Annotated in this window: 60 protein-coding genes (1 of these 60 cut by a window edge); 33 read left to right on the plus strand and 27 right to left on the minus strand. The window is 72.8% G+C overall.

The window, feature by feature from the left end:
• On the minus strand, window positions 1–862 hold an 862-nt coding region (locus FKN01_RS24865), incomplete at its 3' end, for an MFS transporter (protein ID WP_398933113.1).
• Window positions 863–901: 39 nt separating this feature from the next.
• On the opposite strand from FKN01_RS24865, the gene FKN01_RS24870 reads away from it, so the two are divergent.
• A complete protein-coding gene (locus FKN01_RS24870) occupies window positions 902–1,291 on the plus strand; it encodes a helix-turn-helix domain-containing protein (protein ID WP_185992972.1) in 390 nt (129 codons plus the stop codon).
• A gap of 4 nt (window positions 1,292–1,295) precedes the next feature.
• Here the strand turns inward: FKN01_RS24870 and FKN01_RS24875 are convergent, their stop codons facing one another.
• Window positions 1,296–2,252 (minus strand): DMT family transporter, encoded by a 957-nt coding sequence (locus tag FKN01_RS24875; RefSeq protein ID WP_143624287.1) that lies wholly within the window; start codon window positions 2,250–2,252, stop codon window positions 1,296–1,298.
• A gap of 338 nt (window positions 2,253–2,590) precedes the next feature.
• Here FKN01_RS24875 and FKN01_RS24880 point away from each other — a divergent pair, with 338 nt between their 5' ends.
• The 8 genes from FKN01_RS24880 (at window position 2,591) to FKN01_RS24915 (ending at window position 9,907) form a co-directional block, all read left to right on the plus strand.
• The gene (locus tag FKN01_RS24880) at window positions 2,591–4,045 is read left to right on the plus strand and encodes a sensor histidine kinase KdpD (protein WP_143624289.1); all 1,455 of its coding nucleotides are present in this window, start codon (window positions 2,591–2,593) and stop codon (window positions 4,043–4,045) included.
• Window positions 4,042–4,479, plus strand: coding sequence for a roadblock/LC7 domain-containing protein (locus FKN01_RS24885; RefSeq protein ID WP_143624291.1), 438 nt, complete (start codon window positions 4,042–4,044; stop codon window positions 4,477–4,479). The genes FKN01_RS24880 and FKN01_RS24885 overlap by 4 nt, the downstream gene beginning before the upstream one ends.
• Entirely contained in the window at window positions 4,476–4,841 is a 366-nt protein-coding gene (locus FKN01_RS24890; RefSeq protein ID WP_143624293.1) for a DUF742 domain-containing protein, read from the plus strand. The genes FKN01_RS24885 and FKN01_RS24890 overlap by 4 nt, the downstream gene beginning before the upstream one ends.
• On the plus strand, window positions 4,822–5,469 hold the full coding sequence (locus FKN01_RS24895; protein ID WP_143624295.1) for an ATP/GTP-binding protein: 648 nt from the start codon (window positions 4,822–4,824) through the stop codon (window positions 5,467–5,469). The genes FKN01_RS24890 and FKN01_RS24895 overlap by 20 nt, the downstream gene beginning before the upstream one ends.
• On the plus strand, window positions 5,466–6,701 hold the full coding sequence (locus FKN01_RS24900) for a cytochrome P450 (RefSeq protein WP_143624297.1): 1,236 nt from the start codon (window positions 5,466–5,468) through the stop codon (window positions 6,699–6,701). Before FKN01_RS24895 ends, FKN01_RS24900 begins: the two co-directional genes overlap by 4 nt.
• Window positions 6,698–7,930 (plus strand): cytochrome P450, encoded by a 1,233-nt coding sequence (locus tag FKN01_RS24905; protein WP_143624299.1) that lies wholly within the window; start codon window positions 6,698–6,700, stop codon window positions 7,928–7,930. Before FKN01_RS24900 ends, FKN01_RS24905 begins: the two co-directional genes overlap by 4 nt.
• 130 nt (window positions 7,931–8,060) lie before the next feature.
• Window positions 8,061–9,179, plus strand: a complete 1,119-nt coding sequence (gene serC, locus FKN01_RS24910) for a phosphoserine transaminase (RefSeq protein ID WP_143624301.1) — start codon at window positions 8,061–8,063, stop codon at window positions 9,177–9,179.
• 110 nt (window positions 9,180–9,289) lie between these two features.
• Complete coding sequence (locus tag FKN01_RS24915) at window positions 9,290–9,907, plus strand: Uma2 family endonuclease (protein WP_143624303.1); 618 nt, start codon at window positions 9,290–9,292, stop codon at window positions 9,905–9,907.
• A gap of 4 nt (window positions 9,908–9,911) precedes the next feature.
• Here the strand turns inward: FKN01_RS24915 and FKN01_RS24920 are convergent, their stop codons facing one another.
• A complete protein-coding gene (locus FKN01_RS24920; RefSeq protein ID WP_143624305.1) occupies window positions 9,912–10,406 on the minus strand; it encodes a GNAT family N-acetyltransferase in 495 nt (164 codons plus the stop codon).
• 82 nt (window positions 10,407–10,488) lie between these two features.
• Between FKN01_RS24920 and FKN01_RS24925 the strand changes: the two genes are divergently transcribed.
• The gene (locus FKN01_RS24925) at window positions 10,489–10,884 is read left to right on the plus strand and encodes a PPOX class F420-dependent oxidoreductase (protein ID WP_143624307.1); all 396 of its coding nucleotides are present in this window, start codon (window positions 10,489–10,491) and stop codon (window positions 10,882–10,884) included.
• A gap of 4 nt (window positions 10,885–10,888) precedes the next feature.
• Here FKN01_RS24925 and FKN01_RS24930 read toward each other — a convergent pair whose 3' ends face one another.
• Window positions 10,889–11,878 (minus strand): esterase-like activity of phytase family protein, encoded by a 990-nt coding sequence (locus tag FKN01_RS24930; RefSeq protein WP_143624309.1) that lies wholly within the window; start codon window positions 11,876–11,878, stop codon window positions 10,889–10,891.
• 58 nt (window positions 11,879–11,936) lie between these two features.
• On the opposite strand from FKN01_RS24930, the gene FKN01_RS24935 reads away from it, so the two are divergent.
• Window positions 11,937–12,644, plus strand: coding sequence for a GDSL-type esterase/lipase family protein (locus FKN01_RS24935; RefSeq protein WP_143624312.1), 708 nt, complete (start codon window positions 11,937–11,939; stop codon window positions 12,642–12,644).
• A 164-nt stretch (window positions 12,645–12,808) separates the two neighbouring features.
• On the opposite strand, the gene FKN01_RS24945 is transcribed toward FKN01_RS24935, so the two are convergent.
• The gene (locus FKN01_RS24945; RefSeq protein ID WP_260697009.1) at window positions 12,809–13,153 is read right to left on the minus strand and encodes a VOC family protein; all 345 of its coding nucleotides are present in this window, start codon (window positions 13,151–13,153) and stop codon (window positions 12,809–12,811) included.
• Between the two features lie 255 nt (window positions 13,154–13,408).
• Here FKN01_RS24945 and FKN01_RS24950 point away from each other — a divergent pair, with 255 nt between their 5' ends.
• Window positions 13,409–13,861, plus strand: a complete 453-nt coding sequence (locus tag FKN01_RS24950) for a hypothetical protein (protein ID WP_143624317.1) — start codon at window positions 13,409–13,411, stop codon at window positions 13,859–13,861.
• Between the two features lie 24 nt (window positions 13,862–13,885).
• On the opposite strand, the gene FKN01_RS24955 is transcribed toward FKN01_RS24950, so the two are convergent.
• Both FKN01_RS24955 and FKN01_RS24960 read right to left on the minus strand, forming a co-directional pair.
• A complete protein-coding gene (locus FKN01_RS24955; protein ID WP_143624319.1) occupies window positions 13,886–14,140 on the minus strand; it encodes a Txe/YoeB family addiction module toxin in 255 nt (84 codons plus the stop codon).
• On the minus strand, window positions 14,137–14,418 hold the full coding sequence (locus FKN01_RS24960) for a type II toxin-antitoxin system Phd/YefM family antitoxin (protein WP_143624321.1): 282 nt from the start codon (window positions 14,416–14,418) through the stop codon (window positions 14,137–14,139). Before FKN01_RS24960 ends, FKN01_RS24955 begins: the two co-directional genes overlap by 4 nt.
• 138 nt (window positions 14,419–14,556) lie before the next feature.
• Between FKN01_RS24960 and FKN01_RS32620 the strand changes: the two genes are divergently transcribed.
• Both FKN01_RS32620 and FKN01_RS24970 read left to right on the plus strand, forming a co-directional pair.
• Complete coding sequence (locus FKN01_RS32620) at window positions 14,557–14,730, plus strand: hypothetical protein (protein ID WP_185992974.1); 174 nt, start codon at window positions 14,557–14,559, stop codon at window positions 14,728–14,730.
• 164 nt (window positions 14,731–14,894) lie between these two features.
• Entirely contained in the window at window positions 14,895–15,233 is a 339-nt protein-coding gene (locus tag FKN01_RS24970) for a hypothetical protein (RefSeq protein ID WP_143624325.1), read from the plus strand.
• Between the two features lie 29 nt (window positions 15,234–15,262).
• Here FKN01_RS24970 and FKN01_RS24975 read toward each other — a convergent pair whose 3' ends face one another.
• The 4 genes from FKN01_RS24975 to FKN01_RS24990 all read right to left on the minus strand — a co-directional run bounded on the left by FKN01_RS24975 (window position 15,263) and on the right by FKN01_RS24990 (window position 18,208).
• Window positions 15,263–15,850: a helix-turn-helix domain-containing protein gene (locus tag FKN01_RS24975; RefSeq protein WP_143624437.1), complete on the minus strand. Its 588-nt coding sequence runs from the start codon at window positions 15,848–15,850 to the stop codon at window positions 15,263–15,265.
• A gap of 44 nt (window positions 15,851–15,894) precedes the next feature.
• Window positions 15,895–16,569, minus strand: coding sequence for a TetR/AcrR family transcriptional regulator (locus FKN01_RS24980; RefSeq protein ID WP_143624327.1), 675 nt, complete (start codon window positions 16,567–16,569; stop codon window positions 15,895–15,897).
• A 95-nt stretch (window positions 16,570–16,664) separates the two neighbouring features.
• Window positions 16,665–17,669 (minus strand): hypothetical protein, encoded by a 1,005-nt coding sequence (locus FKN01_RS24985; protein ID WP_260697010.1) that lies wholly within the window; start codon window positions 17,667–17,669, stop codon window positions 16,665–16,667.
• A 113-nt stretch (window positions 17,670–17,782) separates the two neighbouring features.
• Window positions 17,783–18,208 (minus strand): hypothetical protein, encoded by a 426-nt coding sequence (locus FKN01_RS24990; protein WP_143624329.1) that lies wholly within the window; start codon window positions 18,206–18,208, stop codon window positions 17,783–17,785.
• 81 nt (window positions 18,209–18,289) lie between these two features.
• On the opposite strand from FKN01_RS24990, the gene FKN01_RS24995 reads away from it, so the two are divergent.
• The 3 genes from FKN01_RS24995 to catA all read left to right on the plus strand — a co-directional run bounded on the left by FKN01_RS24995 (window position 18,290) and on the right by catA (window position 20,077).
• Entirely contained in the window at window positions 18,290–19,102 is an 813-nt protein-coding gene (locus FKN01_RS24995) for a Scr1 family TA system antitoxin-like transcriptional regulator (RefSeq protein WP_398933122.1), read from the plus strand.
• Window positions 19,099–19,338: a DUF397 domain-containing protein gene (locus FKN01_RS25000; protein ID WP_143624331.1), complete on the plus strand. Its 240-nt coding sequence runs from the start codon at window positions 19,099–19,101 to the stop codon at window positions 19,336–19,338. Before FKN01_RS24995 ends, FKN01_RS25000 begins: the two co-directional genes overlap by 4 nt.
• Window positions 19,339–19,417: 79 nt before the next feature.
• Entirely contained in the window at window positions 19,418–20,077 is a 660-nt protein-coding gene (gene catA / locus FKN01_RS25005; protein ID WP_143624333.1) for a type A chloramphenicol O-acetyltransferase, read from the plus strand.
• Here catA and FKN01_RS25010 read toward each other — a convergent pair whose 3' ends face one another.
• From FKN01_RS25010 to FKN01_RS25030, 5 genes are all read right to left on the minus strand, one after another.
• The gene (locus FKN01_RS25010; protein ID WP_143624335.1) at window positions 20,078–21,004 is read right to left on the minus strand and encodes a hypothetical protein; all 927 of its coding nucleotides are present in this window, start codon (window positions 21,002–21,004) and stop codon (window positions 20,078–20,080) included.
• 161 nt (window positions 21,005–21,165) lie between these two features.
• The gene (locus tag FKN01_RS25015) at window positions 21,166–21,516 is read right to left on the minus strand and encodes a hypothetical protein (protein ID WP_260697011.1); all 351 of its coding nucleotides are present in this window, start codon (window positions 21,514–21,516) and stop codon (window positions 21,166–21,168) included.
• Between the two features lie 123 nt (window positions 21,517–21,639).
• Entirely contained in the window at window positions 21,640–22,032 is a 393-nt protein-coding gene (locus tag FKN01_RS25020; protein ID WP_143624337.1) for a VOC family protein, read from the minus strand.
• Window positions 22,029–22,718, minus strand: coding sequence for a VOC family protein (locus tag FKN01_RS25025; protein WP_143624443.1), 690 nt, complete (start codon window positions 22,716–22,718; stop codon window positions 22,029–22,031). The genes FKN01_RS25020 and FKN01_RS25025 overlap by 4 nt, the downstream gene beginning before the upstream one ends.
• A 104-nt stretch (window positions 22,719–22,822) precedes the next feature.
• Window positions 22,823–23,830 carry an endonuclease/exonuclease/phosphatase family protein gene (locus FKN01_RS25030; RefSeq protein ID WP_143624339.1) on the minus strand — a complete coding sequence of 336 codons (1,008 nt, stop codon included), beginning with the start codon at window positions 23,828–23,830 and terminating at the stop codon, window positions 22,823–22,825.
• Between the two features lie 182 nt (window positions 23,831–24,012).
• Here FKN01_RS25030 and FKN01_RS25035 point away from each other — a divergent pair, with 182 nt between their 5' ends.
• Window positions 24,013–25,467 carry a collagen-binding domain-containing protein gene (locus FKN01_RS25035; RefSeq protein WP_143624341.1) on the plus strand — a complete coding sequence of 485 codons (1,455 nt, stop codon included), beginning with the start codon at window positions 24,013–24,015 and terminating at the stop codon, window positions 25,465–25,467.
• A 7-nt stretch (window positions 25,468–25,474) separates the two neighbouring features.
• Here FKN01_RS25035 and FKN01_RS25040 read toward each other — a convergent pair whose 3' ends face one another.
• Complete coding sequence (locus FKN01_RS25040; RefSeq protein ID WP_143624343.1) at window positions 25,475–25,966, minus strand: hypothetical protein; 492 nt, start codon at window positions 25,964–25,966, stop codon at window positions 25,475–25,477.
• Between the two features lie 229 nt (window positions 25,967–26,195).
• Between FKN01_RS25040 and pip the strand changes: the two genes are divergently transcribed.
• Both pip and FKN01_RS25050 read left to right on the plus strand, forming a co-directional pair.
• The gene (gene pip / locus FKN01_RS25045) at window positions 26,196–27,173 is read left to right on the plus strand and encodes a prolyl aminopeptidase (RefSeq protein WP_143624345.1); all 978 of its coding nucleotides are present in this window, start codon (window positions 26,196–26,198) and stop codon (window positions 27,171–27,173) included.
• Window positions 27,174–27,223: 50 nt separating this feature from the next.
• Window positions 27,224–28,219: an aldo/keto reductase gene (locus FKN01_RS25050; protein ID WP_143624347.1), complete on the plus strand. Its 996-nt coding sequence runs from the start codon at window positions 27,224–27,226 to the stop codon at window positions 28,217–28,219.
• A gap of 193 nt (window positions 28,220–28,412) precedes the next feature.
• On the opposite strand, the gene FKN01_RS25055 is transcribed toward FKN01_RS25050, so the two are convergent.
• The gene (locus FKN01_RS25055) at window positions 28,413–29,747 is read right to left on the minus strand and encodes an MFS transporter (protein ID WP_143624349.1); all 1,335 of its coding nucleotides are present in this window, start codon (window positions 29,745–29,747) and stop codon (window positions 28,413–28,415) included.
• Window positions 29,748–29,807: 60 nt separating this feature from the next.
• Window positions 29,808–30,248 (minus strand): MarR family winged helix-turn-helix transcriptional regulator, encoded by a 441-nt coding sequence (locus tag FKN01_RS25060; RefSeq protein ID WP_143624351.1) that lies wholly within the window; start codon window positions 30,246–30,248, stop codon window positions 29,808–29,810.
• 190 nt (window positions 30,249–30,438) lie between these two features.
• Between FKN01_RS25060 and FKN01_RS25065 the strand changes: the two genes are divergently transcribed.
• Window positions 30,439–30,663 carry a hypothetical protein gene (locus tag FKN01_RS25065; protein ID WP_185992975.1) on the plus strand — a complete coding sequence of 75 codons (225 nt, stop codon included), beginning with the start codon at window positions 30,439–30,441 and terminating at the stop codon, window positions 30,661–30,663.
• Between the two features lie 27 nt (window positions 30,664–30,690).
• Here the strand turns inward: FKN01_RS25065 and FKN01_RS25070 are convergent, their stop codons facing one another.
• Complete coding sequence (locus FKN01_RS25070; protein ID WP_143624353.1) at window positions 30,691–32,145, minus strand: NCS2 family permease; 1,455 nt, start codon at window positions 32,143–32,145, stop codon at window positions 30,691–30,693.
• Window positions 32,146–32,331: 186 nt separating this feature from the next.
• Here FKN01_RS25070 and FKN01_RS25075 point away from each other — a divergent pair, with 186 nt between their 5' ends.
• Window positions 32,332–32,598, plus strand: a complete 267-nt coding sequence (locus FKN01_RS25075; RefSeq protein WP_143624354.1) for a DUF2530 domain-containing protein — start codon at window positions 32,332–32,334, stop codon at window positions 32,596–32,598.
• A 98-nt stretch (window positions 32,599–32,696) separates the two neighbouring features.
• Window positions 32,697–35,090 carry an HAD-IC family P-type ATPase gene (locus tag FKN01_RS25080; RefSeq protein WP_143624357.1) on the plus strand — a complete coding sequence of 798 codons (2,394 nt, stop codon included), beginning with the start codon at window positions 32,697–32,699 and terminating at the stop codon, window positions 35,088–35,090.
• A gap of 16 nt (window positions 35,091–35,106) precedes the next feature.
• Here FKN01_RS25080 and FKN01_RS25085 read toward each other — a convergent pair whose 3' ends face one another.
• Both FKN01_RS25085 and FKN01_RS25090 read right to left on the minus strand, forming a co-directional pair.
• Window positions 35,107–38,280 (minus strand): sacsin N-terminal ATP-binding-like domain-containing protein, encoded by a 3,174-nt coding sequence (locus FKN01_RS25085; RefSeq protein WP_143624359.1) that lies wholly within the window; start codon window positions 38,278–38,280, stop codon window positions 35,107–35,109.
• 224 nt (window positions 38,281–38,504) lie between these two features.
• Window positions 38,505–39,428: a DUF3027 domain-containing protein gene (locus tag FKN01_RS25090; protein ID WP_185992976.1), complete on the minus strand. Its 924-nt coding sequence runs from the start codon at window positions 39,426–39,428 to the stop codon at window positions 38,505–38,507.
• Window positions 39,429–39,795: 367 nt separating this feature from the next.
• Here FKN01_RS25090 and FKN01_RS25100 point away from each other — a divergent pair, with 367 nt between their 5' ends.
• From FKN01_RS25100 to FKN01_RS25120, 5 genes are all read left to right on the plus strand, one after another.
• Window positions 39,796–41,199 (plus strand): MFS transporter, encoded by a 1,404-nt coding sequence (locus FKN01_RS25100; RefSeq protein ID WP_143624361.1) that lies wholly within the window; start codon window positions 39,796–39,798, stop codon window positions 41,197–41,199.
• A 27-nt stretch (window positions 41,200–41,226) separates the two neighbouring features.
• Window positions 41,227–41,715 carry a DUF2771 domain-containing protein gene (locus FKN01_RS25105; RefSeq protein WP_143624363.1) on the plus strand — a complete coding sequence of 163 codons (489 nt, stop codon included), beginning with the start codon at window positions 41,227–41,229 and terminating at the stop codon, window positions 41,713–41,715.
• A gap of 1 nt (window position 41,716) precedes the next feature.
• Window positions 41,717–42,421: a futalosine hydrolase gene (locus tag FKN01_RS25110; RefSeq protein WP_143624365.1), complete on the plus strand. Its 705-nt coding sequence runs from the start codon at window positions 41,717–41,719 to the stop codon at window positions 42,419–42,421.
• On the plus strand, window positions 42,396–43,259 hold the full coding sequence (locus tag FKN01_RS25115; RefSeq protein ID WP_143624367.1) for a 1,4-dihydroxy-6-naphthoate synthase: 864 nt from the start codon (window positions 42,396–42,398) through the stop codon (window positions 43,257–43,259). Before FKN01_RS25110 ends, FKN01_RS25115 begins: the two co-directional genes overlap by 26 nt.
• 104 nt (window positions 43,260–43,363) lie before the next feature.
• Complete coding sequence (locus FKN01_RS25120) at window positions 43,364–43,621, plus strand: hypothetical protein (RefSeq protein WP_143624369.1); 258 nt, start codon at window positions 43,364–43,366, stop codon at window positions 43,619–43,621.
• Between the two features lie 61 nt (window positions 43,622–43,682).
• Here FKN01_RS25120 and FKN01_RS25125 read toward each other — a convergent pair whose 3' ends face one another.
• Window positions 43,683–44,069 carry a cold-shock protein gene (locus FKN01_RS25125; protein WP_143624371.1) on the minus strand — a complete coding sequence of 129 codons (387 nt, stop codon included), beginning with the start codon at window positions 44,067–44,069 and terminating at the stop codon, window positions 43,683–43,685.
• Window positions 44,070–44,270: 201 nt separating this feature from the next.
• On the opposite strand from FKN01_RS25125, the gene FKN01_RS25130 reads away from it, so the two are divergent.
• Window positions 44,271–44,495, plus strand: a complete 225-nt coding sequence (locus FKN01_RS25130; RefSeq protein ID WP_143624373.1) for a hypothetical protein — start codon at window positions 44,271–44,273, stop codon at window positions 44,493–44,495.
• 156 nt (window positions 44,496–44,651) lie between these two features.
• Entirely contained in the window at window positions 44,652–45,392 is a 741-nt protein-coding gene (locus FKN01_RS25135) for a glycosyltransferase (RefSeq protein WP_143624375.1), read from the plus strand.
• On the opposite strand, the gene FKN01_RS25140 is transcribed toward FKN01_RS25135, so the two are convergent.
• Both FKN01_RS25140 and FKN01_RS25145 read right to left on the minus strand, forming a co-directional pair.
• On the minus strand, window positions 45,389–46,015 hold the full coding sequence (locus FKN01_RS25140; protein WP_143624377.1) for an HAD family hydrolase: 627 nt from the start codon (window positions 46,013–46,015) through the stop codon (window positions 45,389–45,391). The genes FKN01_RS25135 and FKN01_RS25140 overlap by 4 nt on opposite strands.
• Window positions 46,016–46,059: 44 nt before the next feature.
• Window positions 46,060–47,526 (minus strand): hypothetical protein, encoded by a 1,467-nt coding sequence (locus FKN01_RS25145; protein ID WP_143624379.1) that lies wholly within the window; start codon window positions 47,524–47,526, stop codon window positions 46,060–46,062.
• Between the two features lie 85 nt (window positions 47,527–47,611).
• Between FKN01_RS25145 and FKN01_RS25150 the strand changes: the two genes are divergently transcribed.
• Both FKN01_RS25150 and FKN01_RS25155 read left to right on the plus strand, forming a co-directional pair.
• Complete coding sequence (locus tag FKN01_RS25150) at window positions 47,612–50,056, plus strand: helicase C-terminal domain-containing protein (RefSeq protein ID WP_143624381.1); 2,445 nt, start codon at window positions 47,612–47,614, stop codon at window positions 50,054–50,056.
• 201 nt (window positions 50,057–50,257) lie between these two features.
• Window positions 50,258–51,901 (plus strand): DNA repair helicase XPB, encoded by a 1,644-nt coding sequence (locus FKN01_RS25155; protein WP_143624383.1) that lies wholly within the window; start codon window positions 50,258–50,260, stop codon window positions 51,899–51,901.
• Window positions 51,902–51,920: 19 nt separating this feature from the next.
• On the opposite strand, the gene FKN01_RS32625 is transcribed toward FKN01_RS25155, so the two are convergent.
• The gene (locus tag FKN01_RS32625; protein WP_185992977.1) at window positions 51,921–52,091 is read right to left on the minus strand and encodes a hypothetical protein; all 171 of its coding nucleotides are present in this window, start codon (window positions 52,089–52,091) and stop codon (window positions 51,921–51,923) included.
• Window positions 52,092–52,465: 374 nt separating this feature from the next.
• Between FKN01_RS32625 and FKN01_RS25160 the strand changes: the two genes are divergently transcribed.
• Window positions 52,466–54,535, plus strand: a complete 2,070-nt coding sequence (locus tag FKN01_RS25160; protein ID WP_143624385.1) for a UvrD-helicase domain-containing protein — start codon at window positions 52,466–52,468, stop codon at window positions 54,533–54,535.
• A 57-nt stretch (window positions 54,536–54,592) separates the two neighbouring features.
• Here FKN01_RS25160 and FKN01_RS25165 read toward each other — a convergent pair whose 3' ends face one another.
• On the minus strand, window positions 54,593–54,622 hold the 3' end of the coding sequence (locus FKN01_RS25165) for a glycoside hydrolase family 9 protein (protein ID WP_143624386.1). Its footprint extends 2,607 nt past the window's final position; 30 of the gene's 2,637 nt are visible here — the last part of the coding sequence; its start codon lies off the right edge, out of view; the stop codon is at window positions 54,593–54,595.

Genomic DNA, 54,622 nt, shown 5'->3' on the forward strand with positions numbered 1-54,622 from the left:
CATCCACGAAGCCTTCCTCGGCCTCGCGACCTGCCTGATCACCCACCGACACGTCCAACGCCTTTGTTAGGACCTCTAAGGCGCCGAGCAGGGCGACGGCGACGGCGCCCAGGCCCGCCGTGTGGGCGGAGGCCCATCCGTGCGCGGCGGTTTCGATGATCGTGTAGACGCCGAGCATCAGCGCGGAGGTGACCAGGAGCGCGCCCGCGGCATCGGTCCCCCGGCCGAGCCCGGCCCCTCGTTCGGGTGCGAGGACGCGGCCGGCGGCGAGCACGGCGGCGGCGCCGATCGGCACGTTCACGACGAAGATCCAGTGCCAGTCGAGGGCCTGCGTGAGGACGCCGCCCGCGAGGAGGCCCAGCGAGCCGCCCGCGGACTGGACGAAGCTGTAGACGCCGATGGCCCTCGCCCGCTCCCTGGCCTCCGGGAACAGGGTCACCACCATGCCGAGCGTGCCGGCCGACGTCACCGCGCCGCCGACGCCCTGGACGAACCGGGAGGCGAGCAGCGTCGCCGGGTCCCGCGCGAGCCCGCAGAGGAGGGACGCCAACGTGAAGAGCGCGAGACCGGCGACGAAGACGCGCTTGCGTCCGACGAGGTCGCCGAGGCGGCCGGAGAGCAGCAGCAGGCCGCCGAACGGGACGAGGTAGATGTTGACCACCCAGGCCAGGCCCGACGGCGAGAAGCCGAGGTCGCGCTGGATGGCGGGGAGCGCCACGTTGACGATGGTCCCGTCGAGGATGACCATCAGCTGCCCGGCGCAGAGGACCGCGAGGGCGCGCCAACGTGACGCGGTGGCTGGTGCGTGGGTTCTGGACACGGCGACTGCCTCCAAAGGTGCACGACTTGTTACAGGCGTCATCCTCTGTAACCATCGGCCGTGGCGTAAGGAGGCACTTTCATGTCACGCAGTCACACCGATGTGTCCGACCAGGTCATCAACGAGGCGTGCCCGCTCACCGAGGTCCTGGACCGGGTCGCGGGCAAGTGGAGCATCGGCATTCTGGTCGCTGCGGCGCACGGGCCGGTCCGGTTCACCGAGCTGGAGCGGACCGTCGCGGGTATCAGCCGCCGCATGCTCACCCTGAACCTGCGCAAGCTGGAGCGCGACGGGCTGCTGATCCGGACCGTCTATCCGACGGTGCCGCCCAAGGTGGAGTACAGCCTCACGCCGATGGCGCAGGAGCTGCACGCGACCCTCACCGGGCTGGTGGGCTGGGCGGAGCGCCACCGGGCGGACATCACGGCGGCCCGCGCCGCGTTCGACGCGGGCACTCCGGCGGCGTCCTGACCCGCTACCGCTTCGCGGCCCCCCGCACCTGGCTCCGTACCGCCCCCATGCTCGCCCCGATGACCAGCGCTATGGCGAGGGCGTCCGTGGCGGACAGGGCCTGGTGGAGGATGAGGAAGCCGGCCATGGCGGCGATCGCGGGTTCCAGGCTCATCAGGATGGCGAAGGTGGGCGCGGGCAGGCGGCGCAGGGCGATGAGTTCCAGGGTGTACGGGAGTACGGAGCTGAGCACCGCGACGGCCGCGCCGAGCCCGAGCGTCGTGGGGTCGAGGAGCTTGGTGCCCGCGCCCATGAAGCCCAGGGGGAGCGAGAGGAGCGCGGCGACCACCATGGCCAGGGCGAGGCCGTCGGCCTGCGGGAAGCGGCGGCCGGTGCGGGCGCTGAAGACGATGTACGCCGCCCACATCGCCCCGGCCCCCAGCGCGTAGGCGGCGCCCGCCGCGTCGAGCCGGTCGAAGCCCCCGCCGCTGAGCAGGACGACGCCGCCGAGGGCGAGGGCCGCCCAGACGACGTTGACCAGGCGGCGCGAGGCGATCACGGACAGGGCGAGCGGGCCGAGCACCTCCAGGGTGACGGCGGCGCCGAGCGGGATGCGGTCGACGGCCTGGTAGAACAGCGTGTTCATGGCGCCCATGGCGATGCCGAAGGCGGCCACGGTGCCCCAGTCGGCGCGCGAGTGGCCGCGCAGCTTCGGCCGGCAGACGACGAGCAGGACGAGCGCGGCGGCGGCCAGCCGCAGCGTGACGACCCCGAGCGCCCCGGCCCGGGGCATCAGCAGCACCGCGATGGCGGCGCCGAACTGCACGGACAGCCCGCCCGCGACGACCAGCGCGACCGGGGCGAGCGCGGCTCGTCGCGCCCCGCCCCGCTTCGTCTCGCCGAGCGCCGGGGAGGCGACCGCCTCCGGCACGGCGACGGCGGCGGCTGCGGCCGGTTCTGCGGCGGTGGTCTGGTCGTTCACCCGGGGCCTGTCCTTCTGAGTCCTGAAGATCGACAGTACATCGCACTGCACTACCGCATATACGGTACTGCACTTCCTTGGCGCGATCCCCCACCTACCGTACGAACCCGGCGCACCTTTCCCGCAAGCGCGGGTTCTCGGCAGACGGTCAGAAATTGACAAGTTGAAAACAAAAACAGAACAGAGGCCACCACAAGTTCTTCCCAACCAGTTCCTCAATTCTCATATAGTGACGGGGACTTACCCGTGAATCAGCTGTTCCAGTTGTCCCGCATGTCTCTGGTGCCACGCTCGTCCGAACCGCCCCGTCCGCCGCCGTCCGCCCCAAGGACTCCGCATTGCGCCCCTCCACCCGGCCGACCGCACTGGCCCTCGCGGTCACGGCCGCCCTCACCGCAGCCCTGAGCGCGTGGGCGACCCTCGCCGCTCCCGAACCGGCCAGGACCGCGGTGGCCTGGGGCTCCGGCGGGGCCGCCGTGCTGCTCGTGGCCGCCGTCACCACCGCCGTCCACGCCCGGGCCACGGTGCGCCGGCTCCGCGAGACGCACGCCGCCGAGAGCGGCCGGTTCACCGCGGAGGTCTCCCGTCTGGTCTCGGCCTCCGCCGCCGAGGCCCAGCGGTTCACCGCGGAGAACGCCCGCGTCAGGGCGGACGCCGCCGCGGAGGCGGCGAAGGCCGAGGAGCGGGCCGAGGCCATGGCCGCCCGCCTCACCGCCGAGAACGCCCGGCTGAAGGCCCGCGCCTCACGCGCCGAGACCGAGCGCTCCGCGGCCCTCACCGCCTGCGCCAACGCGGCCGGCCGGATGCAGGCCCTGGCCACGAGCATGCTCGCCGACCTCCGCGAGATGGAGCACCGGCACACCTCCGAGGACGTCCTCGCCGACCTGCTCCACCTCGACCACCGCACCGCCCAGGCCGGCCGCCTCGCCGACTCCATCGCCGTGCTCACCGGCGCCCGCTCCGGACGGCGCTGGGCCAAGCCCATCGTCATGGAGTCCGTGCTGCGCGGCGCGATGGGCCGGATCAGCGGCTACCAGCGCGTCCGGCTCCACTCCACCAGCGACGTCGCCGTCGCCGGCCACGCCGCCGAGGGCGTCATGCACGCCCTCGCCGAGCTCCTCGACAACGCGGCGAACTTCTCGCCGCCCACCGCCGAGGTCCATGTGTACGTGGAGGAGGTCCCGGCCGGGATCGTCGTCACCGTCGAGGACAGCGGCCTCGTCATGAGCGACGTGCAGCTGCGCCGGGCGGAGCGCGCGGTCGCCGCCGACGACACCGGCCTCACCGGCCTGACCGGCACCCGCCTCGGGCTCGCCGTCGTCGGCCGGCTGGCCCGCAAGCACGGGCTGACCGTCTCGTTCCGGCCGTCCGCGCGCGGCGGCACCGGCGCCCTGATGATGCTCCCGCAGGAGATCGTCACCCGCACCGCCCCGGACCGGACCGCCCCGCAGCCCGCCCCCGCCGCCGCGCACGAGCCCGAGCCCGTCCACACCCTGGGGACGGACCCCGCCGCCCGGCCCGCCGCCCCGGAACCCCTGCGCTCCGACTCCGCCTCCGCCTCCGAGACCACCGGCAGCCTGCCCAAGTTCGGCGAGAGCGGCCTGCCCAGGCGTTCGCGCGGGCGCACCCTGGCCGCCGCCGAGGCCAGGGCCCGGGCCACCGCCGCCGAGCCCGCACGGGACGCCGGCGCGGCGGACGAGGCGCCCGACCCCAAGGCCAGGGCGGCCCGCTTCAGCAGCTTCCGCAACGCCGTACGGCCCGACTCCCCACCCCCGGAGGGCAGCTCCCGATGACCGCGACCACCGACGAGAAGCTCAACTGGCTGCTGGAGGGGCTCCTCGAACGGACCCCCGGCGCCCGGCACGCCCTCGTGCTGTCGAGGGACGGCCTCAAGCTGTGCCGCACCCCCGAGCTCTCCGTCGACCAGGCCGACCAGCTCGCCGCGATCTCCGCCGGCATCCAGAGCCTGTCCCACGGCGCGTCCGTGGAGTTCGGCAACGGCGGCGGCGGGGTCCGCTCCGCCATGACCGAGTTCTACGGCGGCATCCTGTTCATCGTGGAGGCGGGCGCCGGCGCCCACCTCGCGGTCGTCGCCGCCGAGAGCGCGGACGTGGGCCTCGTCGGCCACAACATGAGCGAGCTGGTCGAGCAGCTGGGCGAGCACCTGGTCGCCCCGCCCCGCGGACCCCTCGACGCGGTCGCGGCCGCCCGGGGCACGGCCGTATGACGCCCCGCCCCCGCCCCGGCAGGGACGACGCGCCGGACCGGCTCTACACCCTCACCGGCGGGCGCACCCGGTCCGGCTCCGCCGCCTTCGACCTGGTCACGCTGGTGGTCGCCGAGTGCGAGCTGGCCCCCGGCATGCAGTCGGAGCACGTGGCGATCCTGCGGATGTGCGAACGGCCCACCGCCGTCGTGGAGATCGCCGCCGACCTCGGCCTGCCCGTCAGCATCGTGCGCATCCTGCTCTGCGATCTGCTCGACACCGGCCGGATCAGCGCCCGCCACCCGCGTACCGCACGCGTATCGGACCGGCTCCCCGCCCCCGACATCCTGGAACAGGTGCTCGTTGGACTCCGCAACCTCTGACCGCGCCGCCCTGCAGGCGACGGCCGACAACGGACTGAAGATCGTCGTCGTCGGCGGCTTCGGGGTCGGCAAGACCACCATGGTCCGATCCGTGAGCGAGATCCGTCCGCTCAACACCGAGGAGACGATGACCCGCGCGGGCGAGGCGGTCGACGACCTCGACGGCGTCGGGTCCAAGACGTCCACCACGGTCGCCTTCGACTTCGGCCGGATCAGCCTGGACAAGCACTCGGTGCTCTACCTGTTCGGCGCGCCCGGCCAGGAGCGCTTCTGGTTCCTGTGGGACCGGCTGTTCTCCGGCACCCTGGGAGCCGTCGTCCTGGTCGACACCCGGCGCCTGGCCGATTCCTGGTACGCGATCGACCGGCTGGAGCACCACGGCACACCGTTCATCGTCGCCTGCAACGACTTCGGCGGCCCGCTCCACACCGAGCAGCAGATCCGGGAGGCGCTCGACATCTCCCCGGACGTCCCGCTCGTGGAGTGCGACGCGCGCGACCGGTCCTCCAGCAAGTACGTGCTGATCACCCTGGTCGAGCACCTGCACCGGCTCTCCGCGGCCCGTACGGGGGACACCCCCGCGCCCACCGGGGACACCCCCGCCCTGACCCCGGAGCCCGCCCCGTGACCGAGTGCCCCCACGCCGCCGGTGCCGTGCCGCTGTCCGGCCCCCGGTTCCAGGGCGAACCGGCGGCGCTCTACCGCGAGCTGCGGCGCGACCACGGACCGGTCGCCCCGATCACGCTGCCCGGTGACGTCCCGGCCTGGCTCGTCCTCGGCTACCGCGAGCTGCACCAGGTCACCGGGGACCCGGCCCTCTTCACCCGCGACTCGCAGCTGTGGAACCAGTGGGACGCGATCCCCGAGGACTGGCCGCTGATGCCGATGATCAGCCGGACCCAGCCGTCGATCCTCTACACGGTCGGCGAACGCCACAGCCGCCGCTCCGCCGTGATCTGCGAGGCGCTGGAGGCCACGAACCCCTTCGAACTCAAGAAGAGCACCGAGGAGTTCGCGGACGAACTGATCGACGCGTTCTGCGCGGCCGGCTCGACGGACCTGATCGCCGAGTACGCGATGCTCCTCCCCGTACGCGTACTGGCGAAGCTGTACGGCTTCTCCGACGACAAGGGCCCCGCCCTCGTCACCGCGATGAACGACATGATCAACGGCGGGCCCGCCGCGCTCGCCGGCCAGCGGCACATCGCCGGCTCCGTGTACGCCCTGCTCGCCGACCGGCGCGCCGAGCCCGGGGACGACGTCGCCTCGCGGATGCTCGCCAACACCGCAGGGTTCACGGAGGAGGACGTGGCCCGGGACCTCATGGTGATGATGGCGGCCGGGCACCAGCCGACCGCCGACTGGATCGGCAACTCGCTGCGCCTGATGCTCACCGACGACCGCTTCGCCGCCTCGCTCTCCGGCGGCCGGCACAGCGTCGGCGAGGCCATGAACGAGGTGCTGTGGGAGGACACCCCCACCCAGAACATCGCCGGGCGCTGGGCCGCCCGCGACACCCACCTCGGCGGCCGTCACATCAAGGCCGGCGACCTGATCGTCCTCTCCCTCGCCGGGGCCAACGCCGACCCCCAGGTCCGTACGGACGGCTCCACGCTCACCGGCGGCAACAACGCGTTCTTCTCCTTCAGCCACGGTGAGCACCGCTGCCCGTTCCCGGCCCAGGAGACCGCCGAGGTCATCGCCCGTACGGCCATCGAGGTCATCCTCGACCGGCTGCCCGACGTCGACCTCGCCGTCCCCGCCGAACAGCTGACCCGGCGCCCCTCCCCCTGGCTGCGCGGCCTCACCGACCTGCCCGTCACCTTCACGCCCACTCCGGCCCTTGGAGCCCCCCGATGACCGCGCCCGCCACCGAAGCGACCGACCGCATCGTCCTCGACCCCTTCGTCACCGACCTCGCGGGCGAGAGCGCGCGGCTGCACGCGGCCGGCCCGCTCGCCCGGGTCGAACTGCCCGGCGGGGTGCCCGTCCACACCGTCACGCACTACGCCGAGGCCAAGGCCCTGCTCACCGACAGCCGCCTGGTCAAGGACATCAACGTGTGGGGCGCCTGGCAGCGCGGCGAGATCCCGCGCGACTGGCCGCTCATCGGCCTGGTCAACCCGGGCCGCACCATGCTCACCGCCGACGGCGCCGAGCACCGCCGGCTGCGCGGCCTGGTCGCGCAGGCGCTCACCGTGCGCCGGGTGGAGCGGCTGCGCGAGGGCATCGAAGCCCGTACGAAGGTGCTCCTGGACCGCCTGGAGCGGCACGCGGCGGGCGAAACGGTGGACCTGAAGGCGGAGTTCGCCTACCCGCTGCCGATGAACGTGATCAGCGAGCTGATGGGCATCGACTCGGCGGACCTGCCCCGGATGAAGGAACTGTTCGACAAGTTCTTCTCCAACATGACGCCCCGCGCCGAGGTCCCGCAGATGATGGCGGACATCCACACCCTGTTCTCGCGCATCCTGGACGAGAAGAAGGAGGCCCCCGGCGACGACCTGACCGGGGCGCTGCTCCTGGCCTCCGAGGACGGGGACCACCTCACCGACGACGAGATCCTCAACACCCTCAAGCTGATCATCGCGGCGGGGCACGAGACGACGATCAGCCTCATCGTCAACGCGGTGGTGGCCCTGGAGAGCCACCCCGGGCAGCGGCGGGCGGTGCTGGCCGGCGAGGTGGGCTGGGACGGGGTGATCGAGGAGACGCTGCGCTGGTCGGCGCCGACCTCGCACATCCTGATCCGGTTCGCCACGGAGGACATCCCGGTGGGCGACCGGGTGCTGCCCAAGGGCGAGGGCGTCATGATCTCGTTCGCGGCGATCGCGCACGACGAGGGCCAGTGGGGGGCGTCGGCCACGGAGTTCGACGTGACCCGCTCCCCGAACCGGCACATCTCCTTCGGGCACGGCCCGCACGTCTGCCCGGGCGCCGCGCTGTCCCGCCTGGAGGCGTCGGTGGCGCTGCCCGCGCTGTACGCCCGCTTCCCCGGGCTGTCCCTCGCCGTCCCGGCGTCCGAGCTGCGCAACAAGCCGATCGTCACGCAGAACGACCTCTACGAACTCCCGGTCACGCTGCGCTGACACCGTACGCGCGAAGAATCGTCGCGAAGAATCGTACGGAGGTTCCTCCGAGGGCCACGAGTCGGACTCCCTGTCTCATCCGACGGACAGGGGGCGCAGCCCGCCGCACCGAGCGGCTACGCTCCGACTCGTGGCCGACATCCAGATTCCCGCTGACATCAAGCCCGCGGACGGGCGCTTCGGCGCCGGTCCCTCCAAGGTGCGGACCGAGGCGCTCGACGCGCTGGCCGCCACCGGCACGTCTCTGCTCGGTACGTCCCACCGCCAGGCCCCGGTGAAGAACCTGGTCGGCGCGGTGCGCGAGGGCGTACGCGACCTCTTCTCCCTCCCCGAGGGCTACGAGGTGATCCTGGGCAACGGCGGCTCCACCGCCTTCTGGGACATCGCGACGCACGGTCTGATCGAGTCGAAGTCCCAGCACCTCAACTTCGGTGAGTTCTCCTCGAAGTTCGCAAAGGCCGCCAAGCTGGCCCCGTGGCTCGCGGACCCGACCGTCATCGCCTCCGACCCGGGCACCCACCCGGACCCGGAGGCCGAGGCGGGCGTCGACGTCTACGCCTTCACGCACAACGAGACCTCCACCGGTGTCGCCGCACCGGTCAAGCGCGTCGCGGGCGCCGACGAGGGCGCGCTCGTCCTGGTGGACGCCACCTCCGGCGCGGGCGGCCTCCCGGTCGACATCGCCGAGACGGACGTCTACTACTTCGCCCCGCAGAAGTCCTTCGCCTCCGACGGCGGCCTCTGGATCGGGGTCTTCTCGCCGGCCGCCCTGGAGCGCGCGGCCCGCGTCCACGCCTCGGGCCGGCACATCCCGGAGTTCTTCTCGCTGCCCACGGCGATCGACAACTCGCTGAAGAACCAGACGTACAACACCCCGGCGCTCGCCACGCTCTTCCTGCTGAACGAGCAGCTGACGTGGATGAACACCCAGGGCGGCCTGGACTTCACGACCGGCCGCACGGCCGCCTCCTCCGGCCACCTCTACGGCTGGGCCGAGGAGTCCAAGTACGCGACCCCGTTCGTCACCGACCCGGCCAAGCGCTCCCAGGTCATCGGCACGATCGACTTCGCGGACGAGATCGACGCCTCCGCCGTCGCCAAGGCCCTGCGCGCCAACGGCATCGTGGACACCGAGCCGTACCGCAAGCTGGGCCGCAACCAGCTCCGCGTGGCGATGTTCCCGGCGATCGACCCGTCGGACGTCCAGGCCCTGACGGCCTGCATCGACTACGTGATCGAGAAGCTGTAACCCGTACGCGTCCGGAACGGCCCCGCGCACCACGAGGTGTGCGGGGCCGTTTCCGCTTCACTCGACCCTACGATGATGCTCTCGCTACCAGCCGTCCCGGGAGGCCCTCGATGTCCGCAGCAGCCGTTGGCGCCGACCACGAGCGGGAACTGCTCAACACAGCGGACAGGCTCGCGGACCTGCACCCCGGCTACCGTTTCGAGATCATCGGGGGAGTCGTCACCGCGGCCCCGCTCCGGGACGGCCCGCACGCGAATGCTCTGACCACGGTCATGATCGCGCTCTTCGAAGCCGGGCTCGGCGACGAGGAGACGGAAGTCCTCCAAGGCATCGGCCTCTGGCTGCCGAGCGGTCCGGAGGACTACGCGATCCCCGACCTCGCCCTGGTCGACAGCGACTTCGATGAGCACCTGATCGAGTACAACTGCTACGACCCCGCAATCTTCCGCCTGGTCCTGGAGGTCACCTCCAGCAACTACAACCTGGACCTCCGGCACAAGGTCGCCGCGTACGCCGAGGCGAAGATCCCCGTGTACGTGATCCTCGACCGGAGGCACGGCCGCGTCCATGTCCTCACGGAACCGCTGGGCAGCTCGTACGACCGCCACGAGGTGTACGCCCCCGGCCAGCAGGCGCCCCTCCCCGCATCGATCGGCGTCGAGGTGAGCCTCGATGTCGCCGAACTGATCCAGGCGGGCCGCGCCAAGCCCCGCACCCCGGACGCCTGAGCCCCTAGACGCCCAGCTCCCACCGCTCCTCGCCGTCCTCCCACTCCCCCGTCCGCGCCAGGCCCGCTCCGGCGGCCACGGCGGCCGACGCCGCGTGCTCGGGGTGGATGTGGGCGACGACGGTCCGCACGCCCGCGCCCCGGAGATGCGCGACCAGGCCCCGGGCCGCTTCCCCGGCGTAGCCGCGCCCCTGCCACGGGACGCCCACCACCCAGGCGATCTCCGCGCGGTCACCGCGCACCGTCGCCTGCACGTACCCGACGAGACCGTCCCCGGCCCGCAGCACCCAGTTCCACCACAGCTCGCCCGGGTCCGGCGACCCGGCCGTCTGCCGTGCGTAACGCGCCCGCAGGGCCTCCGGCGTCTCCGGGGCACCTCCGGTGAAGGTGTGCAGGGCCGGGCCGGCCAGGACGGCGGCCATCTCGTCCGCGTAATCCACCCGCAGGGGCAGGGCCGCCAGGCGGGACGTGGCGAAGGGCTCGGGGGTGCGGTGGCTCATGGTCCGGGGACCTTACGCGAATCGGCGGCGGCGCGTCCGCCGCCCGGATGAGCACCGGACCGTACCGGCGGACCATGGAGGCATGGATACCGTCCCGCGGCTCAAGCCCTTCGTGAAGCAGTACACCGCCCTGCTGAGCACGCGGCGGCAGGACGGGACGCACGCCGACACCCCGGTGCACATCGCGGTCGAGGGCGACCACGCGTACATCCGGACGTTCTCCTCGGCGTGGAAGGTGGAACGCATGCGCAACCACCCGGTGGTGCGGATCGGCCCCTGCACCGTGCGCGGCCACCCCACGGGCCCGCAGATCGAGGCCCACGCGCGCCTCCTCCCGGCCGGTTCGAAGGAGAACACGCACGCGTCGCGGATGCTGTCCCGGAAGTACCCGGCGACCCAGGGGGTCCTGGTCCCGCTGACCCACCGGCTGAAACGGGACCGCACCCTGCATTACGAGATCCGGCCGGTGGACTCCTGACCGCTCAGCCCCTGCGGCGCCGCCGCCCCAGCAGGAGCAGCAGCCCGATCCCGGCGAGCACGGCGACGCCGGTCAGCGTCGTGCCCTTCACCGGCCCCCCGTCCCCGCCCCCGGCCGCGTCCTCCGTCCCCCCGGCCCGGTGCGCGGCCCCGCCGCCGCCCCCGTCCCCGCTCGTCTTCAGGTCCACCCGCACGACACTGCTCCGCTCGCCCTCGGAGCCGTACATCAGGGCGGAGCCGTCCGCCGTGTACGTCACGGACTCGGACTGCGGGAGCAGCGGCGACTCGACGGCGTAGTCCTTGCCGAGGCGGCCGTTGGCGAAGGCGTAGCCCCGGGCGCTGAAGTAGGAGCGCAGGACGAGCTCCTTGCCGTCCGGCGAGAAGGCCCCGTCCGTCACCCAGGGGACCTCGCCGACCCGCTTGAAGACGTTGTCGCCGCCGGTGGTGAGCTTCGCGGGGCCCTCGTACAGCCCGCCGCCGTCCTCGTTCTTGGAGGCGATGTAGACGCGCCCCGTCTTGGGGTGGACCATCAGCGCCTCCGCGTTGCGCGGCCCGTCCGCGTACTTCACGTCGAACTGCGTGGCCCTCACCGTGGCGTCCCTCAGGGTCTTCGGCTCGGGGAAGCGGTAGATCCAGACGTGGTCCCAGCTGCCGTCGAGGTTGTCGCCGATGTCGCCGACGTACACGTTCCCGTCCGGCCCGATCGAGATCGCCTCGACGTCGCGGGGCTGCCCGACGCCCTTCATGGTGATCGTCGCGACGGTCTTCCCGGTCCGCGAGTCGACCGCGAAGACGTAGGGGCCGTCGTCGCTGTCGTTGTGCGTCCAGTAGATCCCCGGGTGGAGGCGGCTCGCGGCGAGGCCGCTGGACTCGGTGATCCGGGGGTCCTCGATCGTGAAGCTCCGGTCGGCCCCTTCGTCGGCGAGCGCGGGGGCTGCGGCGAGGGCGAGGAGCGCGGCGGCGCCGAGGGAGGAGGTCAGTCGGTACGAACGCATGGCACAAGTGTCCATCGTCACCTACCGGCGCGTAGCCTGGATCCGCCATGATGACGCCATGCGTTTCATGTGTGTCGGCGATTCCATGACCATCGGGCGCGCCGGCGACTTCACGTGGCGCTACCGCCTGTGGCAGCACCTGGAGGCGGCCCCGGACGGCCCCCACGAGCTGGTGGGCCCGCGCACGGCCCTCTACGACGCGGATACGGGCACGGCCTCGTCCTCCGCGTACGCCGCCGACGACTTCCCGCCCGCCGCGCGCCGCCACCTCGCGGGCTGGGGCGAGGGCTGGCTCCACATGGCCCCGCTGATCGCGGACGCGGTGTCCGCGCACCGCCCGGACGTCCTCCTGGTCTCCCTCGGCCTGATAGACCTCGGCTTCTACACGGACAGCGCGCAGACGGCGGAGAACGCCGCCGCGTTCCTGACCGCGGCCCGCGAGGCGAACCCGCACATCCGCGTGGTCCTGCTCCCGGTGATCCCGAACATCCGCGCGGAGACGGACGCCCCGTTCGCGGCGGAGTGCGCCCGCTTCAACGAGCTCCTGGCGAAGACGGCGGCCAACCTGTCCACCCCGTGCTCCCCCTTCCTCCTGGCGCCCCACCCGGCGGCCTACGACATCCACACCGACACGTACGACGGCACACACCCCGGCCCCACGGGCGAACACCACCTGGCCGCGACCTTCGCGGACACGCTCCACGAGGCGTGGGGGGTGGGCGGGGCGTACGCGGGGGCGGCAGCGGCTGCTTCAGGAACCTGCTGAGGTCGCCCACGGTCCAATGGGCCTGCCGCAGGATGGAGCGGACCGTGCCGGACGCGAGGGAGCGGTGCAGCGGAACGATCACCGTCCGGCCGGCCTTGCGGTACATCCGTGACTCCACCGCCTCGACACGTGACCGAACCCCGCGGGCTCCAGCGCCAACCCGGTCAGAACCCATCGAGACCGATCACGTTGCCGAAGGGGTCTCGGAGCTGCGCGATGCGGCGCCCCGTGCCGTCCCCGACATCGAGGGGGCCTCGGTGATGAGTACACCCGGCGTCCAGGAGCCTTTGGCGGACGGCGTCGACACTGCCGACCGCCCAGTACGGCACCGGGCTGCCGCCACGCCGGTTGCGCTCCTCGTCCAGCGGGTGAAAGCCGAACTCGACGCCCGCGACGTCGAGCCACGCGTACACGTCTCCGTTCGCCTCATTGACGTCCCGATGCACCTCGGCGTCGAGGACACTCCCCCACCAGCCGGCCGCGGCGTCCGGATCGACGGTGAAGACCATGACGGCGCGAATACCGTGGAACACGTTGCTCTCCAGAAGCCATTGACCGACGCTGTACGCAAGGGGCGCAGCACGCGTAGAGGCTAAGGGCGATCTGCCCGGATCGGGGGCGGCATCTCCTACGGGCCCGGTGCGAAGGCCGCCCCCGGGATACGGAAGGCTGGGCGACACGGGATGGAATTGAAGGGCTTCGACAAGGACGTTCAGTCGCGTTCGTGGCGCGTTGCCGCTAAAACCACAGCGGTGTACTCGCGAGTGGATACACCACTCGGGGAGATCACCCTGGAACGCGGGCCGTCCGCCACCCGTACCCCGGAGGCGCTGGCCAACGGCTGGGAGGACTGGGTGCTGACCCTGGGCGAGGGCCCCGAGCTGAGGGTGCGGGACGTCGGCGCGGAAGAGTACATCGTCCGAAAGCGCCTGGAGGCCGGCGTTGAGGGCGAGTTCAACGGGAAGCGCTTCAGCGTCCGTACCCGCTCGTCATTCCGCCGGTCCGCCAGGATCGTCGCCTTCGACGGCCTCGGCATCACCTTCACGGCCCGCCGCCTCACGCTCTACGCGTACGAGGGCAACACCTGCACCGCGAAAGGGAGCGCGGGCCGCTGGACCACCACCACACGCTCGGCCGCGGGAATCCTCAGCATGTGCCTCTTCGAGTGGGCCCGCATGGCCCACTTCCTGCGCACCCCGTTCTTCCGCATGCTCTGACGAACCACCGAGGCGCCTGCGAGGTCAGTAGTGGTAGCGGGCCGCAAGGATGACGATCTCCTTCGCCGTGACCAGGTAGACGAGCCGGTGCTCGTCGTCGATGCGGCGCGACCACGCCCCGGGCAGGTGGTACTTCAGCGGCTCGGGCTTGCCGATACCCGTGAAGGGATCGCGCCTGACGTCCTCGATGAGCTTGTTGATCCGGGCGAGTATCTTGCGGTCGTTCTTGAGCCAGGACGTGTAGTCCTCCCAGCCCTGGTCCTCGAAGACAAGCCTCACTCGGCACCCGCAGCCGGATCTGCCGCCTCCGGATCGATCAGCTCACGCTCCGAGACATCGACGTGGGCCAGTGCGTTCTCATAAGCCTTGAGCAGCCGCCGCGCGTTCACGGGGGAACGCAGCAGGTACGAGCCCTCACGCAGGGCCGCGTAGTCCTCGGCGGAGACAAGCACGGCGTTGCCGTGCTTGGAGACGATCTCGATGGCCTCGTGATCGTCGTTGACCTTCTTGATCAGCGGAAAGAGAGCCTTGCGGGCTTCACTCGCGGTTATGGACATGACTCAACCTTCCCCTCAAGTGGTACTCGATAACGTACCACTTTTCGCCCGCTGGAGGCGCGGGGCCGCCGCGTTCCTGATCGCGGCCCGCGAGGCGAACCCGCGCATCCGCGTGGTCCTGCTCCCGGTGATCCCGAATTGTCCGACAACCACGGGCGGAAGGGCGCCTGCGTCAACAAGCTGGGCGGGGGGTCGGACGGGACCTGCAACAAGAACTTCCACGAGGGCTACACCATCACCTACCGGGCCACGCTCTACGACTCCGGCGAGCAGGTCGGCAGCACCTTCTACTGGACGAACGAGACCGCCTAGCACCGTCGTGTGACGCACGTCTCCCCCTCGCTCCGGCCGCCGGACCTCACAGGTCGGGCGGCCGTTTCGTCGCAGATGAGGAAGCCATCGTTCAGGGCCGGCCGCGTCCCCTCAGAGGTTCTTCGCGTTGTCCCGTGAGTGCAGAAGGATCAAGGATCATCGCCATGGACGCTCTTCGGTACGTCTTTCTCGTCTTCCACCTCTTCGGCTTCGCCGCGATCATGGGCGGGCTCTTCTACCAGCTGCGGGGCAAGGACCCGGTGACCGCCGGTTACATGGCCGTCAGTGCCGTCGTCCAGCTGGTCACCGGCGCGGGCCTGATCTGGACCCGGCACGCCCTGGACCTGCCGGTCATCGACGCGAAGATGTGGGTGAAGCTCGCCCTGGACGTCCTGGTGGCGGCGGTCGCGCTGATCGGCATGCGGAACAAGCAGGCGTGGGCCTTCTACGGCGTCGGCACGCTCACCGCCGGGGCGGTCGTCGTGGCCGTCGCCTGGACGTGACCCGGCGGCCCTGCCGCGACGCCGCCCCGTCACCCCGACGGCTTCGCCCGTACGTGCATCCGCTCGCCCTGCGGTCCGAACAGGCTCAGGAACTCGACCGGTTCGGGGCCGGCCGCACCCCACCAGTGCGGTGTGTGGGTGTCGAACTCGGCCGCCTCGCCCGCCGTGAGGACCAGGTCGTGGTCGCCGAGGACCAGGCGGAGGCGGCCGGAGAGGACGTACAGCCACTCGTAGCCCTCGTGGACGCGTTGCTCGACGGGGCCGGACGGGCCCGTCGCGCCCGGCATGACCTGCTTGTACGCGTTCACACCGCCGAGGTGCCGGGTGAGCGGGACGAAGGTCATCCCGTGGCGCTTGAAGGGGCGGAAGGTGACGCGGGGATCGCCCGTGTCCGGCGCGCCGACCAGTTCGTCCAGCTGCACGCCGTACGCCTTCGCCAGGGGCAGCAGCAGCTCGAGCGTCGGTTTGCGACCGCCCGACTCCAGGCGGGAGAGCGTGCTGAGCGAGATGCCCGTCGTCTCGCTCAGCTGCGTCAGCGTCGTCCCGCGCTCGGTGCGCAGCGCGCGCAGGCGGGGGCCGACGCCCGTCAGGACGGCGGCCAGGTCCTCGTCACCCATGGGGTCTGCCATGGTTCCATTTGCCGACCCGGCAACGCACCTTGTCAAACGGTGGCGCCCCCGGAGGCTCCCGGGGCATCCGGGTCCGCCGGACCGATCATCGCCATCGTCAGCCGAGTGAACTCACTGGTCAGCCACGACGGCGGCACCTGCCTCGGCCGCCGCCCGTGGTGCGCGAGCAGTTCGTCCACCGACCGCGTCAGCACCTTCACCACCACCGCGAGGTCGCCGTCCACCCCGTGCCCCCGCGTCCGGGCCCGCTCGGACTCCGCCGTCAGGAACTCCACCCACACCGAGCGCCACATCGTGAGGTGCTCCTCCATCGCCCGGCTCACGCCCAGCACCTCCACGAAGGCCACCCGGGCCGCCCGGTGGTCCCGCGTGACGGCCTGGACGTACGCGTCGAAGAGCCTGCGGACGCGCTCCTCGGTCGGGCAGGTCTCCATGCCCTCCGCCGCCAGCTCCGCCTGCGCGGCCTGCATCCCGGCCATCGCGACCTCGTCGTACAGGTCGGTCAGCAGCGCCTCGCGCGAGGCGAACTCCCGGTGGAAGTCCCGGACCTCCACCTGGGCCTCCGCGCACAGGTCCTCGACGGACGTGCGCGCGTAGCCGTACACCGCGAACAACGTCCGCCCTGCCTCCATGAGTTGCGCACGCACCCGCGCGGGGTCGCGCACCGCTCGTACGCCGTCCCAGAGCTCCACCACGGTATCCACCACGGGTCCTCCTCAGTCCGAACCGGTCCCCGGCCACCACTGTCCACGCCTCGCCGCTTCCACGGCAAAGACCGCCACACCACGAACGGACGTGCGCCTCAACACGCTGCGGCGTCCGCTTCGAGGATCGTCGCGACCCGTTCCCGCCAGGGCTGCCGCCGTGGCGGGTACTTCGCGAAGTGCGCCTCCTCGGCCGCCTGCCGGCCGCACGGGCCGCACAACGTCTCGTCCGCCGTGGGCCGGAACACATGCTCCGGCCCGTCCCCCTCGCACGTCACGGGCGGCCTGACCGTCGCCACCGGCGCGACGGGGGGTTCGTACGCGGGCGCCTCCGGCAGCTTCTGCACGAGGCGGTGGCGTACGAAGCCGTAGGCCGACCGCACGCCTTCCGCCGGGAGGGAGTCCACCAGCGCGTGCCGCAGATCCGCCGCCTTCACGCCCCGCCGCAGCCACTCCGCCGCCGCCTCCGAGAGGCTGCGCGCCTCGCGTACGCCGAGGCGCAGTTGCGGGCTCGCATGCCGCAGCGAGAGCAGCACACGCTCGGCCTGCGCGGCTTCCGGGCCGGTCTCCGCGACCGGCCCGGCCGCCGCACTCGGCCCGGCCGCTTCGGCCACAGGCGGCTCGGCCGCAGGCGCTTCGGCCGCAGGCGCTTCGGTGGGTGGGTGGGGGTTGTTCTCCTCACGTTCTTCTACAACCTCTGGTTGGGAAGCCCCGACCGGCCGAGTGCCCCCCTGACCGCCCGCCGGTGACCGATCAGCCGGTTTGGCCTGCGCTTTCGCCTTCCTGAGCTCCCGCGCCTCGTCGTCCGTGAGCGGCACGTTGGAGAACAGCTGATCCGTCATCCACAGCCCGCCCTGGCCCTGCCAACGCCACTCGTGGACGTAACCGGCCTCCTTCAGCTGCCCCTTGGCCTTCTGATACGCCCGGCCCTTGATGCCGATCCGCTTCGCGTGATCGCTCAGCGCTTCGCTCGCGTAGTAATCGGGCAGACCCTGCACATACATGATCAGAACCTTGGCATCGCTGCTCAGATCCGGATGACGAACGACATCGTGCGCGGCCTTCACATAGGCGCGGGAGGGCGAGATAGCATGCCAAAGCATCTTCGGTGGACCTCTTGGTATATCCATCGGTGGGTGAAGGCCCTCGGACCAGGTGTTGCGAGCACCCCCGGGGGCCGCCCCGTGCGCGGCGCGCACGGAGCGTAACGACGTCGTCACCGTACAGCAGAAATTCCGGTCGACACCACCTTGGTTACCAGCTCGAACAAAAGTCCGGTATCCACGAACGGATCGTCGGCTGTCGGCTCCGAACGCCAGTCCAGCGGGTACGTCAGCCCGCCCAGCGCGGGCACTCCGACGAAGTCCGAACCCTTGCGCACGAGCGCGTCCACGCCCGCCGGCCAGCGGTAGGCACGTGCCGTGCCGGGCTCGACCAGGAAGTACATGCTTTGCATCCCGATGCGCGAGCGGATGATCGGACCGGCCTGGAAGTCCGTGAACTGCATGATTTCGTACGACACTTGCTCGCCCAGCACGCCGGAGATCCGGATCGCGTCGAAGTGAATGCCCGCGTGACGCAGGGCGTGGCCGCTCGCGGGAATCCAGCAGGGGACCGGGTTCGGTGAGTTTTTCTGTTCCATACGGTAAGCGTCGACGCCCGCACGTACCGTGACCAGGGACACAAGGCATCTGTGCACTGCTGTGCACTTGGAGGTGGGGCTGTGCACTCCAGTAATACCGGCGACGGTAACGCCGCGATGTTCGGAGCCCTGTTACGGCACTACCGCGTGCAGGCCGCTCTGTCCCAGGAGGCACTGGGGCTCAAGATCGGCTTCTCCAAGTCGCAGGTGGCCATGGTGGAAAGGGGACACAGACCACCGAAGGGGGACTTCGTCCCGAAGGCGGACTCGTCAACGGGTGCGAACGGTGCGTTGATCACAGCGGCGTTGAAGCTTCAGTTCAGCCACCTGGCGTCCTGGTTCGCGCCGTTCGCCGAGGAAGAGGCCAAGGCCGTGGCGAGATGTGAGTACGAGCAGAGCGTCATGCCCGGGCTGCTCCAGACCGAGGCGCACGCGTATGCCTTGTACCGGGCAACGTGTCCGCCGCTCGACGAGGACGAGATCGACAATCTGGTCGCAGGGCGCCTGGCGCGTCAGGCCCTGCTGACACGCAGGCCGCCGGCGGACATCAGCTTCGTCCTGGAAATGAGCGCGCTCACTCGCCCCATCGGTGGGCGCGACGTGCACCGGGCACAGCTGCAACACCTGCTCGACGTGAGCGATTTGCGGAATGTGCATATCCAGGTGATGTCACCACACCGGGAGACGCACGTCGGGTTGAGCGGGTCGTTCGTCCTCCTGGAGACCGACGACAGGCGTCGCCTGGCGTACCTGGAGGTCCAGGGAAGAAACTTTCTTGTGAGCGAGCACCCCCAACTGGGAGACTTGTTCGCCACCTATGGAATGCTGCGGACTCACGCTCACGGGCCCGAAGAGTCGCGCGAGCTCATCAAGCGAACAGCAGAAGGACTATGAGTACTGACCTCAATTGGTTCAAGAGCAGCTACAGCGGCCAGAACGGCGGCAACTGCGTAGAGGTCGCCCTCTCCTGGTCCAAGTCCAGCTACAGCGGCCCGGAGGGCGGCAACTGCGTAGAGGTCGCCACCTGCCCCCACACCGTCCACGTCCGCGACTCCAAGGACATCACCGTCCCCGCGCTGACCGTCTCCCCCGGCGCCTGGGACACGTTCATCCGCCACACCGCCGCGTAACGCGGCACCGCGCTACCGCGCCGTCCCGCCGGGTGAAAACCGCTGGGGCGGGCGGGGCGGTGGCTGCGATGATGCCCGGATGGACGTTCCGACCCCCGTTGACCTGGACACCTGGCCGCGCCGGGAGCACTTCGCGCATTACCGGCGCCGCGTGCCGTGCACGTACTCGATGACGGTGGAGGTTGACGTCACCGCGTTCACGGCCGCGCTGCGGCGCTCGCCGCGCAAGTCGTACGTGGCGCAGGTGTGGGCGCTGGCCACGGTGGTGAACCGGCACGAGGAGTTCCGGCTGTGCCTGACGGAGTCGGGGGACCCGGCGGTGTGGCCGGTGGTGCACCCGGCGTTCACGGTGTTCAACGCGGAACGGGAGACGTTCGCGTGCGTGTGGACGGCCTACGACGCGGACTTCGGGGCGTTCCACGACGCGGCGGCGCCGCTGCTGGCGGAGCACGGGGGCGCGACGGAGTTCTTCCCGCAGGGTCCTCCCCCGCCGAACGCCTTCGACGTGTCGAGCCTCCCGTGGCGGTCGTTCACGGGCTTCAACCTCAACATCCGCGACGGATACGACCACTTGGCGCCGATCTTCACGCTCGGCCGGTACGTGTCACGCGACGACCGCGTCCTGCTTCCGCTGGCGGTGCAGGTGCACCACGCGGCGGCGGACGGGTTCCACACGGCGCGCCTGGTCAACGAGGTGGAGGAGCTGATGGCGGAGGCTGCGGGGTGGGCTGCAGGATGACTACGCGCGTTCCAGCGCGTACTGATTGAGCGAATCGGGATCGCCGATCCAGTAGTAGAGGGTGGGCCGCTCGTCCGTGCCGCCGATGTGCCAGCCGGGGCCCTCCATGCAGCCGCTCACGCTGAGCTCGAACTGTGCCGTTCCGGACGGCGACACGCCCATCGCCCACGTACCGGTGCCTTCGCACCGCCCGGGTGCGCCCTCGTCGTCCGTCTCGTCCTCCGGGCGGGCGCCCAGGTCATGGGCGAGGGCCGTGCCGTCCGGTCGGAGTGTGAGGGTGCCGCCGTGCTCGTCGGACCAGGTGCCGACGAGCTGTGCGGCGGTGAGCCGTGGGGGTTCGTATCCCTGGATCAGGCCGGTCCCGTAGGCCACCAGGCCGCCGACGAAGACCACCGCCGACAGCAACGCCCCACCGGCCAGCACCAGCGCGGCCAGCCCGAACCGGGCTCCGTTGCGGCGCACGACGGTCACGGCGCGGGTGCACAGGACGGCGGGGACCAGGCCGACGAACGTCGCGAGGAGAACGACGGGGAGCACGGTCCACCCGCCGCCGAGCAGCAGTGCCGGCACCCCGGCGCACACGGCGGCCGTCGCGGCGACCACCCCGCAGACCGCCAGGCACCAGCGCTTCGTCTCCGCCCGCCCGGCCCTGCGGGCCGATAGGCGCGACAGCTGCACGACCGGCAGGACGACCGCCGCCGAACCGATCAGGCCCGCCAGGGCGAGCATGACCGAGGCGGCCACGAGCGCGATGAGATACCCGACGTACGCGCCGATACCGGCGGCGAAGTAGTGCTCGTTCCGCAGGCCCGCCAGGAAGTAGACCACCAGCGCGAGCGCGCCTTCCCCCGCGAGCGCCACGGCCCCGGTCAGCCACGCGGCCGTCCAGCCCGCGCTGCCGACACGCGTCGGCTCCCCGGGAGTCACTGCCTGTCTCTCAACCGTCCAGTGCGCCATCCCGCGCCCCTTCCCCCGTGGCCGTGGCTGGCTCCATCATGCATCCGAGCCGCCCGGCCCCCGCCACAGGGGGCGGTGAAACCCTGACACCCCCTCGCGCCGGAGTGCGGAGGGGGCGCCCGGGGCGTGGCTCAGGAGAGGCAGCCCGCGTTCGTCGGCGTCAGCGAGGTGATCGTGTGCGTCACCGCGATGGTCTGGCCCGGAGACAGGGTGAAGTTGTACTCGGCGGCGACGCAGTACGCCGTCGAGGAGTCGTTCGAGAGGGTGGTCACCTCGGTGGCCCGCCAGAACGTGTACTCGTCCCCGCCGGCGAAGTACACCGTCGGCTGGTAGATGTCGTTCGTGGTCATGCAGACGAACCCGTCGACGTGGCAGGGCGTGGCGTCGGCCGTCGCCGCGGTCGCCGTGCCCGAGCCGAACGCGGCCATGCCGGCCAGGGTGGCGCCGACCAGGACTCCGCGCATGACGTTGCTTCGCACCATGAGGGTGTTCCTTCGCTGTTGGGCGCGGAGGGTGACCGCGCTCGCTGAACTGCGCCGGTACGCAGGGGTGTTGTCGCGCACCGGCTGGCGGTCGAAAGTTAGGGAACGCCCGTTACAGCCGCGTTACTGCGGTGCCAGCGTGCGCAGGACGCAGAACTCGTTGCCCTCAGGGTCCGCCATGACCACCCAGCTGCGGCCCGGTCCCTGGCCCACGTCCGCCCGGGTGGCGCCCAGGGCCAGGAGGCGGGTCACCTCCGCCTCCGTGGAGCGGTCGATCGGGCTCACGTCGAGATGGAGGCGGTTCTTGACCGCCTTGCTCTCCGGAACTCTGGAGAACACCACCGTCGGCGGCATCTGGCGGGCCCGGACCTCCTCCACCGTGGGCTCCCAGGAGCCGATCTCGACCTGGTCCTCCGCGCGGTCGATCACCGTGAAGCCCAGGACCTCGCACCAGAACGCGGCCAGGCGCTCCGGGTCGTGGCAGTCGACGGACAACTCCGTGAGCCTGCTGGTCATTCCGCCGCCCTCCGGACCGTGAACTCATTGCCGTCCGGGTCCAGGAACACCCCGTCCGGGCCCCGTCGCGCGCCCAGTCCCAGGAGTCGGGTGATCGCGGTCTCCGCGTCCGGCGGCAGCGTCAGCTCGAAGTACAGGCGGTTCACGTCCGGCTTCGGGGCGACCGGCGGGCCGCCCCAGGTGAGCTTCGTGCCGCCCTCCGGGGACTGGACGGCCGTCTCCTCGTCCTGGTCCCAGACCAGCGGCCAGCCCAGGGCCTCGCTCCAGAAGTAGCCGACCGCCTGGGTGCCGTCACAGGAGACCGCGCCGATCACCCCGGTGTCCGCGAGGAACTTGTTGCCGGCCCCGATCACGCAGAACTCGTTGCCGTCCGGGTCGGCGAGGACGATGTGGCCCTCCTCCGGGGTCTGGCCGACGTCGATGTGCCGGGCGCCGAGTTCCAGCGCGCGGGCGACCGTGTCCCGCTGGGCCTCCGGCGTCGCGCTCGTCAGGTCGAAGTGCGCCTGGTTCTGCCGGGTCTTGGGCTGCCCGCCCCCCGTGAAGCGGAGCGGATAGCCCTTGCCGTCCGGGGGAACGACGAGCGTGCCGTCGCCGGACCGCTCCCAGCCCAGGAGCGCGGCCCAGAAGCCGGCCAGGCCGTCCGGGTCGGTCGCGTGGAAGCCGATCGCCGAAAGGCGGGGCGTCATGTGAAGGGAGGACTTCATCTGCGTTGCTTCTCCGGTCCGTTGGCGTGCGCCCGCGCATCATAGGTACGGCGTACGGGAAGGGCATCCCGTTTTCGGTGCGGCCCTCAGTCCAGCGTCACCCGGGCCGTCACGGGCAGGTGGTCGCTGCCCGTCGCCGGGAGCGTGCGGATGCGGCCCACCGTCGCCTCCCGCGCCATCACCTGGTCGATCCTGGCCAGCGGGAAGGACGCCGGGAAGCTGAACGCGAACCCGCGCTCCGGGACGTTCAGCCGGGAGGTCAGGGGGGCGATCCCCCGGTCGTCCACCGTGGAGTTGAGGTCGCCCAGCACGATCACCGGGCCCGTGGCCTCCGCGTCCAGCGCCCCGCCCAGCAGCCGGGCGCTCTCGTCGCGGCGGGCGGTGCCGAGGCCGCCCGCGCCGAGCCGGAAGGACGGCAGGTGCGCCACGTACACCGCGACCTCGCCGTGCGGGGTGCGGGCCACCGTGCGCAGCCCCCGGCTCCACGGCTCCGGGACGGACTCCGGCCTGATGTCCACCGCCCGGGTGCCGGTGAGGGGGTGGCGCGACCAGATCCCGACCGTGCCCCGGACCTCGTGGAACGGATACGCGTCCGCGAGCCCCTTCGCGTACGCGGGCAACGCCTCCGGGACCAGTTCCTCCAGCGCGATCAGATCGGCGCCCCCGGCCGCCAGCGCGCGGGCCGTGCCCGCCGGGTCCTCGTTCACGTCGCTGACGTTGTGCTGCACCACGACCAGGTCGCGCGGGCCCGGGTCCGCCGCCGGGAGGAGCAGCCCGCCGAACGCGTACGCCCATGCCGTCACCGGCAGCGCCACCGCCACCAGCGCGAGCGCCGACCGGCGCAGTAGGGCCAGGGTCAGCAGGGGGACGACGGCGAGGCCGAGCCAGGGGAGGAACGCCTCCAGGAGGCTCCCGAGGCGGCCGGGGGTGTTGGGCACGACGCCGGGGGCGACCAGGAGGAGCGCGGTCAGGGCGGCGAGGGCGGCCAGGACCCCGCCGCGCCGCCACCGGTCCGGACGGCCCCGGCCCCGGCCCCGCGACGAGACGACGGCCCTCCCCGCGGCGACCGCGTCGCTGAACAACCGCTTCGCCATCAACTGCCGTCCGCCCCCTGCCCTCGCCCCTCAGGACCGTACCCCGTGCACCCGGTGCCCCGGCCGGCACAGGACCGGCGTCCGGCCGGGTGGCCGCCAGTGGGGGGACATCGGCGGGCGGGCGGGTGGCCGACGGCCCCGCCGCCCGGAGCGGCCGGGCGCACGGGCTTACGTTCCCGGGCATGAAACGCACCGCTGCCTTCGCCACGACGGCCTGCCTCCTGTGCCTGGCCGCCGCCACCGCCGCCACCGCTCCCGCCGCGGCCGACTACTCGGGCAACCCGCTGGCCGGGGACAACGGCTTCGGGGTGATCGTCCAGGACGACGCCGTCCTCGGCAGTACGGAGACCGAGGGGTCCGTCGCCATCGGCGGGAACCTCACCTACGGGCCGGGGTACAACGTCGCGCTGCACACCCCCGGCACGTTCACCGCGCCCGGCGACGACCACCCGACCGCCCTGCTCGTCGGCGGCAGAATCGATCATGCGGCCAGTGCGCCGCAGGGCGTGCTCCAGGTCCTCAACGACGGCTATGTGAAGGTCGGCGACCCGACCGGCTCGTCGGTCCTGGACGAGGACTCCAACGGCGCCCAGGTGAACACCCACATCGTCGCCGAGGGGGCCGGTTACGACTCGACGCCCCGTGTGCAGCAGACGGTGCACCAGCCGGTCGAGTCCGTCACCGACACCACGGGCCTGCCCGACCTCGACGCCCTCTTCGCGGACTTCCGCGACCGCTCGGACGCCATCGACACCTGCGCCACCAACGTCGTCCTGCGCGACGCCGAAGGCGTCCCGCTGCCCGACCAGACGGGCTTCCCCGCCGGGACGAGCGCGCACATCACCCTCACCGAGGGCGAGACGAACGTGCTCCGGCTGACCGGCGAGCAGCTGAACAACCTGTCCGAGATCACCTTCGACAACCAGCCGGACGCGACGACCCCGTTCGTGGTCGACGTCGACACGACCGGCACGGACGGGACGTTCGTCTGGCACATCCCGACCCTCGCGGGCGTCTCCGGCGACCAGGCCCCGTACATGCTGTGGAACTTCCCCGACGCCACCGACATCACGATCGCCGACGGCGACTCGCTGGAGGGCACGATCTACGCGCCCCGCGCCCACCTCACGGACCTCGACCCGTCCAACATCGAGGGCTCCGTCGTCGTACGGGAGCTGACGGCCGGGCCGCTCGACGCCGACGGCACCGTGGTGAACGCGGGCGAGATCCACGAGTTCCCGTTCGCCACCGACATCGACTGCGAGGGCACGGAACCCTCCCCGTCCCCGAGCCCGACGGGCGCCACCCAGAGTCCCACGCCCACCCCGACCCCCACCGGCGCCACCGAGAGCCCCACGCCGACCCCCACGGACGCCACGGAAAGCCCCACGCCGACCCCGACGGGCGCCACGGAAAGCCCCACCCCGACCCCCACGGGCACCGCCTCCGGCCCGCACCCGAGCCACAGCCACCCCGGGCCGCCCGGCCACGGCGGCGGACACCACCACCGGCCGCCGCACGGCGGCTGGCTCGCCGACACCGGCACGTCCTCCACCCTCTACGCGGTGGCCGGCGCCTTCGCCCTGGCCACGGCCGGGATCTTCCTGCTGGGCCGCAGGCGCAGGCCGAAGCACTGACGCGGCCTCACCGCCCCGGGAACCGCTCCCCGCACGCGCTGCAGAACACCGGCGCCGACTCCGGGGACATCCGCCCGCACTCCGGGCAGACCCGGTCCAGCGCACAGGGCGCCTCGCCGCCCTCCCGCGCGTACACCGTCGGCTTGAGCGCCAGGCCGGGGCGGCGGCGGTGGACCGTCAGATAGGCGAGGCCGTCCGGGCCCGCCGTCAGGGAGCGGCGGGAGGTGCGGGGCAGCCAGGTCGCCGTCGTCGGGGTCAGGGCCAGGGGCTCCGCGCCGTCGCCCGGGGTCAGCCGGCCGCTGCCCGCCAGGACCACCAGGAGGACGTCGAGCGCGTCCTCCTGGTGCTCCCCGACCTCCGCGCCCGGCGGCAGCCGCACGAGGTTCGCGTCCAGCTCCCTCCCCGGGCGGTCGAGCTGCCACAGGGCGCCCCGGTCGTCGGGGGATGCGGCGGCGAGCAGGTCGTCCAGTACGGCGAGTACCTCGGGAGTCGCGTTCACGCCGCCCAGGCTACGACCGCGCGGGCCTAAGGGCTGTCCCGTAATCCCTGGTGGATCAGCGTGCGGCGTCAGACGCGGTGCATCGCAAGGCGGAGGGACGCCCGAATACTGGGTGTATTCGGGCGTTCCGACAACGCGGCGAGGTGCCGTGGCTGTCGTCGCACGCCCGCCAGGGATTACGGGACAGCCCTTGGGCTGTACGCCGCCGAGCGAGGGAGACACGTACGCCATGGGACGCCTGCCCGACGAGAAGTACCCGCCGATCGAGCCCTACGACCACGGCATGCTCGACGTCGGCGACGGCAACCACGTCTACTGGGAGGTCTGCGGCAACCCGGCCGGCAAGCCCGCCCTCGTCGTCCACGGCGGCCCCGGCTCCGGCTGCACCGAGCGGGCCCGGCAGTACTTCGACCCCGAGCGCTACCGCGTCGTCCTCTTCGACCAGCGCAACTGCGGGCGCTCCACCCCGCACGCGAGCGACCCGGCCGTCGACCTGCGGCACAACACCACGGACCACCTCGTCGCCGACATCGAACGCCTCCGCGCCCACCTCGGGATCGGCCGCTGGCTGCTGTACGGGGGTTCCTGGGGGTCCACGCTGATCCTGGCGTACGCCCAGCGGCACCCGGAGCGGGTGAGCGAGATCGTGATCCCGGCGGTGACCACGACCCGGCGCTCCGAGATCGACTGGCTGTACCGGGGCGCCGGGCTCTTCTACCCGGAGGCACGGGACCGCTTCCGGGCCCACGTCCCGGAGGCCGCGAGCGACGCGACCCCGGATGTGCTCGCCGCGTACGCCCGGCGCACCGTGGACCCCGACCCGGCGGTACGGGCGGCGGCGACGGCGGAGTGGTGCGCCTGGGAGGACGCGGTGCTCTCGGGGGAGGCGTACGCGGGGCCGCCCCCGTACAGCGGGCGCCCGGGGCGGGCGCAGGCGGCGCTGGTGCGGATCTGCTCGCACTACTTCTCGCACGGCGCCTGGCTGGAGGAGGGGCAGCTGATCCGGGACGCGGGGCGGCTGGCCGGGATTCCCGGGGTGCTCGTCCACGGACGGCGGGACCTGGGCGGGCCGCTCGGCACGGCGTGGGAGCTGGCCGGGGCGTGGCCGGACGCGGAGCTGACGGTGATCGAGGACGCGGGGCACCTGGGCGGTGCGGCGACGAGCCGGGCGATCCTCGCGGCACTCGACCGGTTCGCGGGCGCGTAGCGGGCGGCATGCTTGCTTCGAGTGCGCTCGAAGGAGTTGGCTTGGGGTCCATGAAGTACACGCAGCTCGGACGCACCGGACTCAAGGTAAGCCGCCTCGTCCTGGGGACGATGAACTTCGGCCCCCAGACCAACGAGAGCGACAGTCACGACCTCATGGACGCCGCGCTGGACGCCGGCGTCAACTTCTTCGACACCGCGAACGTCTACGGCTGGGGCGAGAACAAGGGTCGCACCGAGGAGATCCTCGGCACCTGGTTCGCCAAGGGCGGCGACCGCCGCGACAAGGTCGTGCTCGCCACCAAGGTCTACGGCAACATGGGCCCCGACGGCGAGGCCTGGCCGAACCACGACAAGCTGTCGGCCGTCAACATCCGCCGGGCCGTCGACGCCAGCCTGAAGCGGCTCCAGACGGACCACATCGATCTGTACCAGTTCCACCACGTCGACCGGGACACCCCGATCGAGGAGATCTGGCAGGCCATCGACGTACTGATCCAGCAGGGCAAGATCCTTTACGCCGGTTCCTCGAACTTCTCCGGCTACAAGATCGCCCAGGCCAACGAGCGCGCCCGGCAGCGGGGCAGCTACGGCCTGGTCAGCGAGCAGTGCATCTACAACCTGATGGAGCGCGGCGCCGAGATGGAGGTCATCCCGGCCTCCCAGGAGTACGGCCTCGGCGTCATCCCGTGGTCGCCGCTGCACGGCGGCCTCCTCGGCGGCGCCATCCGCAAGGAGCGCGAGGGCGGCGGCGCCCGCTCCACCTCCGGCCGCTCCGGTGACGCGCTGGCCGACCCGAAGGTACGGGCGCAGGTGCAGGCGTACGAGGACCTGCTGGACAAGCACGGTCTGGAGCCCGGTGAGGTGGGCCTCGCCTGGCTGCTGACCCGGCCCGGGATCACCGGCCCGATCTCCGGCCCCCGCACGCGGGAGCAGCTCGACTCGGCGTTGCGCGCGGTGGAGCTGGAGCTGTCGGCGGAGGTGCTGGACGCGCTGGACGAGATCTTCCCCGGCCCGGGTCCGTCGCCGGAGAACTTCGCCTGGTAGAGGCGCCTGTCAGCCGAGGGCTGCCGCCACGGCGACGACGACGAACATCAGTACGAGCACGGCCGCCATGATGCGGTTTCTGGTCTTCGGGTCCACCCGACGAGCCTAACCGGACGGCCATCGGCGCACGCGACGCGGCCCCGCCCCGGGGAACCGGGACGGGGCCGCGTCGTCATGTACGGGCGAGGAGCCGTTACGCCGCCGTGGCCAGCTGCTCGCGCTGCACGAAGCGGACGTGCGGGCGGCCCGGGCGCAGGTCCACCTTGAGGCGCAGACCGCCGAGGCGGGCCAGGATCACGCCGATGCCGACCGCCGCCGCGAGGGACAGCGCGCCGCCGACGACCATGCCGGTGCGGGGGCCGTACGCGTCGCTGATCCAGCCGACGATCGGGGCGCCCACCGGCGTGCCCCCGGCGAAGACCATCATGTACAGGCTCATCACCCGGCCGCGCATGGCCGGGTCGGAGGCCATCTGGACGCTCGTGTTGGCGCTGATGTTGGTCGTCAGGCCGATCATGCCGATCGGCACCAGCAGGACCGCGAACATCCAGACCGACGGTGCGAGCGCCGCGATGATCTCCAGCAGGCCGAAGGCCGTACCGGCGGCGACCAGCATCCGCAGCCGCGAGGAGCGGCGGCGGGCGGCGAGCAGGGCGCCGGCCAGCGAGCCGGCGGCCATGAGGATGTTGAAGAACGAGTACATCCCGGCGCCGCCGTGGAAGATCTCGTCCGCGAAGGCCGTCAGCCAGATCGGGAAGTTGAAGCCGAAGGTGCCGACGAAGCCGACCAGGACGATCGGCCAGATCAGCTCGGGGCGCCCGGAGACGTACCGCAGCCCCTCGCGGAGCTGCCCCTTGGCGCGCGGCACGACGACGGACTTGTGGAGCTCGCTCGTCCGCATCATCATCAGGCCGACGAGCGGGGCGAGGAACGACAGGCCGTTGAACATGAAGGCCCAGCCGCTGCCGACCGTGGTGATCAGCACACCCGCGACGGCGGGCCCGACGAGCCGGGCCGACTGGAAGTTCGCCGAGTTCAGGCTGACCGCGTTGCGCAGCTGCGCGGGGCCGACCATCTCGGACACGAACGCCTGCCGGGCCGGGTTGTCGACCACGGTGACCATGCCGAGCAGGAACGCGATGAGATAGACGTGCCAGACCTGGACCACGCCGGAGAGCGTGAGCACGGCGAGCACGACACCGCAGGCGCCCAGGGCGGCCTGGCTGACGAGCAGGAGCTTGCGCTTCGGCAGCCGGTCGGCGATGACGCCGCCGTACAGGCCGAACAGCAGCATGGGGAGGAACTGGAGTGCCGTGGTGATGCCCACGGCGGCGGCGGACCCGGTGAGGCTCAGGACGAGCCAGTCCTGCGTGATGCGGGACATCCAGGTGCCGGTGTTGGAGATCACGGCGCCCGTGGCGAACAGGCGGTAGTTGCGGATCTTCAGCGACGAGAAGGTCCCGCCGGTCTTGCTCTCGTGGGTGGAAGTCGGTGCGGGGGCGGAGTCTGCTCCGGATCCCGTACTCAAAAGGGTTCGCCTCCTCGGCGTGGACATCTTGCTGGCTGACGGGGACGGAGGACGCGTCTCCTACAGGTGGGCGAGCTTCTCCAGCACGGGCGCCGCGTTGCGCAGCGTCTCCCACTCGTCCTCGTCCAGACCCTCGGCGAGCGTGGTCAGCCAGGCGTTCCGCTTCTTGCGGCTCTCGGCGAGCATGGCCTCGGCCTGCTCGGTCTGGCTGACCATCTTCTGACGACGGTCATCGGGGTGCGGTTCCAGCCTGACCAGACCCTTCGACTCCAGCAACGCGACGATGCGGGTCATCGAGGGCGGCTGCACGTGCTCCTTGCGGGCCAGCTCACCCGGAGTGGCGGAACCACAGCGGGCCAGCGTGCCGAGCACCGACATCTCGGTCGGGCTCAGCGACTCGTCGACGCGCTGGTGCTTCAGGCGCCGGCTGAGCAGCATGACGGCGGAACGGAGGGAGCTCACGGCGGCGGCACTGTCGCCGTCGTGGATCAGGTCAGGCATGTTTGTTAGCGTAACTCATTACCTACTCTAAAGAGCACCTGTGGTACACGCGCGAGAGCGAGATCACTCCGCCCGACCTGATCGACACGGGGCGTGAAAGGTGGCGGGTTTACCAATCGATCACCCAAACGAGTGAGTCGACGGCGGAAAATCTCGCGTGGCGGGCCCGTGGGGCGCAACCCTGCTTGGCATGGGATCGACAGTGCTCAGCCTGCGCATAGACGGTGAGCTGCTCGACCGGCTCAAGCAGCACGCCGCGAAACGCGGAATGAGCGTCCAGGACTATGTGGTCCGGACGCTCATTCGCGACGACTTCGACGAGCGCTTCCAGGCGGCCGTCGAGGAGACGGAGAAGTTCTACGGCCCGGAGAAGCTCTGCCCGGCGGACGGCGTGCCGGCCGAGGAGGTCAACTGACCCCCGGGCCGGCCCGCGCCCCCGCCCTTACGTGAGACCGAGCGCCGGCATCATGTAGTAGAAGACGAAGACCGCCGACACCGCGTACATCGCCACGGGCACCTCGCGGCCCCGGCCGGTGGCCAGCCGCAGCACGGTGAAGGCGATGAAGCCGATGCCGATGCCGTTGGTGATCGAGTACGTGAACGGCATCATGACCATCGCGAGGAACGCCGGGATCGCCAGCGTGAAGTCGCTCCAGTCGATGTCCCGCACCGAGCCCGCGATGATCAGGAAGCCCACCGCCAGCAGGGCGGGGGTCGCCGCCTGCGAGGGGACCATGGTCGCCAGCGGCGTGAGGAACAGCGACACCGTGAACAGCAGTCCCGTGACGATGCTGGCCAGGCCCGTGCGGGCCCCCTCGCCGACGCCCGCCGTGGACTCCACGAAGCAGGTCGAGGCGGAGGAGGAGCTCGCGCCGCCCGCGGCGACCGCGACACCGTCAACGAAGAGCACCCGGTTGATGCCCGGGAAGTTGCCGTCGCGGTCCGTCAGCTTGGCCTCGTCGCCGACCCCGAGGATGGTGCCCATCGCGTCGAAGAAGCAGGACAGCAGCACGGTGAAGACGAACAGGATGCCGGTCAGGACGCCGACCTCGTGGAAACCGCCGAACAGGCTGAACTGACCGACCAGCCCGAAGTCCGGGGTGGCCACGGGATTGCCCGGCCACTCCGGCACGGTCAGCCCCCACGCCTCGCCCGGCAGGTCCGCGGCCCCTTCGATGATCAGCGCGACGACGGTCATCGCCACGATGGAGATCAGGATCGCGCCCGGCACCTTGCGGACGATCAGGATCAGGGTGAGCAGCGCGCCCAGGACGAAGACCAGGACCGGCCAGCCGTTGAGGTGGCCGTCGGAGCCGAGCTGAAGCGGCACGGTGGTGTGCGCGGCGTCCGGCATGCGGGAGACGAAGCCCGAGTCGACCAGGCCGATGAGCAGGATGAACAGGCCGATACCGATCGCGATGCCCTTGCGCAGCGAGCCCGGTACGGCGTTCATCACGCGTTCCCGCAGCCCGGTCGCGACCAGCAGCATGACCACGATGCCCGCGAGGACCACCATGCCCATGGCGTCGGGCCAGCTCATCCGGGGGGCGAGCTGGAGGGCGACGACGGTGTTGACGCCGAGGCCCGCCGCCAGCGCGATCGGCACGTTGCCGATGACGCCCATGAGCAGCGTGGAGAACGCGGCGGCCAGCACGGTCGCGGTGACCAGCTGTCCGCCGTCGAGCTGGTGGCCGTACATGTCCTTCGCGCTGCCCAGGATGATCGGGTTCAGCACGATGATGTACGCCATCGCGAAGAAGGTCGCGAATCCGCCACGGATCTCGCGGGCTACCGACGACCCCCGCTCGGAGATCTTGAAGAAGCCGTCCAGGCCGCCCGGCGACGGGGAGGACGGCGGAGGCGTGGCGTCGACCTTAGCGGTGGCCGAGGGGGACATGTATGACCTCAGTCGGGTGCGTAGAGGGGGTTGAGTGGTCGCTTTTGGACTTTTACACGAACAATTCGAGCCAGCCTTAAGCAGATTCAGTATGAATACATAAGGCGAAGATCGCTATCTCCGCGCGTAGACCCTTGGGCCGACTGGCCCGACGACGCTTATATACGCGCCGCATACACTGGCCGCATGGCGAAGTGGACACCCAAGCACGAGGCGCCGGAGCCCCTGGAGGGCCCGGTCGTCGCGACCATCACCGGCGGCACGATCCTCTGGTTCGTCCTCTTCGTCGTCCAGATCCCGTTCTACGGCTGGTACGACGACCACGGCCACCTGTGGTGGGTGTGGACCTGCCTGGCCGGCGCCGGCCTCGGCCTGATCGGCATCTGGTACGTACGGGGCCGTGACGCCGCCCTCAAGCGCGCGGCGGCAGCGGCGGCGGCACAGGGCGACTGAGCCCCCGTACGACCACGGGACGATTCCCGTCCTCCCCCGGTACCGTCTTCGCCCGCTCCGGCGGGTGCCCCGGTCGTTCCGCCCGTACCGTCGGAACCATGACGCAGCGGGCATCCGAACTTCCCGGGGAGCGGCGCGCCGGCGCTCCCGGACGCGGGCTGACGGCGGCCGAGGTAGCCGAGCGGATATCGCGGGGCGAGGTCAACGACGTACCGGTGCGGTCCTCGCGGTCGCTGACCGAGATCGTCCGGGCCAACGTCCTCACCCGGTTCAACCTGATCATCGGTGTGCTCTGGGTGATCATGCTGTGCGTCGCGCCGATCCAGGACAGCCTGTTCGGCTTCGTGATCATCGCGAACACCGCCATCGGCATCGTGCAGGAGTGGCGGGCCAAGAAGACGCTGGACGGCCTCGCGGTCATCGGTGAGTCGAAACCCGTCGTCCGGCGCGACGGGAAGGCCGCCGAGATCCACACCTCGGAGATCGTCCTCGGCGACCTGGTCGAGCTGGGGCCCGGGGACAAGGTCGTCGTGGACGGCACGGTCGCCGAGGCGGACGGCCTGGAGGTGGACGAGTCCCTGCTCACCGGTGAGGCGGACCCGGTCCTCAAGAAGACCGGCGACACGGTGATGTCCGGCAGCTTCGTCGTCGCCGGCGGCGGGGCGTTCACCGCGACGAAGGTCGGGCGCGAGGCGTACGCCGCTCAGCTCGCCGAGGAGGCGTCCCGCTTCACGCTCGTCCGGTCCGAGCTGCGCAGCGGCATCTCGACCATCCTGAAGTACATCACCTGGATGATGGTGCCGACCGCGACCGCCCTGGTGATCAGCCAGCTGGTGGTCAAGGACAACAACTTCAAGGACTCCGTCGCCCGCACGGTCGGCGGGATCGTCCCGATGATCCCGGAGGGCCTGGTCCTGCTGACCTCGGTGGCCTTCGCGATCGGGGTCGTACGCCTGGGCCGCAAGCAGTGCCTGGTGCAGGAGCTGCCCGCGATCGAGGGCCTGGCCCGGGTCGACGTCGTCTGCCTGGACAAGACCGGCACGCTCACCGAGGGCGGCATGGACGTCACGGAGCTGCGTCCGCTGGGCGGCTCCGGGGAACCGTATCTGCGCCGCGTCCTGGGGGCCTTCGGCGCGTCCGAGCCCCGGCCGAACGCCAGCCTCCAGGCCATCATCGACGCCTACCCGGCCCCGGCGGACGGCGGCTGGACGACCACCGGCACCCTGCCCTTCTCCTCCGCCCGCAAGTACAGCGGCGCCGCGTTCACCGAGGACGGCGGCGCCTCCTCCGCCTGGCTGCTCGGCGCGCCCGACGTGCTGCTGTCCGAGGACGACCCGGCGCTCGCGGAGATCGGACACCTCAACGAACAGGGCCTCCGGGTGCTGCTCCTCGCCCGGGCGCGGGGCGCGCTGGACGCGCCGGACGCGGCCGAGGGGGCGGAGCCGGCCGCGCTCGTCGTACTGGAACAGCGGCTGCGGCCCGACGCGGGGCGGACCCTCGCGTACTTCGGCGAGCAGCGGGTCGCCACGAAGGTGATCTCCGGCGACAACGCGGTCTCGGTCGGCGCGGTGGCCGCGAAGCTCGGGATGGAGGGCGCGGAGCACCCGCTGGACGCGCGCCGGATGCCCGAGGACAAGGACGAGATGGCCACCGCGATGGAACAGAACGCGGTGTTCGGCCGGGTCACCCCGCAGCAGAAGCGGGAGATGGTCGCCGCGCTCCAGTCGCGCGGGCACACCGTCGCGATGACCGGCGACGGCGTCAACGACGTCCTCGCGCTGAAGGACGCCGACATCGGCGTCTCCATGGGCTCGGGCTCCGAGGCGACGCGCGCGGTGGCCCAGATCGTGCTGCTGAACAACAGCTTCGCGACCCTGCCGTCCGTGGTCGCCGAGGGCCGCCGCGTGATCGGCAACATCACCCGGGTCGCCACCCTGTTCCTGACGAAGACCGTCTACTCGGTGCTGCTCGCCGTCCTGGTGGTCTGCTTCCAGGTCGAGTACCCGTTCCTGCCGCGCCACCTGACCCTGCTGTCCACGCTGACGATCGGCGTCCCGGCGTTCTTCCTCGCCCTCGCCCCGAACAAGGAGCGCGCCCACCCGCACTTCGTGCGCCGCGTCATGCGGTACGCGATCCCCTCGGGCGTCATCGCCGCCGCCGCGACCTTCGTGATGTACCAGATCGCCCGCCACCACTACTCCGGTACGGGCGCGCTGGACGCGGAGACGAGCGCGGCCACGCTCACGCTGTTCCTGGTGTCGATGTGGGTCCTGGCGATCATCGCCCGCCCCTACACCTGGTGGCGGATCTGCCTGGTGGCCGCGATGGGCCTGGCCTTCCTGGTGGTCCTCGCGGTGCCGTGGCTCCAGGACTTCTTCGCCCTGAAGCTGGTGGGCAGCGTGATGCCCTGGACGGCGGTGGGCGTCGCGGTGGTCGCGTCGGTGGCGCTGGAGTACGCCTGGCGGCTGGTGGGCCGCCGCTTCGGGGGGTGAAACGGCGGCCCGGGCCTCAGTCGAACCAGCGGTCCCGGGCCAGTTCTTCCGTACGGGAGGGGTCCTCCAGGAGCGCGGCGACCTCGAAGCGGCGGGGCCACTGGCCCGAGGCCCAGGCCAGGCCCGCCGCGACGCCCTCCAGTGTCGAGGCGTGCACCACCCCGTCCGGGGTGCGGCGCCAGTCGAGTTCCACACCGCCCGCGCGGAGTTCGCCGTGCTCGACGTACGTGTCCGGGGTCGCCGGCCCCAGCAGGACGCGCACGGACTCGGGCACCTCGTGCTCCTCGCCGTCGCTCGTGACCTCGGCCGCCACGCTCTCGCCGAGCCGGCGCACCTGGAACAGCTCGGCCAGCTCCGCCGCGTGCGCCGGGGCGACGGGCAGCAGCGGCAGGCCCCCGGCGAGCGGCAGCAGGTCCGGCGCGTCCGCGATCACCGCCTCCGCCGCGTCGACCACCCGCACCTCGCCGTCCACGACCGCCCGCAACTCGTCCGGCAGCGTGACCTGTTCCGGATCGAGCGCGGCCAGCGCCGTGTACAGCGCGTGCAGCTGCACGGCGGTGACCGGGCGGTCCGCGTCGGCGAGCCGGTCCAGCAGCTCGGCGGCCCCGCCCGGCTCGTCCAGGAGGGCGGCGAGCGAGGTCCGTACGCCCAGGGCGCGCAGCACCTCGGCGTCCTCGAAGCCGGTCGCGTCGGCGGAGTCGTAGAGGCCCGCGAGCCGCGGATCGCCGCCGTGCGCGCGCAGACCCGCCGGGCGGCGGCCGTCGAGCACCGGGTGGCCGCGCAGCCACCACGCGGCGTAAGGGCGGACGGACTGTGTGGTGCCGTCCGGGAGCAGCACCCGGACCGGCTGGGTGAGCGCGTCCCGCAGCGGCGGCCGGGCGAGGAGGGCGAGGGCCTGCGGCCAGGCGTCGTCGTCCACCAGGTCCAGGTCGCGCACGGCGACCAGCTCGGTGGCGACCGGCGGCACCGGGCCGTCGGGGAGCTGGTCGAGGACGTCCTCGCACCACACGTCCACCGCGTCCAGCAGCCCCGCGTCGTCCGGCTCCGCGAAGTCGCCGTCGCGGGGCTCCAGCTCGTCCGGGTCCAGGACGACGTCGGTGGCCCGCACGAGCGCGAAGGTGGCGAGCACCCCGCAGGCGGTGAGCGGCTGTTCGCCCCAGCGCTCGGCCAGCTCCGCGTCGCACAGGGCGAGTTCGCCCTCGCGCATGATCCCGGCGAACGGGCTGTCCGGCAGCACGAGCTCCCCGGCGGGGGCGGGTTCGCCGTCCTCGTCGGGCAGCGCGAGCGCGCCCAGCCAGGGCTCGTCGCCCGGCTCCAGGGCGGCGTCGCGGACCAGGGTGAGCACGGTCTCCGCCAGCTCGTCGCCGTCGAGCGCGTCCTCGTCCCAGATCTCCCCCGCGTCCAGCGACCCGGCGACGGCCGCCCGCACCTGCGGGGTCGTCAGCACGGCGCGCGGCGTGGCGGGCAGGGCCCCCAGCTTCTCCAGGATCGGGTGCGCGGCGTCCGGGTGCGCGACCTTGAGCCCGAGCCGGCCGAGGCGGTCGAGAACGGGTTGGGGCAGGGCGTCCGGGACGGGGAGCAGGACCTGCCGGGGGCCGATGGTGGTGCGCGCAGGCACGTCCGGGGTGCCGCCCGCCAGGGGCACGGGGAGCCCCGAGAGCCGGTCCGGGTCCACCCCGGCCAGGCTGTCGTAGAGCCGGCGCCACCAGGCCGGTTCGCGTTCCAGGCCGGCCAGGTGGTCGATCGCCTCGGTCAGCGGGACGCGGGTGACGCCGAGCGTGCGCAGCTCGACGCGCCGTTCCAGGCCCGCCGGCAGCAGGCACGGCAGCACCTCGGCGAGCACGGCCACGGTCTGCGCGCCGGCGCCCTCCACCACCTCGGCCTCGACGGGCCGCAGCCCGCCGGTGTCCTTGTCCTGCCTCAGGCCCTCGTCCCACTCCTCCCAGCGCTCCGGTTCGCGCGGGGCGGCGGGCTCCAGGAACGCGACGCGCGGCAGCCGCTCCAGGATCGCGCCGCGCAGCGCCCCGTCCAGCGTGCCCTGCCCGAGGGGGCCCGGGACCAGGCCGATCGTCGCGACGGACACCGGCTCCCAGCCGCCGAGCAGCTCCGCGTACGCGTCGGCGGCGCGCTGCACCAGGAAGTCGGTGAGCGGGCCGGGGGCGGGGTGCCTGCGGGTGGTGTCCAGCGGCAGCGAGGCGATGAGCAGCGCGGGCAGCCCGAGCGGTTCGTCGGTGGGCGTCGGCGCGTGCACGACGGGGGCGGTGCGGGGGTGGACCGGGGCGCCGTCCGCGTCCACCGGGACGGCCCAGGTCACCGACCAGTGCGGGCGGAGGCGTTCCTCCAGCGGGCGGTCGGCGAGCAGGGCGGGCTCGACCGGCCCGTGGTGGACGGCGGTGCGCCAGCGGTGCGTGCCGTGCGCGGAGTCCTCGATGTGCGTGTACGGGCCGTGCTGGGAGCGGCGGAGGGTGCGTACGCCCTCCGGGGTCTCCACGATCACCTCCGCCAGGCCGGTGAGCGTGAGCAGCAGGGCGTCGTCCACGGCGGCCAGCAGCCGTTCGACCAGGTCCTCGGCGACGCCGTCGCGCAGGGGGAGCACGACGACGGTGTCGTAGCCGTCGGGCGCGGTGCCCTCGGCGGGCAGCGGGAGGCGCAGCAGCGGTACGTGGCCGTCGCGGCGGCGCAGCTCCTCGCCCAGGCCGGGGCTGCCGACGGCGGCCTCCCGGGCGAGCTCGCGGGCCTCGGCCAGGGACCAGCGGACGCCGCCGTGCCGACCGGTGACCGCCGGCTCGTCGCTCACCGCGAGCACGGCGGCGAACCCGACGCCGAACCGGCCCACGGCGCCCTCGTGGCCCTCGCGCTTCGCGGACGCGCGCAGCGTGGACAGCGACTCGACGCCGGTGGCGTCCAGGGGTGCGCCGGTGTTCGCGGCGGCGAGCACGGCGGGGGTGCCGGGCCCCGCCGGGTGCAGGGTGAGCCGCAGGCGGCCGGGGACGCCGGCGCGGGCGGCGGCGTCGGCGGCGTTCTGGGCCAGCTCGACCACGAGGCGGTCGCGGTAGCCGCCGAGCGCGAGGTCCTCCTCGGCGTTGGCGTCCTCCCGGAACCGGGCGGGTCCGGCGCCCCAGGCGGCGAGCACGCCGCGCCGCAGCCGCGCGGTGCCGAACGGGTCGCCCTCCGTCGCGTTGATGCCCATGCGCGTGCTCCCTCTGCCGGTGCGGTTCGCGTACCCCGCGAAGCTACCGGGTACGGCCCGGGCCCTCCGACTCACCGCCCCCCGGGGTGCGGGGTCCCCACCGCGAGGGTTCCGTCCTCAATCGCCGGACGGGCTGGGTTCCACGCGAGGCCCGGCCCCGCCACGTACAGGGTTCCGTTGCGCCGGAGGACCCGAGCCCGCGTGGGCTCCGGCCGCCCGGCCGGCTACGCGTCGCCCGGGTCCTCCGAGGCCTCCCGGGCCTCACCGTGCAACGGATACTCATCGACCCGCATCGTGTCCAACGCATGAGCCGCCGCCGCAGGCGGCTTCGGCATGACCGCCGCCTCCGAGTGGCCCCCGCACCCGTACGACAGCGAGACCACATGCCCGTCCGCCGGGCCGAACTCGTTCGCGCACACCCCGAACGCCTGGCTCAGCGAGCCCGCCAGCGGCATCAGGAAGGCGCACGACGCGCACGACGCCGGCGCGGCCTGCGCCATCGGCGTCTTCGGGCCGAACTCCTCGTCCCAGCGGTCCGCCGCCGAGTGCAGCCCGTAACGCGACAGCACCCGCGCCCGCCGCATCCCCAGCTCGTCCGCCACCGCCGCGATCGACCCGCGCGACGTCGAAGCCGACGCCGGGCGCGTCGTCAGCTCCGCGTCCTCGACGTCGACCAGGTCGGCCAGCTCGCCGGTGACCGGGGCGACCGCCGAATTCGGCGGCGGCTCCTCCGCGCCGGTGTACCCCGGCTCCAGCCGAAGGTCGTCCGCCTCGGTGGGCAGCAGGTCGCCGGGACCCATGTCGCCCGGCCGCAGCCGCTCGCTCCACGGCACCCACTCCGGCGCGAGCAGCGCGTCGCTGCCCGGCAGCAGCACCGTCTCGTCCAGCGTGACGTTCTTCGCGCGGGAGGCCCGGGCGACCGTGACGGCCCAGCGCCAGCCCCGGTAGCCGGGGTCCTCGCACTCGAAGTAGTGCGTGACGACCCGGTCCCCCTCGGAGACCACCGCCACATGCTCACCCACGGTCCCCGGCGCGGCCGCCTCCTCCGCCGCGGCGCGGGCGAGGTCTACCGCCTCGGCGCACAGACGGTCGGGAGCGGGGGTACGGGCGGTACGGGCCGTACGGCCTCGCGTCGTCGCAGCACTCACAGGTCTCGCTTCTCTCCTACGCCAGTCTCACGAGCGCGCCAGCACATCGACCATCGATTCCGGCCATACGGTCGCGGACGGAGCGGACCTGGGGGCCGCGTCGACGTCCACACCCGTTGAGCCAACCTCGGGCACGCCTTCCGCAATCCATTCTGCGGGATCGCCGAGAGGCGCGCGGCCGAGAACAACCGCCGGTGGCGCGCTACGCACGCTACCCTCTCCGCCGCTCCCCGCCCACCTGCCGTCCGAAACGCCGCCGTATCCGCACCCCGGCGACCCGCCCCGGTACTGACCCGACGGGGCGGTCCCGGCCCCGCCCCGCCGGGAGACCGGCTTGTGATGCGCGGTCCTGGGGCACTATGACCAGGTGGCTTCAGCCAGGTCGCACGACGGTCCCGGCCCGCTCCGCAGCGCGGGCCGGTCGATCGGTCGTGCCCTGCGGGTCCCCTTCACCGGCGCCGCCCGGTCCATCCGCAGGGCGACGCACGCGCACGGCGCCGGCGAGAGCGGCCTCGGCAAGCTGATCGAACTGCACGCGGTGAACGGCGCGGGCGACGTGATGATCACCGTCGCGCTGGCGTCCACCGTGTTCTTCTCCGTACCGACGGACCAGGCGCGCGGCCGGGTCGCGCTGTACCTCGCGGTGACGATGGCACCGTTCATCCTGCTGGCGCCGGTCATCGGCCCGCTCCTGGACCACCTGCCGCACGGCCGCCGCGCCGCGATGGCCGGTTCCATGCTGGCGCGGGCGGTGCTGGCGCTGACCATGTCGGGCGCGGTCGCCACCGGCGACCTGGAGCTGTATCCGGCGGCGCTCGGCGTGCTGGTCTGCTCGAAGGCGTACGGGGTGGTGCGCAGCGCCGTCGTGCCCCGGCTGCTGCCACCGAAGTTCTCGCTGGTGAAGGCCAACTCACGGGTGACCCTCGCCGGGCTGCTGGCCACCGGGGCCGCCGCGCCCGTCGGGGCGGGGCTGCAGACGATCGGCCCGCAGTGGCCGCTGTACGGCGCGTGCGCGATCTTCGTCGGCGGGGGAATCCTGGCGTTCACGCTGCCGCCCAAGGTGGACTCGGCCAAGGGCGAGCGCCGGGCGCGGCTCGTGCCGCCGCACGGCGATTACGCGGCACGACCGCCCGCCACCAGGGCCGGGACCAGGGCCAAGGGCCGCGAGCGGCGGCCGGGTCTGCGGTCGGTCGGCCCGTCCGTGCTGCACGGCCTCCAGGCCAACGCGGCGCACCGGGCGCTCTCCGGGTTCCTGATCTTCTTCCTGGCGTTCCTGCTGCGCGAGCACCCGCTCGCCGGTCAGAGCGCCGCGATCTCGCTGGGCATCGTCGGCGTGGCGGCGGGCGTGGGCAACGCGCTGGGCACGGCGGTGGGGTCCTGGCTGCGGGCGCGCGGCCCGGAGGTCATCGTGGCGTCGGTGCTCGGCCTGGCGCTGGGCGTGGCGGTCCTGGCGGCCGTCTTCTTCTCCACGGTCATGGTCGCCGCGCTCGCCGCGACGGCGGGCCTGACGCAGGCCCTGTCGAAGCTGTCGCTGGACGCGATGATCCAGCGCGACGTGCCGGAGGAGGTGCGGACCTCGGCGTTCGCCCGCTCCGAGACGCTGCTGCAGATGGCCTGGGTGGTGGGCGGCGCGATCGGCATCGCCCTCCCCCTCAACGGCGTACTGGGCATGTCCGTCGCCGCCGGGCTGCTGGCACTGGGCGCCTCCACCTCCGTACGGGGGCTGCTGGGCGCCGCGCGGCGCGGCTCGCCGCACCCCCGCGTGGCGTGAGCGCGGGCGACCGATAGCCTTCGGCCCATGACCGTTGCGTTCTTCTCCGGTAAGGGCCGCCGAATCGGCGTCGCTCTTGGTGCCGTGTCCGCGGGACTCCTTGTCCTCTCCGCCTGCGACAAGCCGACGCCGCTCGCCACCGTGACGGTCGGCGACGACTCGGTGAGCTCCGAGGCCGCCTGCTACAACGACGGCAAGGCCCTCAAGAACTCCGAGGCGGAGAAGTGCCTCAACAAGGAGGCGGAGAAGAGCATCAAGGTCTCGATGACCGACATGGTGCGCTTCGGCGTCGACCCGGAGATCGCGGACAACGGCTGGACCCTCTTCATCGACGGCCAGCGCGGTGAGCCGGAGCCGTCCAAGAAGACCTACCGGTCCATCACGGGCGGCGCCTTCTTCTCCAGCCAGAGCCAGACCGGCGAGGCCGCCCCGAAGAACACGCAGGTCAGCATCGTGGAGACCAAGGGCACGAGCGTGATCGGCATCTGGCACTTCAAGCTGGAGAAGACCGACTGACGTGCGTGTACTCGTCGTGACCGCGGTCCCGGTGGAACGGGACGCGGTCACGCGTGCGTACGGGGAGGAGCCGGCGGTCCACCACATCCGCGGCGCGGAGCTCCACCGCGCCGGCCCGCTGGACGTGCTCGCCGGCGGCGCGGGCCCGGCCGCCGCGGCGGCCTCGACGGCGTTCGCGCTGGCGGCGGACCGCTACGACCTGGCGATCTCGGCGGGCATCGGGGGCGGCTTCGCACCGGCCGCCCCGGTCGGTTCGCTGGCCGTGTCCCGCCGCATCGGCGCGGCCGACCTGGGCGCCGAAACCCCGGACGGCTTCGTTCCGGTGACCGGGCTCGGCTTCGGCCGGACCTGGCACTTCCCGCCCCGCTCCCTCGTCCGCGCCGCCGCCGGGGCGACCGGGGCGGCGACCGGCGACATCCTCACCGTCTCCACGGTCACCGGAACGGCGGACCGCACCGCCGCCCTGCTGGCCGCCCACCCGGGCGCGGTCGCCGAGGCCATGGAGGGCTTCGGGGTCGCGGAGGCGGCGGACCTCGCCGGCGTACCGGTCCTGGAGATCAGGGCCGTGTCGAACACCGTCGGCCCGCGCGACCGCGACGCCTGGCGCATCGGCGACGCGCTGACCGCGCTGACCGAGGCGTTCGGGAAGCTCATACCCGTACTGGAAGGCTGGACCCGCCATGACCGAGACGACACCGCAGGCTGACGCGCTGCGCATCGCCTTCTCGCCCTGCCCGAACGACACGTTCGTCTTCGACGCCTGGGCGCACGGCAGGGTCCCCGGCGCACCGGCGCTGGACGTCACCTTCGCGGACATCGACATCACCAACGGCATGGCCGAGCGCGGCGAGCTGGACGTGCTGAAGGTGTCGTACGCGGTGCTGCCCTGGGTCCTGGAGGAGTACGCGCTGCTGCCGTGCGGCGGTGCGCTGGGCCGGGGCTGCGGCCCGCTGGTCCTCACCCGCGAGGCGGGCGCCGACCTGACCGGGGCGACCGTCGCCGTGCCGAGCGAGCGCTCGACCGCTTACCTCCTCTTCCGCCTCTGGGCGGCCGACGTGGTGCCGGGCGGGGTCGGCGAGATCGTGGTCATGCCGTTCGACGAGATCATGCCGGCGGTCCGGGACGGCAAGGTGGACGCGGGCCTGGTCATCCACGAGGCGCGCTTCACGTACCAGAACTACGGTCTGCACAACCTGGCCGACATGGGCCGGCACTGGGAGGACACCACCGGCCTGCCCATCCCGCTCGGCGCGATCATCGCGAAGCGCTCGCTGGGCGCGGACACGCTGAGGCTGCTCGCCGAGTCGGCCCGCACCTCGGTCCGGATGGCCTGGGACGACCCGGAGACGTCCCGCCCGTACGTCCTCGCGCACGCCCAGGAGATGGACCCGTCCGTCGCGGACCAGCACATCGGCCTGTACGTGAACGAGTTCACCGCGGACCTGGGCGAGGACGGCTACGCGGCGATCCGCGGCCTCCTGACCCGCGCGGCGGCGGAGGGCCTGGTCCCGCCGCTGGCGCCGGACGCGCTGTCGTTCGTCTGAGCGCACACTTCCTTCACGTACCGCACGCCACGGACGCGGTGCGCGGTGGCAAGGTTGACCGGCCGGCGCGTCCGACGCCGGTACGTCAACCCCGGGGGGTTTCCATGCGTACCCGCACCGCCGCGGCCTCCGCGGCCGTCGTCCTGCTCACGCTGCTGGGCTCGGCCGCCTGCTCAACCTCCGCCGACGGCGCGTCGCCGTCCTCGGAGACCGGGCGGGCAGCCCGGAGCGAGCCCGCGTTCGACCCTTCGGCGTGTGCGGGTCCCGCCGACGAGATCCCGGCGGAATGCGAGGTCCACCCGTCCTTCGCGGCCACCCACGAGGCGGTCCCGGCCGAGGGGATGCCGACACCGGCGCCCTGAGGGCCCGGACGCGGATGCGGGCGTCCCCGTCCGGGAACGCCCGCACCGCCGTACGCGACGGCTATACGTCGAGCTGGTCGGCGACCGCCCGGAGCAGCCCGGCGATCTTGGCGCCCGCCGCCTTGTCGGGGTAGCGGCCCCGCTCCAGCATCGGGGTGATGTTCTCCAGGACGGTCGTCAGGTCCTGGACGATCGATGCCAGCTCGTCCGGCTTGCGGCGCTGGGCGGCGGCGACGGACGGAGCCGGCTCCAGGACCGACACGGAGAGCGCCTGGTAACCGCGCTGGCCCTCGACCACACCGAATTCGACCCGCTGGCCGGGCTTGAGAGCATCGGTCCCGGCCGGGAGCACCGACGAGTGCACGAAGACATCGGCCGCGCCGTCGTCGCGGGAGAGGAAGCCGAAGCCCTTCTCGCTGTTGAACCACTTCACCTTGCCAGTCGGCAAAGCACGCACCCCATCTCAACCCGTACGCCGGAACGAATGCCCTCAGCAGGTCAGGCCGTCCTGTGGTCGTGCTCCCCTGCTGGCTGAAGCCTCCACAGGGGAAGTACCCGCCGTCAAGCCTGGTCATCCGGACTGTGTCCGGAAACGGCACCTACTTCACCCGGACACGGTTCCGCGCCGCCCGGGAACTACCCTGGCGGGGTGAGTACCTCATCTCCCGGCGCGGGCGACCGGCTGGTCCGGATCGGCGCGATCGTCTTCTTCGTCGGCGCCCTCTCCACCCTCGCCACCATGGCCCCGCTCTTCCTCGGCACCCATCCGCTGCCGTCCATCGCCTGGTCCCTCTGCATGCTGATGGGCGTCGGCTTCCTGATCGCCGCGGCGGGCGTCATCCGCTCGGCCCGCGCCGGGTCACGGGAGCGGTAGCGGCGCGCTACGCCCTTTGGCCAGAAATGCGTTGCATTTGCAACGATCCGCTTGGTGGAGATGGGGTTCCACCGCCCTCGGCTACGGACCCGGTGGGCATCAAACGCGTAGTCCGGGCCTCCGAGTCATGTTGTTCCGCTGCCCGGAAGGCCGCTCATGAGCCATCTCTTGTCCGTCATCACCCCCGTGCACCGGGCCGGCCTCGCGTACTTGCGGGAGACCTACGACTCCCTCGTGGCCCAGGTCCTGCCCGGTGGGTGGGAGTGGGAGTGGCTGATCCAGGAGGACGGGGACGGGGTGGGGGCCCGGGAGCGGGTGCCCGGTGATCCTCGGATACGGGTCGGCTCCTCCCGGCACGGTGGGCCGCATGTGGCACGGACCGTGGCGCTCGGGCGGTCGTACGGGGAGCTGGTCAAGACGCTGGACGCGGATGACCTGCTGACCGAGGGCGCGCTGGCGCGGGACATCCGGGTGCTGACCGAGCGGCCCGAGGTCGGGTGGGTCACCTCGGCCGTGCTGGACCTGATGCCGGACGGCAGCCGGGTCGGCTTCCCGGACCCGGCGGAGGGGCCGGTCCGGCCCGGCGACGTCCTCGCCCACTGGGAGCTGCACCAGCGGGCGCAGGTGCACCCCGCCACGCTGTGCGTACGCCGGCGGCTCGTTGTCGCCCTCGGCGGGTGGACCGCCCTTCCGGCCTCGGGCGACACCGGGCTGCTGCTCGCGCTGGACGCGTTCAGCCCGGGGTGGTTCACCGCCGAGGCGGGGCTCCTCTACCGGAAGCACGAGGGCCAGATCACCACCGACCCGGCGCACGCGCGGGGGCCCGAGTGGGATGCCCGGATGCGGCTCATCGGGGAGCGGGCCAGGGCGCTCCGGGAGCTGTTCGGAGCGCGTTAGCGTGCCGTGCGCCGCGCGTACGCGTCGAGCCAGGCGGGGAGTTCGGTGAGCGAGGCGAGGACGGTGTCCGCTCCGGCCGTGCGCAGTTCCTCCGCGTCGCAGGGGCCCGTCGCGACGGCCACCGGGACGGCGTTCGCGGCCCGGGCGCCGCGCACGTCGCCGACGTGGTCGCCCACGTAGACCGTGGCGCCGTGCTCCTTCAGCGCCACCGCCTTCTGCTCGGCCCAGAGGTTGCCCACGACGACGTCCGGCTCGATGCCGAGGTGGGCCAGGTGCAGCTTGGCGTTCGGCTCGTACTTGGCGGTGACGACCATGGTCCGGCCGCCGTGCTCCCGTATCGCCTCGATCGCCTCCCGGGCGCCGGGCATGGCGAGGGTCGGCTCGATGGCGTACGCGGGGTACATCGCGCGGTACCGGTTCGCCACGGCGGGCACGTCGGCGGCGGGGAACCAGTTCGCGAGCTCCTCCTCCAGCGGCGGGCCCAGCCGGCTCACCACGAGATCGGTGTCGATCCAGGTGCCCGTCTCGGCGACGAGGGCCTCGTAGACGGCCTTGATGCCGGGGCGGGAGTCGATGAGCGTCATGTCCAGGTCGAAGCCGACCGTCAGCGGTGAGGGAGTCATGCCCCCATTCTGAACGCCGTACGGGCCCGGCCGGGCGGCCCCCTCTACCGGCGTCTCGCGCGCCACACCAGGAACAGCGCCGACGCCACCGCCGCCGCGCGTACGGTGACCGGCCAGACGTCGCCCAGCGCGTCCTTCATGCCGTGTTCCGGGATCGGGGCGCCCCAGCGGCCGTCCATGCGGCCCCAGAGCCAGACCAGGGCCGCCGCCGCCACCGCGCCGGGGAGGCCCATCGCGGCCCACTTCGCTTCCGCGCGGGAGAGTTTGCGGGAGCTGTACGCGAGCAGCCAGCCGCCCGCGAGGGCCAGCAGGGAGCCCATCACCGCCCCCACCACGAGGAGGGCCGCCGCCAGCAGCAGCACGGGGTGGCCGAAGCCCCGGCGGGGGGCCGCCGCGGGGGCCGCCGGGGCCGGGCGGGCGCGGCGGAACCGGCGGCGCGCCCTCGCCGGAGGCGCCTCCGGCTCCGCCTCTTCCGGGGCCTCGTCCCCGTCCTCGTCCTCCGCTTCCGCCTCTGCCTCCGGCGGCCTCAGCAGCGCCGGGATCTCCACGCCGCCCCGGAAGCCCGGCACCGCCGCCCCCGGGCCGAACTCGCCGAACGCCCCCGGCCCGGTCTCGCCGAACGGCCCCGGTTCGTCCCGCCACCAGTCGGCGTCACCGGCGTCCGGCCCGGCCTCGTCCATGCCCAGCCGGTGCGGCGCGGAGGCGTCCGGGTCCGCCTGGGCCGGGACGAAGGCCTCCGGAGCCTCGGCGTCCCGGTCCCTCCGGCGCAGGGCGAAGGCCCCCTTGCCGGCCCGGCGCCCGGCCGAGGCGCCCTTGCCCCGACCGGGCGGGGCGGCGGCGCCCGCGCCCTTCCCACGCGAGGCCGGGGCTCCGCGGTCCACCCGGCGCGCCGCCGACGCCTCGTCGCGCGACCGGCGCGGCGCATCGCCCGGGCCCGCCTCCCCACGCGACGCCGACACCCCGCCGTCCACCCCACGCACCCCCGACGCCTCATCACGCGACCCACGCGGCGCACCGCCCGGGCCCGCCTCCCCACGCGAAGCCGACACCCCGCCGTCCACCCCACGCGCCCCCGACGCCTCGTCGCGCAAGCGGCGCGGCGCACCGCCCGGGTCCACCCCGCGCGCCCCCGACGCCTCGTCACCCGCGCGGCGCGGCGCACCGCCCAGGTCCACCCCACGCGGCCCCGCCGTATCCGGGGCCGCCGGGCGCCGCCTCACGCCCGGAAGACGCGCGCGGCGCGGGTCCGGGATTTCCGGGGGGTCCGGCGGCTCCGACGCCCCCGCCCTCGCCGCCGCCGCGACCAGTTCGTCCGGGGTGCCCAGGGTGCCGATGATGCGGCGCACCTGGCCGGGGGTGTGGGCCCGCTGGGCCGTACGCTGCCGCTCGATCTCCGTCCGGAGCTCCGCCACCAGCCTCATCCGGGCGCCCGACGGCATCTGCTGCTGCTGGGCCAGGTCGCCGACCCGGCTCAGATAGTCGTAGACGAGCTGGTCGCTTTCGATCCCCACGCGTCGCTTCCCCTCGGTTCCCCACCACCGGCCTGCACCGACGGTAGCGCCCTCAGGGCTGTCCGGAGCGGCTACCGTGGGGCGGATGGGGACGACCACACCACCGCGGACGCTCGCCGAGGCGCTGCGCGCCCGGGACGACGAGTCACTGGCCGGGCTGCTGCGGGCGCGGCCCGATCTCCTCTCCCCCGTGCCGGGCGACATCACACAGCTGGCCACGCGCGCGGGCACCCGCGCCTCCGTCGTACGCGCCCTGGAGCGCCTCGACCGGTTCGCCCTGCAGACCGCCGAGGCGCTGGCGGTCGCACCCGACCCGGCGCCGTACGGGACGCTGCTCGGGCTGCTGACCGGCGACGGGCAGGACGACGGCGAGCAGCGCGACGACGTGGGCGCCGCGATCGTGGCGGCGCTGCCCGGCGCGGTCGGGACCCTGCGCGAGCAGGCGCTCGTGTGGGGCGACGACGACCGGCTCCGGCTCGTACGCACGGCGCGGGAGCTGCTGTCGCCGTCGCCGCAGCACCCCTCCCCCACCGGCCTCGGGCCGACCGTCGCCGAGGCCACCGCCGGGATGTCCCCCGGCCGGCTCCAGGAGATCCTGGCCGCCGCCGGGCTGCCCGCCACGCACGACCCGGTGTCCGCGGTGGCGGCCCTGACCGCGCTGTTCACGGACCGCGCCCGGATGGGCGAGCTCCTGGACACCGCGCCCATGGAGGCCCTGGCGGTGCTGGACCGGCTCGTGTGGGGGCCGCCGTACGGGGAGGTCACGCCGCACCCGGCGCCGCCCGTGAAGTGGCTGCGCGACCGGGGGCTGCTGCTGCCCGTCTCGACCCGGACCGTCGTCCTGCCGCGCGAGGCGGCCCTGCATCTGCGGGCCGGGCGCGCCCACCGGACGCCCGAGCCCCGGCCGCCGGTCGTGGCCGCCGTCGCCGAACGCGATCCACAGGCTGTGGACGGCGCGGCGGCCGGCCAGGCGTTCCTGGCGGTGACGACCGTCGAGGAGCTGCTGAAGCACTGGAACGGCGGCGGCCCGGCCGTCCTGCGCGCCGGCGGACTGAGCGTCCGGGAGCTGCGGAGGACGGCCACCGCGCTGGACGTCCAGGAGCCGGTCGCCGCGTTCTGGGTGGAGCTCGCGTACGCGGCCGGGCTGCTGGCGTCCGACGGCGAGGCGGACGAGCGGTACGCGCCGACACCGGCGTCCGACGAGTGGCTGGAGCTGCCCGCGGAGGAGCGCTGGGTCTCCCTCGCGACGGCCTGGCTCGCCGCCACCCGGGCCTCCGGCCTGGTCGGCGGGCAGGACGCGAAGGGGCGGGCGCTGTCCGCCCTCGGCCCGGACCTGGACCGTTCCGCCGCGCCCGAGGTGCGCCACCGGGTCCTCGCCCTGCTCGACGCGCTGCCCGCCGGCACCGCGCCCGACCCCGAGTCCGTGCTCGCCCGGCTCCGCTGGGAGCGCCCGCTGCGCGGGGCCGCCGCCTCGGAAGGCACCACGGATCTGCGGTCCCGGATCGCCCTGTGGACCCTGAACGAGTCGGAACTCCTGGGCATCACCGGGCGCGGCGCGCTCGCCGCCCACACCCGCGCCCTGCTCACCGAGGGGCCCGCGAAGGCCGCCGGCCTGCTCGCCCCGCTGCTGCCGGAGCCCCTGGACCACGTCCTGCTCCAGGCCGACCTGACGGCCGTCGCGCCCGGTCCGCTTCAGCGCCCGCTGGCCGACATGCTCGGCACGCTCGCGGACATCGAGTCCAAGGGCGGCGCGACGGTGTACCGCTTCACGCCCGGGTCCGTCCGCCGTGCCCTGGACGCCGGGCGGACCGCCGCCGACCTGCACGCCTTCCTCGCCACGCACAGCCGTACGCCGGTGCCGCAGCCGCTGAGCTATCTCATCGACGACGTGGCCCGTCGCCACGGGCACCTCCGGATCGGGGCCGCCTCCTCGTACGTGCGGTGCGACGACGAGACCGTGCTCGGCGAGATCCTGGCCGACAAGCGGTCCGCCGCGCTGCGGCTGCGCCGGATCGCGCCGACGGTGCTGGCGGCGCGGGCCGATCCGGCGTCCCTGCTCGACGGGCTGCGCGAGATGGGTTACGCCCCCGCCGCGGAGTCCGCCGACGGCGACGTCCTGATCACCCGGGCCGGCGCCCACCGCACCCCGCCCCGCTCCGCGCCCGCCCCCGTCCCCGAGGGCCCGCCCGTGCCGGACACCACGCTGCTCGGCGCGGCGGTCCGGGCGATCCGGGCGGGGGACGACGCCGCGACGGTCGTCCACGCCCGGAAGGACACCGCGGCCACCACGCCCCCGGGCGCGCTGCCCCGCACCACCGCGGCGGAGACCCTGGTCACCGTCCAGGCCGCCGCGATGACCGGCTCCGCGGTGTGGATCGGCTACGTCAACGCGGACGGCGCGGCGAGCCAGCGCGTGATCGCCCCGGTCCGCGTGGAGGGCGGCTACGTCACGGCGTACGACCACACGGCGGACGAGATCCGCACGTACCCGCTGCACCGCATCACGGGCGTGGCGGAGCTGGCGGAGTAGGCCGACCGGTCTGCCCCGGCCCGGGCCGCCCGCCCTGCGAGCCGCCCGCGCACATTCAAGCCCGTCCGGCGCTTGAGGACGGAACCCCCTGCCCCGGTCCGGGGCGACCGCGCGAGGCCCCCAGTCGTACCGGGCCAACGACACATGCCCCACCGATGCGGCACACTGGAGGTTTCCCCCGAGCCGGAAGGGCCAACACGCGTGAGCGGACCCCTCATCGTCCAGAGCGACAAAACGCTCCTCCTCGAAGTCGACCACGAGCAGGCCGACGCCTGCCGCCGGGCCATCGCGCCGTTCGCCGAGCTGGAGCGCGCGCCCGAGCACATCCACACCTACCGGCTGACCCCGCTCGGGCTGTGGAACGCCCGCGCGGCCGGGCACGACGCCGAGCAGGTCGTGGACGCGCTCGTGACGTACTCCCGCTACCCCGTGCCGCACGCGCTGCTCGTCGACATCGCCGAGACGATGGACCGCTACGGCCGCCTCACCCTGTCCAAGCACCCCGTGCACGGGCTCGTCCTGACGACGACGGACCGGCCGGTGCTTGAGGAGATCCTCCGGTCGAAGAAGGTGCAGCCCCTGGTGGGCGCCCGGATCGACCCCGACACCGTCGCCGTGCACCCCTCCGAGCGCGGCCAGATCAAGCAGACGCTGCTCAAGCTCGGCTGGCCCGCCGAGGACCTCGCGGGGTACGTGGACGGCGAGGCGCACCCGATCGAGCTGGACGAGGACGGCTGGGCGCTGCGCCCGTACCAGCAGCAGGCCGTCGACGGCTTCTGGCACGGCGGGTCCGGCGTCGTCGTGCTGCCCTGCGGCGCGGGCAAGACGCTCGTCGGGGCGGGCGCGATGGCGCAGGCCAAGGCGACGACCCTGATCCTCGTGACGAACACCGTCTCCGCCCGCCAGTGGAAGCACGAGCTGGTGAAGCGCACCTCGCTGACCGAGGACGAGATCGGTGAGTACAGCGGGACGCGGAAGGAGATCCGGCCGGTCACGATCGCCACCTACCAGGTGCTGACGACCCGCCGCAAGGGCGTCTACCCGCACCTGGAGCTGTTCGACTCCCGCGACTGGGGACTCGTGATCTACGACGAGGTGCACCTGCTCCCCGCCCCCGTCTTCAAGTTCACCGCCGACCTCCAGGCCCGCCGCCGCCTCGGCCTGACCGCGACCCTGGTCCGCGAGGACGGCCGCGAGTCGGACGTCTTCTCGCTCATCGGCCCCAAGCGGTTCGACGCGCCGTGGAAGGAGATCGAGGCGCAGGGCTACATCGCCCCGGCGGACTGCGTCGAGGTCCGGGTCAACCTCACGGACTCGGAGCGCCTGGCGTACGCGACCGCCGAGGCCGAGGAGAAGTACCGGTTCTGCGCGACGACCGCGACGAAGCGGAAGGTCACCGAGGCGCTGGTACGCCGGCACAAGGGCGAGCAGACCCTCGTCATCGGGCAGTACATCGACCAGCTGGACGAGCTGGGGGCGCATCTGGACGCCCCGGTGATCAAGGGCGAGACGAGCAACGCGCAGCGCGAGAAGCTGTTCGACGCGTTCCGGCAGGGCGAGCTGAACGTGCTGGTGGTGTCGAAGGTGGCGAACTTCTCCATCGACCTGCCGGAGGCGACGGTCGCCATCCAGGTGTCGGGGACGTTCGGTTCGCGCCAGGAGGAGGCGCAGCGCCTGGGCCGGGTGCTGCGGCCGAAGGCCGACGGGCACGAGGCTCGGTTCTACTCGGTCGTCGCGCGCGACACGATCGACCAGGACTTCGCGGCCCACCGCCAGCGGTTCCTGGCCGAGCAGGGCTACGCGTACCGCATCGTCGACGCGGACGAGCTGCTGTCGGAGAGCTGAGGGAGGCGCGGGGGTGCGGTCAGCGCCGCCGCACCCCCGCCTCCTCCGCGTACTCGCCGAGGACGACGACCCCGAAGGCGGCCTGCGCGAAGACCTTCACGGCCCGCAGGGCGCCGGAGGCGCGGTTGTGGGGGTGACCGGGGGCCGCGGTGGCGCCGGTCCTTCTCGGGTCAAGGGTGACGGTGCTCATGTGTCCATGGTGCTCCGGGCGGGTGTGCCGGGGCGTCGCCCCGCGGGCGGAAGCTCGGCGCCGCCCGCGTACGCCTCCGGTCGCACGGCATCCCCTACGGGGCGGACGGCGTCTCCTCGGGGGCGGACGACCCTCGGAGCCGTAAAAAAACCATTCGCGCGCACCCCCCGGCCCCCGGTACACTCCCCGGTCTGCCCGCCTCCCGAACCGTGGTACCGGCGGCCCCCGAGGGGCCCTGCCGGCAGCCGGGGGAGCGCCGCCGACCGGACGGAAACCGGCCGACACCGTACGCACGATCGATCCCCGAGCGGACCGCACACCCCCAAGGGTGAGACGCGGTCCGCCGTCCTGCGTTGAATGCCGGAGGCAACACCGTGCCCGCGCACGAATTCGAGAGCGACACCACCACCGACCCCCTCGCCCATGAGCGCGCCCATCTCGCGGCCTCGCGCGCCGCGCTGCGCGCCATGCGGGAGGACGCCCAGGCCCTGGACATCCGCGACGTCACCGCGAACTGGGTGAACGCGGCCGTGCTCCAGGCGCAGATCGACGAGCGGATCAAGTCGCTCGCGGACCTGGCGCACACCCCGCTGTTCTTCGGGCGCCTGGACTACCTGCACGTCGTCGGGGCGGAGCAGGCCGAGGGCGCGGAGGGCGAGCAGTTCTACATCGGGCGCCGCCATGTGCACGACGCGGCGGGCGACCCGATGGTGATCGACTGGCGCGCCCCGGTCTCCCAGCCGTTCTACCGGGCGTCCCGCAAGGACCCGCTGGACGTCGGCCGCAGGCGCCGCTTCGGCTACACCGGCGGCGACCTCACCGCGTACGAGGACGAGCACCTGACCGACCCCGCCGAGGCGGAGCAGACCAGCAAGCTGCTCCAGGCGGAGATCGAGCGCCCCCGCGTCGGCCCCATGCGGGACATCGTCGCGACGATCCAGCCGGAGCAGGACGAGATCGTCCGCAGCGAGCTGGGCGGCACGGTCTGCGTGCAGGGCGGCCCCGGCACCGGGAAGACCGCCGTGGGCCTGCACCGGGTCGCGTATCTGCTGTACGCGCACCGCGAGCGCCTGGCCCGCACCGGCACCCTGGTCGTCGGGCCGAACCGCTCCTTCCTGCACTACATCGAGCAGGTGCTCCCGGCCCTCGGCGAGCTGGAGGTCAAGCAGGCGACCGTCGAGGACCTGGTGACCGGGCAGATCGAGGTCAGGGGCACGGACGAGGCCCCGGCCGCCGTCGTGAAGGGCGACGCCCGCATGGCGGAGGTGCTGCGGCGCGCCCTCCGGTCGCACGTCACGCCGCCGGCCGAGCCGGTGATGGTGGTGCGCGGCTCGCGGCGCTGGCGGGTGCCGGCGTACGAGATCGAGGAGATGGTCCAGGAGCTGCTGACCCGGGACATGCGGTACGGCGCCGCGCACGAGGCGCTGCCGCAGCGCATCGCGCACGCGGTCCTGGTGCGGATGGAGCAGGCGGGCGAGGCTCCCGACGACCGGGTGCAGAACGCGGTGGCCCGCAACCCCGCCGTGAAGGCGGCCGTCAAGGCGATCTGGCCCGCCGTGGACCCGGCGAAGCTGGTCCTGCGGCTGCTGTCCGACCCGGAGTTCCTGGCGGAGCACGCGGCGGGGCTGCTCACCGAGGACGAGCAGAAGGCGATCCTGTGGACCAAGCCCGCCCGCAGCGTGAAGACCGCCAAGTGGTCGGCGGCGGACGCGGTCCTGATCGACGAGGCGGCCGACCTGGTGTCGCGCACGCACTCGCTCGGCCATGTCGTGATCGACGAGGCGCAGGACCTCTCCCCCATGCAGTACCGCGCGGTCGGCCGCCGCTGCTCGACCGGTTCGGCGACCGTCCTCGGCGACCTCGCGCAGGGCACGACCCCCTGGTCCACACAGAGCTGGGAGCAGGCGCTGAGCCACCTCGGCAAGGCGGACGCCGTGGTGGAGGAGCTGACGGCCGGCTTCCGCGTGCCGCGCGACGTGATCGCGTACGCCTCCCGGCTGCTCCCGGTGATCTCGCCGGGTCTGACGCCGGTGGAGTCGGTGCGTGAGTCGCCGGGTTCGCTGTCGGTACGCGAGGTGGCCTTGGATGGCCTGGACGCGGCCGTCGTCGCGGCCTGCGAGGAGTCCCTGACGCACGAGGGCTCGATCGGCCTGATCGCCGCCGACGCCCGCGTCCCGGCCCTGGCCGACGCGCTGACGGCGGCCGGCCACACCTACCTCTCCCCCGGCCAGGAGACGACCGCCGAGACCCGGCTGACCCTGGTCCCCGCGTCGCTGGCGAAGGGCCTGGAGTACGACTACGTGGTGCTCGACGAGCCGGCCGCCGTGGTCGACGGCGAACCCGACGAACGCACGGGCCTGCGCCGCCTGTACGTGGCGCTGACCCGTGCGGTCTCCGGCCTGGCGGTGCTGCACTCGGCACCGCTGCCGGGGGAGCTGGCCTAGCGGGGAAGTGAACGGGGGCGGGGGGACCCGTTGTCCACCCCCGCCCCCGCCCGGTCATCAACCGGCGGTGCAGGCCCGCCCGTTCAG

Source organism: Streptomyces sp. 130 (assembly GCF_007096885.1).
Classification (GTDB): Bacteria; Actinomycetota; Actinomycetes; order Streptomycetales; family Streptomycetaceae; genus Streptomyces.

Excerpts from the sequence above, each read along its gene's own strand:
- FKN01_RS24870 (WP_185992972.1), top strand. The coding sequence starts at position 902 with ATGTCACGCAGTCACACCGATGTGTCCGACCAGGTCATCAACGAGGCG.
- FKN01_RS24885 (WP_143624291.1), top strand. The coding sequence starts at position 4,042 with ATGACCGCGACCACCGACGAGAAGCTCAACTGGCTGCTGGAGGGGCTC.
- FKN01_RS24890 (WP_143624293.1), top strand. The coding sequence starts at position 4,476 with ATGACGCCCCGCCCCCGCCCCGGCAGGGACGACGCGCCGGACCGGCTC.
- FKN01_RS24905 (WP_143624299.1), top strand. The coding sequence starts at position 6,698 with ATGACCGCGCCCGCCACCGAAGCGACCGACCGCATCGTCCTCGACCCC.
- FKN01_RS24915 (WP_143624303.1), top strand. The coding sequence starts at position 9,290 with ATGTCCGCAGCAGCCGTTGGCGCCGACCACGAGCGGGAACTGCTCAAC.
- FKN01_RS24920 (WP_143624305.1), bottom strand. The coding sequence starts at position 10,406 with ATGAGCCACCGCACCCCCGAGCCCTTCGCCACGTCCCGCCTGGCGGCC.
- FKN01_RS24925 (WP_143624307.1), top strand. The coding sequence starts at position 10,489 with ATGGATACCGTCCCGCGGCTCAAGCCCTTCGTGAAGCAGTACACCGCC.
- FKN01_RS24930 (WP_143624309.1), bottom strand. The coding sequence starts at position 11,878 with ATGCGTTCGTACCGACTGACCTCCTCCCTCGGCGCCGCCGCGCTCCTC.
- FKN01_RS24935 (WP_143624312.1), top strand. The coding sequence starts at position 11,937 with ATGCGTTTCATGTGTGTCGGCGATTCCATGACCATCGGGCGCGCCGGC.
- FKN01_RS24945 (WP_260697009.1), bottom strand. The coding sequence starts at position 13,153 with ATGGTCTTCACCGTCGATCCGGACGCCGCGGCCGGCTGGTGGGGGAGT.
- FKN01_RS24960 (WP_143624321.1), bottom strand. The coding sequence starts at position 14,418 with ATGTCCATAACCGCGAGTGAAGCCCGCAAGGCTCTCTTTCCGCTGATC.
- FKN01_RS24970 (WP_143624325.1), top strand. The coding sequence starts at position 14,895 with ATGGACGCTCTTCGGTACGTCTTTCTCGTCTTCCACCTCTTCGGCTTC.
- FKN01_RS24975 (WP_143624437.1), bottom strand. The coding sequence starts at position 15,850 with ATGGGTGACGAGGACCTGGCCGCCGTCCTGACGGGCGTCGGCCCCCGC.
- FKN01_RS24985 (WP_260697010.1), bottom strand. The coding sequence starts at position 17,669 with ATGCTTTGGCATGCTATCTCGCCCTCCCGCGCCTATGTGAAGGCCGCG.
- FKN01_RS24990 (WP_143624329.1), bottom strand. The coding sequence starts at position 18,208 with ATGGAACAGAAAAACTCACCGAACCCGGTCCCCTGCTGGATTCCCGCG.
- FKN01_RS25000 (WP_143624331.1), top strand. The coding sequence starts at position 19,099 with ATGAGTACTGACCTCAATTGGTTCAAGAGCAGCTACAGCGGCCAGAAC.
- catA (WP_143624333.1), top strand. The coding sequence starts at position 19,418 with ATGGACGTTCCGACCCCCGTTGACCTGGACACCTGGCCGCGCCGGGAG.
- FKN01_RS25015 (WP_260697011.1), bottom strand. The coding sequence starts at position 21,516 with ATGGTGCGAAGCAACGTCATGCGCGGAGTCCTGGTCGGCGCCACCCTG.
- FKN01_RS25020 (WP_143624337.1), bottom strand. The coding sequence starts at position 22,032 with ATGACCAGCAGGCTCACGGAGTTGTCCGTCGACTGCCACGACCCGGAG.
- FKN01_RS25025 (WP_143624443.1), bottom strand. The coding sequence starts at position 22,718 with ATGACGCCCCGCCTTTCGGCGATCGGCTTCCACGCGACCGACCCGGAC.
- FKN01_RS25030 (WP_143624339.1), bottom strand. The coding sequence starts at position 23,830 with ATGGCGAAGCGGTTGTTCAGCGACGCGGTCGCCGCGGGGAGGGCCGTC.
- FKN01_RS25035 (WP_143624341.1), top strand. The coding sequence starts at position 24,013 with ATGAAACGCACCGCTGCCTTCGCCACGACGGCCTGCCTCCTGTGCCTG.
- pip (WP_143624345.1), top strand. The coding sequence starts at position 26,196 with ATGGGACGCCTGCCCGACGAGAAGTACCCGCCGATCGAGCCCTACGAC.
- FKN01_RS25050 (WP_143624347.1), top strand. The coding sequence starts at position 27,224 with ATGAAGTACACGCAGCTCGGACGCACCGGACTCAAGGTAAGCCGCCTC.
- FKN01_RS25060 (WP_143624351.1), bottom strand. The coding sequence starts at position 30,248 with ATGCCTGACCTGATCCACGACGGCGACAGTGCCGCCGCCGTGAGCTCC.
- FKN01_RS25065 (WP_185992975.1), top strand. The coding sequence starts at position 30,439 with ATGGGATCGACAGTGCTCAGCCTGCGCATAGACGGTGAGCTGCTCGAC.
- FKN01_RS25070 (WP_143624353.1), bottom strand. The coding sequence starts at position 32,145 with ATGTCCCCCTCGGCCACCGCTAAGGTCGACGCCACGCCTCCGCCGTCC.
- FKN01_RS25075 (WP_143624354.1), top strand. The coding sequence starts at position 32,332 with ATGGCGAAGTGGACACCCAAGCACGAGGCGCCGGAGCCCCTGGAGGGC.
- FKN01_RS25080 (WP_143624357.1), top strand. The coding sequence starts at position 32,697 with ATGACGCAGCGGGCATCCGAACTTCCCGGGGAGCGGCGCGCCGGCGCT.
- FKN01_RS25085 (WP_143624359.1), bottom strand. The coding sequence starts at position 38,280 with ATGGGCATCAACGCGACGGAGGGCGACCCGTTCGGCACCGCGCGGCTG.
- FKN01_RS25105 (WP_143624363.1), top strand. The coding sequence starts at position 41,227 with ATGACCGTTGCGTTCTTCTCCGGTAAGGGCCGCCGAATCGGCGTCGCT.
- FKN01_RS25115 (WP_143624367.1), top strand. The coding sequence starts at position 42,396 with ATGACCGAGACGACACCGCAGGCTGACGCGCTGCGCATCGCCTTCTCG.
- FKN01_RS25120 (WP_143624369.1), top strand. The coding sequence starts at position 43,364 with ATGCGTACCCGCACCGCCGCGGCCTCCGCGGCCGTCGTCCTGCTCACG.
- FKN01_RS25135 (WP_143624375.1), top strand. The coding sequence starts at position 44,652 with ATGAGCCATCTCTTGTCCGTCATCACCCCCGTGCACCGGGCCGGCCTC.
- FKN01_RS25140 (WP_143624377.1), bottom strand. The coding sequence starts at position 46,015 with ATGACTCCCTCACCGCTGACGGTCGGCTTCGACCTGGACATGACGCTC.
- FKN01_RS25150 (WP_143624381.1), top strand. The coding sequence starts at position 47,612 with ATGGGGACGACCACACCACCGCGGACGCTCGCCGAGGCGCTGCGCGCC.
- FKN01_RS32625 (WP_185992977.1), bottom strand. The coding sequence starts at position 52,091 with ATGAGCACCGTCACCCTTGACCCGAGAAGGACCGGCGCCACCGCGGCC.